Annotated in this window: 48 protein-coding genes (2 of these 48 running past the window's edge); 20 read left to right on the plus strand and 28 right to left on the minus strand. The window is 44.1% G+C overall.

What is annotated here, in order from left to right; translation table 11 throughout:
• Window positions 1–2,433, plus strand: the 3' portion of a protein-coding gene (locus CKV74_RS04100) for a M16 family metallopeptidase (RefSeq protein WP_095176772.1). The gene continues 318 nt to the left of window position 1, outside the view; 2,433 of the gene's 2,751 nt are visible here — the last part of the coding sequence; the start codon falls outside the window, past its left edge; its stop codon occupies window positions 2,431–2,433.
• A 68-nt stretch (window positions 2,434–2,501) separates the two neighbouring features.
• Window positions 2,502–3,311 carry a 5'-nucleotidase, lipoprotein e(P4) family gene (locus CKV74_RS04105; protein ID WP_095176773.1) on the plus strand — a complete coding sequence of 270 codons (810 nt, stop codon included), beginning with the start codon at window positions 2,502–2,504 and terminating at the stop codon, window positions 3,309–3,311.
• A gap of 208 nt (window positions 3,312–3,519) precedes the next feature.
• Here CKV74_RS04105 and pyrH read toward each other — a convergent pair whose 3' ends face one another.
• On the minus strand, window positions 3,520–4,233 hold the full coding sequence (gene pyrH, locus CKV74_RS04110) for a UMP kinase (RefSeq protein WP_007242188.1): 714 nt from the start codon (window positions 4,231–4,233) through the stop codon (window positions 3,520–3,522).
• A gap of 122 nt (window positions 4,234–4,355) precedes the next feature.
• Here pyrH and CKV74_RS04115 point away from each other — a divergent pair, with 122 nt between their 5' ends.
• Window positions 4,356–5,912 (plus strand): phosphoethanolamine transferase, encoded by a 1,557-nt coding sequence (locus CKV74_RS04115; RefSeq protein ID WP_007242157.1) that lies wholly within the window; start codon window positions 4,356–4,358, stop codon window positions 5,910–5,912.
• A 61-nt stretch (window positions 5,913–5,973) separates the two neighbouring features.
• On the opposite strand, the gene tsf is transcribed toward CKV74_RS04115, so the two are convergent.
• The 4 genes from tsf to mtr all read right to left on the minus strand — a co-directional run bounded on the left by tsf (window position 5,974) and on the right by mtr (window position 9,953).
• Window positions 5,974–6,825 carry a translation elongation factor Ts gene (tsf, locus tag CKV74_RS04120; protein ID WP_007242231.1) on the minus strand — a complete coding sequence of 284 codons (852 nt, stop codon included), beginning with the start codon at window positions 6,823–6,825 and terminating at the stop codon, window positions 5,974–5,976.
• A 129-nt stretch (window positions 6,826–6,954) separates the two neighbouring features.
• Entirely contained in the window at window positions 6,955–7,683 is a 729-nt protein-coding gene (gene rpsB / locus CKV74_RS04125; protein ID WP_095176774.1) for a 30S ribosomal protein S2, read from the minus strand.
• Between the two features lie 179 nt (window positions 7,684–7,862).
• The gene (locus CKV74_RS04130; protein WP_007242198.1) at window positions 7,863–8,639 is read right to left on the minus strand and encodes a class I SAM-dependent methyltransferase; all 777 of its coding nucleotides are present in this window, start codon (window positions 8,637–8,639) and stop codon (window positions 7,863–7,865) included.
• Window positions 8,640–8,699: 60 nt separating this feature from the next.
• Window positions 8,700–9,953, minus strand: coding sequence for a tryptophan permease (gene mtr, locus CKV74_RS04135; RefSeq protein WP_007242240.1), 1,254 nt, complete (start codon window positions 9,951–9,953; stop codon window positions 8,700–8,702).
• 248 nt (window positions 9,954–10,201) lie between these two features.
• Here mtr and CKV74_RS04140 point away from each other — a divergent pair, with 248 nt between their 5' ends.
• The 3 genes from CKV74_RS04140 to rlmB all read left to right on the plus strand — a co-directional run bounded on the left by CKV74_RS04140 (window position 10,202) and on the right by rlmB (window position 14,386).
• On the plus strand, window positions 10,202–10,981 hold the full coding sequence (locus CKV74_RS04140) for a M48 family metallopeptidase (RefSeq protein ID WP_039847792.1): 780 nt from the start codon (window positions 10,202–10,204) through the stop codon (window positions 10,979–10,981).
• A 158-nt stretch (window positions 10,982–11,139) separates the two neighbouring features.
• Window positions 11,140–13,572, plus strand: coding sequence for a ribonuclease R (gene rnr / locus CKV74_RS04145; RefSeq protein ID WP_095176775.1), 2,433 nt, complete (start codon window positions 11,140–11,142; stop codon window positions 13,570–13,572).
• Window positions 13,573–13,645: 73 nt separating this feature from the next.
• Window positions 13,646–14,386, plus strand: coding sequence for a 23S rRNA (guanosine(2251)-2'-O)-methyltransferase RlmB (rlmB, locus tag CKV74_RS04150; protein WP_007242194.1), 741 nt, complete (start codon window positions 13,646–13,648; stop codon window positions 14,384–14,386).
• A gap of 318 nt (window positions 14,387–14,704) precedes the next feature.
• Here the strand turns inward: rlmB and brnQ are convergent, their stop codons facing one another.
• Window positions 14,705–16,009: a branched-chain amino acid transport system II carrier protein gene (gene brnQ, locus CKV74_RS04155; protein WP_007242160.1), complete on the minus strand. Its 1,305-nt coding sequence runs from the start codon at window positions 16,007–16,009 to the stop codon at window positions 14,705–14,707.
• A 194-nt stretch (window positions 16,010–16,203) separates the two neighbouring features.
• Between brnQ and nhaA the strand changes: the two genes are divergently transcribed.
• From nhaA to CKV74_RS04175, 4 genes are all read left to right on the plus strand, one after another.
• Window positions 16,204–17,373, plus strand: a complete 1,170-nt coding sequence (gene nhaA, locus CKV74_RS04160; RefSeq protein ID WP_007242259.1) for a Na+/H+ antiporter NhaA — start codon at window positions 16,204–16,206, stop codon at window positions 17,371–17,373.
• Window positions 17,374–17,507: 134 nt separating this feature from the next.
• Window positions 17,508–18,677 (plus strand): EmrA/EmrK family multidrug efflux transporter periplasmic adaptor subunit, encoded by a 1,170-nt coding sequence (locus CKV74_RS04165; protein WP_095176776.1) that lies wholly within the window; start codon window positions 17,508–17,510, stop codon window positions 18,675–18,677.
• A 2-nt stretch (window positions 18,678–18,679) separates the two neighbouring features.
• Window positions 18,680–20,206: a DHA2 family efflux MFS transporter permease subunit gene (locus CKV74_RS04170; protein ID WP_007242219.1), complete on the plus strand. Its 1,527-nt coding sequence runs from the start codon at window positions 18,680–18,682 to the stop codon at window positions 20,204–20,206.
• A 147-nt stretch (window positions 20,207–20,353) separates the two neighbouring features.
• The gene (locus CKV74_RS04175) at window positions 20,354–21,589 is read left to right on the plus strand and encodes a hypothetical protein (protein ID WP_007242207.1); all 1,236 of its coding nucleotides are present in this window, start codon (window positions 20,354–20,356) and stop codon (window positions 21,587–21,589) included.
• Between the two features lie 47 nt (window positions 21,590–21,636).
• Here CKV74_RS04175 and CKV74_RS04180 read toward each other — a convergent pair whose 3' ends face one another.
• The 8 genes from CKV74_RS04180 to yceD all read right to left on the minus strand — a co-directional run bounded on the left by CKV74_RS04180 (window position 21,637) and on the right by yceD (window position 28,622).
• Window positions 21,637–23,307: an anaerobic C4-dicarboxylate transporter gene (locus tag CKV74_RS04180; protein ID WP_095176777.1), complete on the minus strand. Its 1,671-nt coding sequence runs from the start codon at window positions 23,305–23,307 to the stop codon at window positions 21,637–21,639.
• Window positions 23,308–23,646: 339 nt separating this feature from the next.
• Entirely contained in the window at window positions 23,647–23,877 is a 231-nt protein-coding gene (acpP, locus tag CKV74_RS04185; protein WP_005544465.1) for an acyl carrier protein, read from the minus strand.
• A 235-nt stretch (window positions 23,878–24,112) separates the two neighbouring features.
• Window positions 24,113–24,841, minus strand: coding sequence for a 3-oxoacyl-ACP reductase FabG (fabG, locus tag CKV74_RS04190; protein ID WP_007242175.1), 729 nt, complete (start codon window positions 24,839–24,841; stop codon window positions 24,113–24,115).
• A 14-nt stretch (window positions 24,842–24,855) separates the two neighbouring features.
• Window positions 24,856–25,794, minus strand: a complete 939-nt coding sequence (gene fabD, locus CKV74_RS04195) for an ACP S-malonyltransferase (RefSeq protein ID WP_007242163.1) — start codon at window positions 25,792–25,794, stop codon at window positions 24,856–24,858.
• Window positions 25,795–25,897: 103 nt separating this feature from the next.
• On the minus strand, window positions 25,898–26,848 hold the full coding sequence (locus CKV74_RS04200; protein ID WP_007242238.1) for a beta-ketoacyl-ACP synthase III: 951 nt from the start codon (window positions 26,846–26,848) through the stop codon (window positions 25,898–25,900).
• Window positions 26,849–26,862: 14 nt separating this feature from the next.
• On the minus strand, window positions 26,863–27,885 hold the full coding sequence (gene plsX / locus CKV74_RS04205; RefSeq protein ID WP_007242239.1) for a phosphate acyltransferase PlsX: 1,023 nt from the start codon (window positions 27,883–27,885) through the stop codon (window positions 26,863–26,865).
• 19 nt (window positions 27,886–27,904) lie between these two features.
• Window positions 27,905–28,075 (minus strand): 50S ribosomal protein L32, encoded by a 171-nt coding sequence (rpmF, locus tag CKV74_RS04210; protein ID WP_005544470.1) that lies wholly within the window; start codon window positions 28,073–28,075, stop codon window positions 27,905–27,907.
• 22 nt (window positions 28,076–28,097) lie between these two features.
• Window positions 28,098–28,622, minus strand: coding sequence for a 23S rRNA accumulation protein YceD (gene yceD, locus CKV74_RS04215; protein ID WP_007242166.1), 525 nt, complete (start codon window positions 28,620–28,622; stop codon window positions 28,098–28,100).
• 206 nt (window positions 28,623–28,828) lie between these two features.
• On the opposite strand from yceD, the gene asd reads away from it, so the two are divergent.
• Both asd and CKV74_RS04225 read left to right on the plus strand, forming a co-directional pair.
• Complete coding sequence (gene asd / locus CKV74_RS04220; RefSeq protein WP_007242204.1) at window positions 28,829–29,698, plus strand: archaetidylserine decarboxylase; 870 nt, start codon at window positions 28,829–28,831, stop codon at window positions 29,696–29,698.
• A gap of 25 nt (window positions 29,699–29,723) precedes the next feature.
• The gene (locus CKV74_RS04225) at window positions 29,724–30,356 is read left to right on the plus strand and encodes a BamJ family beta-barrel-assembly machinery protein (protein ID WP_007242189.1); all 633 of its coding nucleotides are present in this window, start codon (window positions 29,724–29,726) and stop codon (window positions 30,354–30,356) included.
• Between the two features lie 231 nt (window positions 30,357–30,587).
• Here the strand turns inward: CKV74_RS04225 and CKV74_RS04230 are convergent, their stop codons facing one another.
• The 6 genes from CKV74_RS04230 to CKV74_RS04255 all read right to left on the minus strand — a co-directional run bounded on the left by CKV74_RS04230 (window position 30,588) and on the right by CKV74_RS04255 (window position 40,431).
• Window positions 30,588–31,130: a carboxymuconolactone decarboxylase family protein gene (locus CKV74_RS04230; protein WP_007242170.1), complete on the minus strand. Its 543-nt coding sequence runs from the start codon at window positions 31,128–31,130 to the stop codon at window positions 30,588–30,590.
• A 254-nt stretch (window positions 31,131–31,384) separates the two neighbouring features.
• A complete protein-coding gene (gene torA / locus CKV74_RS04235; RefSeq protein WP_007242165.1) occupies window positions 31,385–33,862 on the minus strand; it encodes a trimethylamine-N-oxide reductase TorA in 2,478 nt (825 codons plus the stop codon).
• 30 nt (window positions 33,863–33,892) lie between these two features.
• Window positions 33,893–34,993 (minus strand): NapC/NirT family cytochrome c, encoded by a 1,101-nt coding sequence (locus CKV74_RS04240; protein ID WP_095176778.1) that lies wholly within the window; start codon window positions 34,991–34,993, stop codon window positions 33,893–33,895.
• A gap of 279 nt (window positions 34,994–35,272) precedes the next feature.
• The gene (locus tag CKV74_RS04245) at window positions 35,273–36,727 is read right to left on the minus strand and encodes a DASS family sodium-coupled anion symporter (RefSeq protein ID WP_095176779.1); all 1,455 of its coding nucleotides are present in this window, start codon (window positions 36,725–36,727) and stop codon (window positions 35,273–35,275) included.
• Window positions 36,728–36,985: 258 nt separating this feature from the next.
• A complete protein-coding gene (gene htpX / locus CKV74_RS04250) occupies window positions 36,986–37,837 on the minus strand; it encodes a protease HtpX (RefSeq protein WP_095176780.1) in 852 nt (283 codons plus the stop codon).
• A 98-nt stretch (window positions 37,838–37,935) separates the two neighbouring features.
• Window positions 37,936–40,431, minus strand: coding sequence for a class I adenylate cyclase (locus CKV74_RS04255; protein ID WP_007242187.1), 2,496 nt, complete (start codon window positions 40,429–40,431; stop codon window positions 37,936–37,938).
• A gap of 281 nt (window positions 40,432–40,712) precedes the next feature.
• Between CKV74_RS04255 and CKV74_RS04260 the strand changes: the two genes are divergently transcribed.
• Window positions 40,713–41,855 carry an NADH-dependent flavin oxidoreductase gene (locus CKV74_RS04260; protein ID WP_095176781.1) on the plus strand — a complete coding sequence of 381 codons (1,143 nt, stop codon included), beginning with the start codon at window positions 40,713–40,715 and terminating at the stop codon, window positions 41,853–41,855.
• 63 nt (window positions 41,856–41,918) lie between these two features.
• Here CKV74_RS04260 and CKV74_RS04265 read toward each other — a convergent pair whose 3' ends face one another.
• Both CKV74_RS04265 and CKV74_RS04270 read right to left on the minus strand, forming a co-directional pair.
• Window positions 41,919–43,271, minus strand: coding sequence for an MFS transporter (locus CKV74_RS04265; protein WP_007242158.1), 1,353 nt, complete (start codon window positions 43,269–43,271; stop codon window positions 41,919–41,921).
• Window positions 43,272–43,607: 336 nt separating this feature from the next.
• Window positions 43,608–44,900 (minus strand): NAD(P)/FAD-dependent oxidoreductase, encoded by a 1,293-nt coding sequence (locus CKV74_RS04270; protein WP_007242181.1) that lies wholly within the window; start codon window positions 44,898–44,900, stop codon window positions 43,608–43,610.
• 130 nt (window positions 44,901–45,030) lie between these two features.
• On the opposite strand from CKV74_RS04270, the gene CKV74_RS04275 reads away from it, so the two are divergent.
• Window positions 45,031–46,083 carry an extracellular solute-binding protein gene (locus tag CKV74_RS04275; RefSeq protein ID WP_007242176.1) on the plus strand — a complete coding sequence of 351 codons (1,053 nt, stop codon included), beginning with the start codon at window positions 45,031–45,033 and terminating at the stop codon, window positions 46,081–46,083.
• A gap of 192 nt (window positions 46,084–46,275) precedes the next feature.
• Complete coding sequence (proS, locus tag CKV74_RS04280) at window positions 46,276–47,991, plus strand: proline--tRNA ligase (protein ID WP_007242243.1); 1,716 nt, start codon at window positions 46,276–46,278, stop codon at window positions 47,989–47,991.
• 176 nt (window positions 47,992–48,167) lie between these two features.
• Here proS and CKV74_RS04285 read toward each other — a convergent pair whose 3' ends face one another.
• Entirely contained in the window at window positions 48,168–49,709 is a 1,542-nt protein-coding gene (locus tag CKV74_RS04285; RefSeq protein WP_007242244.1) for a YjjI family glycine radical enzyme, read from the minus strand.
• Window positions 49,710–49,915: 206 nt separating this feature from the next.
• Between CKV74_RS04285 and yczE the strand changes: the two genes are divergently transcribed.
• Complete coding sequence (gene yczE, locus CKV74_RS04290; RefSeq protein ID WP_039847794.1) at window positions 49,916–50,584, plus strand: membrane protein YczE; 669 nt, start codon at window positions 49,916–49,918, stop codon at window positions 50,582–50,584.
• On the opposite strand, the gene CKV74_RS04295 is transcribed toward yczE, so the two are convergent.
• From CKV74_RS04295 to CKV74_RS04315, 5 genes are all read right to left on the minus strand, one after another.
• Window positions 50,534–51,568 (minus strand): glycosyltransferase family 9 protein, encoded by a 1,035-nt coding sequence (locus CKV74_RS04295; protein WP_095176783.1) that lies wholly within the window; start codon window positions 51,566–51,568, stop codon window positions 50,534–50,536. The genes yczE and CKV74_RS04295 overlap by 51 nt on opposite strands.
• Window positions 51,546–52,811 (minus strand): O-antigen ligase family protein, encoded by a 1,266-nt coding sequence (locus CKV74_RS04300; protein WP_095176784.1) that lies wholly within the window; start codon window positions 52,809–52,811, stop codon window positions 51,546–51,548. The genes CKV74_RS04295 and CKV74_RS04300 overlap by 23 nt, the downstream gene beginning before the upstream one ends.
• A 74-nt stretch (window positions 52,812–52,885) precedes the next feature.
• Complete coding sequence (gene fbaA / locus CKV74_RS04305) at window positions 52,886–53,965, minus strand: class II fructose-bisphosphate aldolase (RefSeq protein ID WP_095176785.1); 1,080 nt, start codon at window positions 53,963–53,965, stop codon at window positions 52,886–52,888.
• Window positions 53,966–54,056: 91 nt separating this feature from the next.
• Entirely contained in the window at window positions 54,057–55,220 is a 1,164-nt protein-coding gene (pgk, locus tag CKV74_RS04310; RefSeq protein ID WP_007242178.1) for a phosphoglycerate kinase, read from the minus strand.
• Between the two features lie 98 nt (window positions 55,221–55,318).
• On the minus strand, window positions 55,319–56,005 hold the full coding sequence (locus CKV74_RS04315) for a ribonuclease T2 family protein (protein WP_007242247.1): 687 nt from the start codon (window positions 56,003–56,005) through the stop codon (window positions 55,319–55,321).
• Window positions 56,006–56,078: 73 nt separating this feature from the next.
• Between CKV74_RS04315 and CKV74_RS04320 the strand changes: the two genes are divergently transcribed.
• The 4 genes from CKV74_RS04320 to CKV74_RS04335 form a co-directional block, all read left to right on the plus strand.
• Window positions 56,079–56,339 (plus strand): YfhL family 4Fe-4S dicluster ferredoxin, encoded by a 261-nt coding sequence (locus tag CKV74_RS04320; RefSeq protein ID WP_007242225.1) that lies wholly within the window; start codon window positions 56,079–56,081, stop codon window positions 56,337–56,339.
• A 36-nt stretch (window positions 56,340–56,375) separates the two neighbouring features.
• Complete coding sequence (locus CKV74_RS04325; protein WP_007242208.1) at window positions 56,376–56,546, plus strand: DUF1232 domain-containing protein; 171 nt, start codon at window positions 56,376–56,378, stop codon at window positions 56,544–56,546.
• Between the two features lie 81 nt (window positions 56,547–56,627).
• Window positions 56,628–57,062, plus strand: coding sequence for a hypothetical protein (locus CKV74_RS04330; RefSeq protein WP_007242159.1), 435 nt, complete (start codon window positions 56,628–56,630; stop codon window positions 57,060–57,062).
• Between the two features lie 153 nt (window positions 57,063–57,215).
• Window positions 57,216–57,671: the start of an MFS transporter gene (locus CKV74_RS04335; protein ID WP_007242190.1), read on the plus strand. It continues 756 nt past the right edge of the window; 456 of the gene's 1,212 nt are visible here — the first part of the coding sequence; its start codon is at window positions 57,216–57,218; the stop codon falls past the right edge of the window.

Consider the following 57,671-nt stretch of genomic DNA (forward strand, 5'->3'; position numbering starts at 1 on the left):
ACTAACGCTGATACTACTACCTATATGTTTAGCCCGCCACAGGGCGCTAAGGATTTGTCGTTTAGTTTGAAAGTGCTGGATCAAATGCTGTTTCATGCCAATATCTCCCAACAGGATTTGGATGATGAACGAAAAATTATTTTGGAAGAATGGCGCTCCGGACAAGGTGTTGCCTCTCGTATGAACGTGCAACGTACCGCCAGTATTCGTGCGGATTCCCGTTATGCACGTTGGCCGGTGATAGGAACGCCGCAGAGTATCGAAGCCATGCCGGCAACGGAATTACAGGCCTTTTATCAAACTTGGTATAAGCCAAATAACATGCATTTGATGATTATCGGTGATGTGCAACCACAACAGGTCGAGGCAGAGATCCAACAAACCTTTGGTAAGGAACAGGCACAAAGTTTGCCATTGCGTAATTATCGTAATCCTAATTTGGCCGAACGTTTGCAATTTAATCAATTGGGCGATGAAAAAAGTGCGGTGAGTCAGATTGCCTATATTTTCCGTTTAGACGATAGCGCAGCTAATGCACAGACCGAAGAAGGACGAAAATTGCGTTTAACCGAACGATTGGCGCTTTCGTTGCTATCCCATCGTCTACAAAATCAAAAAGAAGCATTTCCCCAAGGTGTGAGCGCGTTGGCAGTGCGCAAATCCGATATCGGTGAAACAACTACCGCAGTGGGGTTGTTTGCTACCGTTGACGGCAATGCCCATCAGCTTGGATTACAACAGATTGTTACGGAATTAGCCCGTTTGCAACGCTATCCGGTGAGCCAAAAAGAATTGGATGAAGAGAAAAAACCGCTTTATCAGCAATTGGACTTTGCGGCCAAAGGCGGTAAAGAGCGACAATTCGAAGATTGGGTAAATGTGATGAATAGTACGTTGTTTATGGATAAACCCTATTTCTCCCAACCGGAATTGGCGAAGTTAAGCCGCCCACTCTTGGATGCGATTACCCCAGAGGATGTACAACGTCTATTACAACATTGGTTTACTGCCAAGGATCGCATTGTGCAATATCAATCGCCACGTCAGGCGCAGATAGAACCAATTGATCGAGTTGTGTTTGAGCGTATACAAAAACAAGTACAGGCAGAGAAGCTTACCGCACCAATTGAAAAAGCCGTCTTACCGACTATGGAATTGTTACCGCTTGGTGACCAAACTGCCGGAAAAATTATTCATACCCAGTATTTTGAAAGCGAAAATGTCACGGCATGGACTCTCGAAAACGGTGATAAAGTCATGTGGTTGAAAACCCCTTTGGCCAAGGGGCGTAGTTATTTTAAAGCGATGAATTCCGGTGGCTTTATGGCTCAAGGACTATCACCTTGGCAAAGCCAAATGGCAGTACAAATGATTGGACAGTCGGCACCGGAAAATTGGCAGATTGAGCAATTAACACAGTGGAAAAAAGATCACAAAGTGAATATCAGCCTATCGCAGGATGCGACCAATGTTACTTTTAGCGGTGAAAGTGATGATACCGATTTGGCAGATCTGCTACGTTTATATTATGCACTTGCCCAGCAGATTAATATTTCCGAGGGCGTGGATGAAGTTGTGGAAACGATGCAAAAAGACCTCGCCAAGCGCGCTGAAACACCGCAGGATCGTGAAATTAGCGATGCTTTACAACAACTGCGTTTCGGAAAATTATTAACTGCGACTGAACCAACCATAGAGGAATTGAGTAAAGTTACCGCACAAAGTCTCAATGCTGAATGGGGGAAAATCCGTCGTTTACCAACCACCTACTATGTTATCAATGATTTATCACTAGAGGCGATGCAAGGCCTGGTGCAACGCTATTTAGCTAAATTCCCGCGCGATAAAGCATTGCCACAGATTGAAGAAAAACCGCTTACCGGCGTGCATCAAGCGACCATTAAAGCGAATGTAGAACCGCGTACCGATCTGTATCTTGATTTTTATCGTGATCATCCTTGGAAAGGGGAGGATGCGATGTTAGTCGCCTTAATTCGCCCAATTATGGCCAATAAGCTTAAGGCCGGCTTGCGCGATGAATCCTTGGGGATTTATCGATTACGTTTGGATAGCACATTAAATCCGCAGACCAATCGTATTGAAAGCCGTCTGTTCTTTGGCGCTAAACCGGAAAATATGCCACGTTTATTGGCTCAGACGAAACAAATTCTGGCTGCTTTGCCTCATCAAATTAGCCAAGAAGAGGTTGACCAGGCCAAGGCTGATTTGGCTAAACAGGAACAGGTGCGCCAAGAGGATGTACGAACGCTAATGAATCGTTTGGTGTTGAGTGAAACCCATTATCACAATCCGAGTTATTTAACAGCCAGTAAAAAATTATTGGATGGTATTAATCTAGAAAGTGTGAAAAAAATGGCTGAAAACGTGAGCTCGCTCACAAATTCATCGGAATTGCTAGTGGAGCCCAAATAAAACTGTCACAAGAGGGAATGGGCTTGCTATACTTTCGCCCGTTGTTTTTTAGTTAAAAGGAAACCATCATGAAAAAATACTTAAAATTATCCGCAATTGCTGCTCTTTCTGCTTTTGTATTAGCCGGTTGCGCCCAAAAACCGAATGCCGATGCTCAATTGGAACAGCAAGCGGTATTGGGATTAAACTGGATCCAACAATCCGGTGAATATCAAGCCTTGGCCTACCAAGCGTTTAATTCGGCGAAAACCGCATTTGATCACGCGAAAGTGAGTAAAGGTAAGAAAAAAGCTGTGGTGGTGGATTTAGACGAAACCATGTTGGATAACAGCGCTTACGCCGGTTGGCAGGTGAAAAACAATAAACCGTTTGATGGTGCTGATTGGACCCGCTGGGTTGATGCCCGTCAATCTGCTGCAATTCCGGGTGCAGTGGAATTTAACAACTACGTGAATAGCCATGGCGGTAAAATGTTCTATGTCACTAACCGTAAGGACAGCAATGAAAAAGCCGGTACTATCGATGATATGAAACGCTTAGGCTTCAATGGTGTGGAAGAGAGTGCTCTTTATCTGAAAAAAGACAAATCTGCGAAAGCCGCACGTTTTGCTGAAATTGAAAAACAAGGCTATGAAATCGTGCTTTATGTGGGCGATAACCTAGATGACTTCGGTGATAGCGTATATGGCAAACTTAATGCGGAACGTCGCAATTTCGTTGCGCAAAACCAAGGAAAATTCGGTAAAACCTATATCGTGTTACCAAACCCGAATTATGGTGGCTTTGAAGGCGGTTTAGCCAAGGATTACTTTAAAGGCGACTCTGCAGCGAAAGTACAAAATCGTTTAGAAAACGTACGTGCTTGGGATGGCAAATAAGCCTTTCTGCTTGTTATTACCATGACAATAAAAAATCCGCTTCGGTTTACCGAATGCGGATTTTTTTATTCGCCAAGAAATTAGAAACGCGGGGGCGATTTTCCAAGTTTTCCTAAAAATCGAATGTAACCCATTGATTTTATTAGCATTGGTTTAAAAAAGAAAAACGGCGGGAAGACCGCCGTTTATCGTTATCAGGATTGTGCGATTAGCTGATGGTGGTTCCTTCTTCGGTTCCAAGAACCACTTGGCGAAGAGCACCCGGTTTGCACATATTGAATACGCGAATTGGCATGCTATGGTCGCGGGCCAAAGTAAATGCGGCCAAGTCCATTACTTTCAATTCTTTATCGATGACTTCTTCATAGGAGAGTGTTTGGTAGAGTTTGGCATCCGGATTGTGGGCCGGATCGCAATCGTACACGCCATCCACTTTGGTGGCTTTTAAAACCACATCTGCTTCGATTTCAATACCACGTAAACAGGCTGCTGAATCAGTGGTAAAGAATGGGCTACCAGTGCCGGCAGAGAAAATCACGACGCGTTTTTCACGTAACATTTTAATTGCTTCCGACCAGTTGTAAGTGTCGCAAATACCATTTAATTGGAAAGCAGACATTAATTTAGCGTTTACATCAGCGCGGTGTAATGCATCGCGCATTGCCAAGCCGTTCATCACTGTGGCCAACATGCCCATGTGGTCACCGACAACGCGGTTCATGCCCGCTTTGGCCAATTTAGCACCGCGGAATAAATTGCCGCCGCCTAAAACCACGCCAACTTCTACGCCCATGGCGATCAATTCTTTAATTTCTAAGGCCATGCGATCCAGGATGGACGGATCGATACCGAACCCTTCATCGCCTTGCAAGGCTTCACCGCTTAATTTCAGTAAAATTCGCTTATAAATTGGTTGGCTCATCGTATTTTCCTTATTGGGGACTTAAAAAATCGGCTCATTTTATAGGATTAGTGCGCCCGTAACAATGGAAATCGGTAAACAAGTTGCGCTAGAATAGCCGACCTCAAAATGAGGAGAATGTTATGCAAAACGCAAAACGTCCGGTTCTAAGCCTGATGTTGATCTTAATCTGTGCACTCGCCGCAGCCTATTTGATGTTGCGTGGTTCGGGAATGTTTGCCGAGCCGACAGCGGGATTAGTAGTGGTGACGGCTCTGGTGATTATTTTATTGTCATCGGCGAAAAAAGCCTTCTATTTTCTCTTGCTGCCCTTAGGCTGCATTTATGCTTTTTATACTCCGACCGGGCTGAATTTTGGTGCGCCAAGCTATCAATATATCGCCTCGGTATTTTCCACCGATATGTTGGAGACTAAAGAATTTTTATTGCAGATTCCTATTTCCAGCTATTTAGCCGCGATTGCAATTCCGTTGCTGTTGTGGATGCAATACCGGTTGGCGCGTCGGGCTAATCTGGCATTTTATCGTAATAAAACCTTCTTAGCCCTGAGTGGGCTTTGTGTAGCCTTTTATTTGCCGGTGGCGGAGCCTTTGAAAGAGGCAGTTTCTTCCACTGTAAAAATTATTGATGAAGTGCAGAAGTTGAAAGCGATGGCGAAAAGTAGCCAATGGGGTACCTCCACTTTGGAAGATTCCCGTTATCAGGATTATGTGATTATTTTAGGTGAAAGTGCCCGTAAGGATTATTTACATGCGTACGGCTATCCGGTGGGGGATACACCTTTTATGTCTTCGGCTAAGGGAACATTGATTGATGGAATGACATCGGCCGGCTCCAACACGGTCGCTTCGCTACGTTTGATGCTCACTTTACCCGATAAGCAAAACTGGGAACCTAACTATGATTTGAGTTTGGTTGATTTAGTGAAATCGGCAGGCATTAAAACCTATTGGTTATCCAATCAAGGCTTTTTAGGTGAATTTGATACACCGGTGGCGGCGTTAGCGGCTAAATCCGATGAGACGATTTTCTTAAAAAAAGGCGGGAGCTTTAATTCCACTAACTACAGTGATTTTGATTTATTACCCAAATTTACCCAGGTATTAGAAGATCCTGTACAGGGTAAACGTTTTATCGTATTACATATTTATGGCTCGCATCCATTGGCCTGTGACCGTTTGGATGACTATCCGAAAATCTTTAATGAGCAGGCTATTGAGCAAAAATACGATTATTTGAATTGTTATGTTTCATCCATCAAGAAAACCGATGATTTTATTAAAAGGGTATATGATACGTTGAAACAAAATGAACAAAGAACCCATCGTAGTTTCTCACTGATTTATTTTTCCGATCATGGCTTATGCCATCAGGAAGATGATAAACATGGTGTGATATTGTTTAATCAAAACTGCCATAGTCGTTTGCATCACAATATCCCACTATTTAAGATTTCCTCCGATGATCAGGAACGTAAGGAATATAAAACCTTTAAATCAGGTTTGAATTTCTTGGAGGGAATTGCTCATTGGATTGGTATAAAGAATCCGAAACTTACTTTAGATGAAGATTTATTCTCGGGACAGGCGGATAAAGAAGATTACGGTTTGCAGAAATTGATCGAGGAAAAATATCGCAAGGATGTGGATCCGGCAATTGATATTCGTCCTAAAAAATAAAGATAACAAAAAAGCCGATAATCAAAATTATCGGCTTTTTGATATCTCAAATCAGAGAAAATTAAGCGTTACCGCCAGTGATTTTTGCTACTTCAGCAGCAAAGTCTTCTTCTTTTTTCTCGATACCTTCACCCACTTCTAAACGGATGAAGTTAGACACTGAAGTGTTTACTGATTTTAAGAAGTCGCCAACAGATACAGAAGGATCCATTACGAATGGTTGACCTGTTAATGAAACTTCACCGGTGAATTTCTTCATACGGCCTTCAACCATTTTCTCTGCGATTTCTTTTGGTTTACCAGAGTTAACCGCGATATCAATTTGGATTTGACGTTCGTGTTCAACTACTTCTGCAGGTACATCTTCTGGGTTCACGAATTCTGGTTTAGATGCAGCTACGTGCATTGCCACTTTTTTAAGTTCGTCTGCAGAACCTTCACCGGCAACCAATACACCGATTTTCGCACCGTGTAAGTATTGAGCGATTACTTTACCATCTAAGTAAGCAACACGACGGATATTCATGTTCTCACCAATTTTAGCAACTAATGCAGCACGTTTTTCTTCGAATTGTGCTTGTAATGCTTCGATAGTAGTGCCTTTGTGAGCTGCTGCGAAATCGGCAACTTCGTTAGCTAAGCCTAAGAAGCCTGCATCTTTTGCTACGAAGTCGGTTTCACAGTTCATTTCAACTAATACGCCGAAACCGTCTTCAATACGGGCAAGGATAACACCTTCAGCGGCAACACGGCCTGCTTTTTTAGCGGCTTTAGCTTGACCGGATTTACGCATGTTGTCGATAGCTAATTCGATATCGCCGTTTGCTTCAACTAATGCTTTTTTACATTCCATCATACCGGCACCGGTACGTTCACGAAGTTCTTTTACTAATGATGCTGTGATTTCAGCCATTTTGAAAATCCTCTATTAAAGTGCGGACAAACCGGACTTTGATATAAAAATACAGGGGCTAAAGATTAGCCCCTGTGCCAATTAATCGTTTGATTAATAAGGGCTTAAAGCCTTATTGCAAAACTTAAATTATTCAGCTTCTACAACAACTTCTTCTTCGATAACGACTTCAACGTTGTTACCGCGACCTTCTTTCACTGCAGCTGCAGCAGAAGTAAGGTAAAGTTGGATAGCGCGGGTTGCGTCATCGTTACCTGGGATAACGAAATCAACACCAGCCGGAGTAGAGTTGGTATCTACAATAGCAAATACTGGAATGCCGAGGTTGTTGGCTTCTTTAACTGCGATATGTTCGTGGTCTGCGCCGATAACAAATAATGCATCTGGTAAACCGCCCATATCTTTGATACCGCCAAGGCTTAATTCAAGTTTTTCCATCTCACGGGTACGCATTAACGCTTCTTTTTTGGTTAATTTGTCAAAAGTACCGTCTTGAGCTTGGGTTTCTAAATCTTTTAAACGTTTAATTGATTGACGAACTGTTTTCCAGTTAGTCAACATACCACCTAACCAACGGTGGTTTACGTAATATTGTTGACAGTCTAATGCTGCAGCTTGTACTGCTTCTTGAGCCGCGCGTTTAGTACCAACGAATAATACTTTACCGTTGTTGCTAGCAATACGGGTTAATTCCGCTAAAGCTTCGTTGAATAAAGGTAAAGTTTTTTCTAAGTTGATGATATGAACACCGTTACGAGCACCAAAAATGAAAGGTTTCATTTGTGGGTTCCAGTAACGAGTTTGGTGTCCGAAGTGTACGCCCGCGTTGATCATGTCGCGCATTGAAACTTGTGCCATAATATTTTCCTTTTGTTGGGGTTGAGCCTCCACATATCAGCCAATCGACCGTTTGGCACCCCGATTGAGCCTTGTTGATATGTGTGTGTTGTTAATAAAAAATAAAAATGCCTTTTAGTACTTTTTCAAGGCCCAAAAGGCGGTGCGTTTTATATCATAAAGTATCGTGAAAAACCAGCTTATTTTGTCACTATCTCGGCTTTTCTTGCTTTTATAAATAACAAGGGCGGTCGATGTCGTAAATCTTTAAATTCTTCATGCCATTGTGGTTGTTCCGCCAGCATGGGTTCGGCCATTTGAAGAATTTGAAAACCGGCGGCAATTAAATTATTGATAATGGTTGCGGTGGTACGATGGTAGGTTTTAAAGGGTTGTTTAAACCAATTGCGCTCGCGTTCTCCCTCATCTCGATAGTGATTTAAGCGATAGGCTAACTGTTGTTTATGTTGATCCTTTTGCCAGCGCTCGCCCTCTTTATGGCAAGTGGTAATTGGATGCTCCTGGGAAAATACCAAGATGCCGTTAGGTGCGAGTTTATCGGAAATCATCGTTAATAGAGCGGGAAAATTCTCAATGTAATGCACAGCAAAGGAGCTGGTAATGACATCAAAGTTTCCCTCCGGTAATTCGGCTAAAGATTCCATCGGAAGTTGATATAACGAAAAACGCCCTGCAAATTCAGCGCGTTTCTGTAGCTCTTGTGTCGCTTGTTGGAGCATTTTTGCCGAAAGATCCGTTCCCACTACTTTTTTTGTCGCCCCCCGTTCTAGATACAGTTGTAAATGCCCGCCGGTCCCACAACCTAAATCCAGTAATGTTTTGCCGAGTAAATCTGGTAACAATGAAAGCATCGTGGGTTTTTCCACAATTTCATTGAGGCTGATGGGATTGGCACGGAGTTTTTGGTACAGTTCGAAAAAGTTTGAGGTGTCGTAAACGCTGGTTTTGTTATGCATTGCAGTTCCTTGGGTAGATTCCCCCTCTAATTGTTAAGAGGGGGAACATGAGAGCTTGAGTTATCCGGCAAAACTTGCAAACCATCCTAAGTTTGCACCTACTTGTGCCACAATATTTAATACGCCGAATAAGATTACAAAACCAATCATAAAATTACCACCATACACTTTATAAGTCGCATTTGGGAATTTTTGGCGACTTGCTTTAGCAAGCAGTGCCGGCACGATTGCTGCCCAAATGGCTGCAGCTAATCCCGCATAACCAATGGCAATCACGAAGCCATAAGGGAATTGTAAACTTAACAATAGTGGAGGTAAGAACGTCACCAATGTGGTTTTTGTTCTGCCTAATAAGCTGTCATCAAATTTAAATAAATCAGCAATATAATCAAATAAACCTAACGTTACCCCTAAGAATGAAGTTGCAATAGCCATATAAGCAAAGAAATTCAATACAACCGCAATGTATTCCACTTCAATATATTTGTGTAATGCTTCTAATAATGCCGATACATCACCGCCTTTTTCAATTACGGGTACAAATTCTGTACGTGGTAAATTACCTTGCACCGCAAGCTGCCATAAGATGTAAATCACTAATGCTAAGCTCGTACCGATAAAGATCGATTTCATTACACGACTACCATCGCGATCGTAATATTTGACGAGACTCGGTACATTTCCATGGAAACCAAAAGACACTAAGCAAACAGGAAGTGCGGTCAATAAATAAGGTAAATAAGTTTGATCACCTTCTGCAATAGTATTGAATAACACTTCTGTTTTTACAGAGCTCAATAAACCTGCGGTAGAAAGGAAGAAAGCAACTACCATCCCAACAATCAATACCGTCGTGAAACGGTCCACAGCTTTAGTGGAAAGCCACACGAAAGCCGCAAGAATAAAACAGAAAATTAAGGAGCCAGAAGTACGTCCAATATCGACCGCACTTTCAGCAGAACCAAAAGCCTGGTTGAGCAAGTTTTGTGTAATACCGCCACCAGAAGTGATATAAGCATAAGTTAAAATATACAAGACGAAAGCAACAGAAAGACCATTGATAATATTCCAACCTTTACCTAACAAATCTTTTACGATGGTGTCAAAGCTTGAACCGGTAGGATAATGTAAGTTGGCCTCTAAGATCATCAAACCTGATGTGGTCATACAAAACCAAGTGTAAACAAAGACCAGAATAGAGCCGATAAACCATACACCAGCCGTTGAGGTCGGGTTGGCGAGCATGCCGGCACCGATTTCGGTACCGGCAATAATCATGGCACCGCCGAGTAATGAAGGGGAAGTTCGTTGCATTGGGGATCCTTAGATATAAAAAGTTGCACTACTATAATAGTACAGGGTGGAAAAGGCAATCTTTTTGTCATTTGCCATCGCTAGACAATCGAAAAGTGATAAAACTATAATGCGGCGGCGTGACAGACGCCCCTATGAAAAATAAAGTTTTTCCAAAAATAACATCTAAGTTATTGATTTTATTATGGTTGATTTTAAAAGCCATTTTTATTCATGTATTTTTTGTAACGAATAGACAAGGGATTTTTATGAAAAAACGTATTTTAACCGGTTGGTTGGCGCTGGGATTGGCTTCCGGCGTGTTGGTGGCCTGTGCCGATTCCGCCAGTATCAACCAGCAGGCAGCCAGCAGTTACCGTCAGGAAATGGGGCGTATTCAATCGCAGGGCGGGGTTGATACCTCATCACCAACAGCGATTCGCATAAATAAGGTATTTAAGCGCATGGTGCCCTATGCCAACAAAATGAACCACACGGGACAGGCATTTAGCTGGCAAATGACCGTTATTAAATCAAAGGAATTGAATGCTTGGGCAATGCCGGGCGGTAAAATGGCGTTTTATACCGGCTTGGTTGAGCGCTTGAATTTAAATGATGATGAAATCGCCACCGTTATGGGGCACGAAATGGCCCATGCATTAAAGGAACATGGTAAGGCTAAAGCCAACTTTAGTACCTTTAGCAGCATTGCTTCAGGATTGGGCGGCGCTGCCTTGTCTGTGGTTGTGGGCGCGGATGTCACCAGTTTGGTAAACCTCACCGCGGATTTTGCGTTGGATAAACCCTATTCCCGCAGTGCCGAAACCGAAGCCGACGAAGAGGGTTTAATGTTAATGGCGGCAGCCGGTTACAACCCACAAGCCGCACCGGGTTTATGGGATAAAATGCAACAAGCCGGTGGCGGGCAGGGGGCATTAAGTGCCTTATTGTCCACACATCCAAGTGATGCGGCGCGGCGTGAAAACCTACAGCGACTATTGCCGCAAGCTATGAATATTTATCAGTCAGCGCCCAAGGCGGACTTGTAGTATTATGTAGCTAACTCATTGATTTTATTCATTTCAACATCATGCGACTAAGTTCTTTGGACGGTCGCATGATTTATTTCCTGCAATTCCCGCCCTTTGCTTGCATTCCCTTGGTCAGCCTGTAAACTAGCGCGAATCTGAACAAAATACGTAATTTTATGAGCAAGAAAAAAGCATTTCAAAGCGCCGATCCACATTATCAGCAGGAATTGGCTAAATACGGCAATCCTATTCCCAGTCGAGAATTTATTCTTTCCACGATTGATCAAAACAATGCCCCGATGAGCCGAGAAGAATTGGCCGAAGCCTTGGGGTTGGCGGATGAGGAGCGTTTAGAAGGGCTACGTCGCCGTTTGCGTGCCATGGAAAATGATGGCCAGTTAGTATTTACCAAACGTAAGCGTTATGCCTTGCCGGCCAAATTAGATTTGCTGAAGGGAATGGTGCTCGGCCATCGTGATGGTTTTGGCTTTTTGCAAGTGGAAGGACAAAAAGATGATTTGTTTATTCCCCATCATCAAATGCAACGCGTGATGCATGGCGATTATGTGTTGGCGCAAACCGCCGGATTGGATCGCCGTGGTCGTCGCGAGGTTCGGATTGTACGGGTATTGGAAAACCGTAAAAAGCAAATTGTTGGCCGGTTCTTTTTGGAAAACGGCTTCGGTTATGTAGTGCCTGATGATAGCCGTATCGGTCGAGATATTTTAATTCCCGACGATGCCCGTTGTGGTGCTCGTATGGGGCAGGTTGTGGTAGTAGAGTTGCAGGAACGTTCAGCTTCCTTTAACCAACCGGTCGGTCGAATTATCGAAATTCTCGGTGATAATATGGCCAAGGGAATGGAAGTGGAGATTGCCCTACGCAATCATGATATTCCTCATCAATTCCCAGCCGCAGTAGAAAAATATGTTAAGCGTTTCGCCGACGAAGAAGTGCCGGCGGAAGCCAAACAAGGTCGTGTTGATTTGCGTGCATTGCCGTTAGTAACCATTGATGGAGAGGATGCTCGCGACTTTGATGATGCGGTATATTGTGAAAAACAGGGCAAAGGTTGGAAACTGTGGGTTGCAATTGCCGATGTGAGTTATTACGTACGATTGCACACTGCCTTGGATAAGGAAGCCTATAATCGCGGTAATTCCGTGTATTTCCCGAATCGGGTGGTACCAATGTTACCGGAGGTGCTTTCCAATGGCCTTTGCTCGCTTAATCCACAGGTAGACCGGCTATGCATGGTATGTGAAATGCAGATTTCCGCTAAAGGAAAGCTTACCGACTATCGTTTTTACGAGGGGGTGATGAATTCCCATGCTCGTTTGACCTATAACAAAGTCGCAGCGATTTTGGCCGATGATCAGGAATTAATTCAACGTTATCAACCCTTAGTTGGGCACTTGCGCGAGTTGCATCGTTTATATCTGGCGTTAGCCAATGCCCGTAAACAACGTGGTGCAATTGATTTTGAAACCATTGAAAGCAAATTTATTTTCAATGCCTTGGGGCGCATTGAACGGATTGAGCCGGTAGTACGCAATTATGCCCACAAGATGATTGAAGAATGTATGATCGCGGCAAATATTGCGGCAGCCAATTTTATGCAAAAACATAAAGAGCCGGCGCTTTATCGTATCCATACGCCACCGGGTGAGGAAAAACTCAGTTCTTTCCGTGCATTTTTGGCCGAATGTGGCTTAACCTTAGGAGGCGGGTTGAAACCGACCACCAAGGATTATGCCGAATTGCTGGAGCAGGTTAAAGAACGTCCTGATCACGGATTAATTCAAACGATGTTGCTACGTTCGCTCAGTCAAGCGGTATATCATGCGGATAATTTCGGACATTTCGGCTTAGCCTTGGAGGAATATGCTCATTTCACTTCACCAATTCGCCGTTACCCCGACTTAACCCTACATCGTGGTATTAAATATTTACTTGCCAAGGCCCAAGGCGCGAAACGCAAAACCACCGATGGTGGCGGCTATCATTATTCCTTTGAGGAAATTGATGTGCTCGGGGATCATTGCTCTATGACTGAACGACGCGCCGATGATGCCACTCGTGAAGTTGCCGATTGGTTAAAATGTGAATATATGCAAGATCATGTGGGCGAAAGCTTTAGCGGGGTGATCTCTTCGGTTACCGGTTTCGGACTATTTGTCCGTTTGGATGATTTGTTTATTGATGGCTTAGTGCATATTTCTACCTTGGATAACGATTATTATCGCTTTGATATGGAAAAACAGCGTTTGATTGGCGAAAACAGCGGAATGATTTACCGCTTGGGGGACAAGGTAAGAATTAAAGTGGAAGCCGTTCATTTACAACAAAAAATGGTAGATTTTTCACTGTTGGAAAGCGAACGTAAGCCACGTCGAGCCGGTAAAACCGCTAAGCAAAAGGCTAAACGCAGTTTTCAGGAATTGCCACAGCGTACTCAATCGAAAGGTAAAACAACGGCAAGCGCAGCGAGAACTAAGAAAGCCCCGAAAAAAGTGGCTACGCGCTCAAGCACTGGCAAAAAAACTGCCGATAAAAGAAAGTCAGGCTCTCCTAAAAGATCCTCCAAACGGAGTAATCGCAAAGCATAATTAAGGTCGGCGGGAGTATAGCCCGCCATTGATTCATCTCGGCCGCAAGGCCCCTATAAATGAAATAATCACTATGTCAGATAATATTTACGGTATTCATGCCGTACAAAGCATTCTAGCCAACAGTCCGGAACGTTTAATTGAAGTTTTTGTGTTAAAAGGACGTGAGGACAAGCGCCTACAACCTTTATTAAACGAGCTTTATGCATTAGGCCTGTCGGTGCAATTTGTCAACCGCCAAACCCTGGATAAAAAAGCCAATGGTGAGGTGCATCAAGGTATTATTGCCCGAGTACAACCGGCCCGTGAACTAAATGAAGTTGATTTAGATAGTATTTTACAAACCCATTCAGCACCTTTATTACTGGTGTTGGATGGGGTAACCGATCCGCATAATTTGGGCGCTTGTTTGCGTACAGCCGATGCTGCGGGGGTTGTCGCGGTGATCGTACCGAAGGATAAATCAGCGCAGCTGACCTCGATTGCACGTAAGGTAGCTTGTGGTGCGGCGGAAACCGTTCCCTTGATTCGCGTGACTAATTTGGCGCGCACGCTACGCGATTTGCAGCAACAACATAATATTTGGGTGGTTGGTACCGCCGGTGAAGCTACAGAAACCCTTTATCAGAGCCGTCTAACGGGGCCTTTGGCGTTAGTGATGGGGGCGGAAGGAGAAGGTATGCGCCGATTGACTCGTGAGCATTGCGATCAATTGATTAGCATTCCTATGGCCGGTTCGGTGTCTTCCTTAAATGTTTCGGTCGCGACCGGCGTTTGTTTGTTTGAAATTGTCCGTCAACGCTTGGCCGTGTAATCGCCAGCGAGTGAGCTGAACAACGCCCCTTGGGTTTTACGAATTTTGCTAAAAACAATATGTAACCCATTGATTTTATTAGGGTTGGTTTAAAAGTCAAAATGTAGGCTTGAGTGGTTCCTTGCGTAAGGGGAATGGCCGTAAGTTGAGATGATAATTGTTATCAAAAATTGATTTGGATCATGAAAGTGAATGAAATTAATTGTATTGGTTCGACCAGTTCTATAGAATCCGCGCATCCGAATGATTTTGGATATCTTGTTCCTAAAATTAAAATAGGCCGTCTGCGAGAGGACGGCCTATTTTTTTGTCTGTTGGTTACTGTTGTTTGGCTAAACGACCAATCAGCATGCTTAGTAACATCACGGTTAATGCCGGTAATAACCAAGGTAAACCAAGATCGTACAGCGGTAGCGCTGATAGCGTTTGATTGATGCTTTCCGGCAACCAACCTAGATTGCGCAAGCTGTCACAAAGGCTGAAACACAGTGTGGTCAACAAGGTGGCATAGTAGCTCAGCTTGATTGATGGTAACTGACGACGAATTAATTGTAGCGCTACCAGCATAATGGCTAACGGATAAATCAATAATAAAGCCGGAATAGTCACCCGTAATAAGGTAGTGAGGCCATATTGAGAAATTGCGGTTGTCATTAAGGTAAAGATGATGACCCAAAACGGATAGCCCAAACGAGGGTGGAATTTAGCAAAATAATCGGCAGCTGCGCTGGTTACACCAACCAGGGTTGTGAGATTTGCCAAGATAATAATGCCGGCCATCATCCAAGTACCACGCTGACCGAATAATTCTGCCACATAACGGGAGAAAATTTGTCCGCCATTTTTTGCAGTTTGTGCCACATCAGCCGCGGTTGCCCCGAGATAAAAGAGTGAAAAATACAACGCTGCCAACATTACCACGGATACTGCACCGGCCGATAATGTGTATTTCATGACCACGTTACCTTGGCTAATACCTTTAACCGCTAATGCCCGCGAGACAATACCGCCGAAGGCAATTGCCGCCAATACATCCATGGTTTGATAACCGCCTAATAGCCCTACGGTGAGAGCTGGTTGTTCGGCATAGGCTTGCGTTGGCATTTGAATCGGAGAGAGCGGTGAATTAATCACAGAAATACTAACGACCACTAAAAGAGCCAACAATGCCGGCGTCATGAATTTCCCAACACTCGAAATAATAGTATTCGGGCGTAACATAAACAGCATGGCGATTAAATTGAAAATCAGGGAAAAGGTAAAACGACCAGTTTCATCATCGGTAGTTACGTTTAGTGGTAACCAAGCCATTTCGTAGGCAACATTGGTCACCCGTGGCATGGCAAAAGTGGATCCAATAACTAAATAGAGAATACCCAAGAAAGCAATTTCTGCCCAACGTGGGAGATCGCGGGTCAGTATTTCCCCTCGCCCGAGAGTCGCCACGCACACTAAGGTAATAAACGGCATTAATACGCCGGTTAGGATAAACCCGGTTGCTGCAACAGGCCAATGTTGACCTGCCTGAAAACCTTCCATTGGCGGAAAAATAATATTCCCCGCGCCCAAGAAAAGGGCAAAAATCATCATGCCCAACACCAAAATATCTTTACGTCTTAACATCTTTTAGTTTTATTACAAATTGAAAACAGCCTGCATTCTATTATAAAAATGCATAAAACCCCAGTTTATTGTGGGGAAAAAACTGGAAATGAGCCCGAATAAAGCATAAAACACTTTTATTCCATAATGAAATAAAAATGTGATAGTATCTTTCCCTATTTTCTTTTTTATCTGTTTTTTAGGGAGTGGTTAGCGTGTTAAATTTAGTTAAACGCTTTTTCCAACGGGAATCTTCTGGTGGAATTTTATTATTACTTTCTGCTATTACGGCAATAATTTTTGCGAACTCTGTTTTTGTTTCGCTTTATCATGATTTCTTAAATTTACCGGTTGCGATTCGTATCGGCGATTTTTCTATCGATAAAACCCTGATTCATTGGATTAATGATGGGTTTATGGCGGTATTTTTCGTATTGGTCGGAATGGAGGTAAAGCGCGAGTTGCTGGAAGGCTCCTTGGCCAGTTATCAACAAGCGGTCTTTCCGGCTATTGCAGCCTTGGGTGGAATGATTATGCCGGCGGCGGTGTATTGGGTGTTAATAGGTGGACATAGTGAATTTGCCAATGGTTGGGCAATTCCAATGGCAACCGATATTGCCTTTGCGCTAGGGATCGTAGCATTGTTGAGCAAGCGGGTACCTTTACCGTTAAAAGTCTTCTTATTGGCTTTGGCGATTATTGATGACCTAGGGGCTATTGTCGTGATTGCCTTGTTTTTCTCGCAGGATCTAAGTTTGACGGCGTTGGTGTGTGCGGCATTGGCGATTATCGCGTTGATTTTACTCAATCGTTTTCGGGTGAGTGCGCTTTGTGCTTATCTTTTAGTGGGCGGTTTTTTATGGGCGTCAGTATTGAAATCGGGAGTACATGCGACTTTAGCCGGCGTAATTATCGGCTTTTCTATTCCATTACGCGGACAACATGGCGAAACTCCGTTACATGATTTTGAGCATGCTTTAGCGCCTTGGGCCGGTTTCTTTATCCTGCCACTATTTGCCTTTGCGAATGCCGGGGTAAGTTTTGAGGGGCTAAATTGGGAGATGTTAGCTTCACCGCTATTAATGGCGATAACCCTAGGGCTGCTGGTGGGTAAACCATTAGGTGTTTTTGTGTTTAGTTATATCTCGGTGAAATGTGGTTTAGCCAAGTTACCGCAAGGCGTTAACTTTAAGCAAATTTTTGCGATTGCTGTGTTATGTGGTATTGGTTTTACTATGTCGATGTTTTTAGCCAGCTTGGCCTTTGAGACCGCCGCCGGGGATAGTATTAATGCTCTCTCGCGGCTTGGTATTTTGCTCGGTTCCTCACTTTCAGCCATATTCGGTTATGGCTTATTAAAAGCGGTGACGGCAAAGAGTGCATAAGTCATAAAAACGGGTGGAGGAGACTTCGCCCGTTTTTAATTGCACTAAGCAACTTCATTACCTTGAGTTCAACGGGGTAAAACCGCATAATAAGCAACTTTATTGCTATTTTAATAATTACAACGAGGCTCCCTATGTCCGATGCTCCGCAAGATTTGGCTGAAAACTCCGCTGACAAACGTCAAAAACGTAAAAAAAACCTCGCCATTTTTTTCTTTCTTCTTATTCTTTCAGCTGTTGCGGCAACGGTATATTGGGCGTTATTTGTGCGGGGCTATGCTGAGACTGAAGATGCTTATGTAAGCGGTAATCAGGTACAGGTTTCGTCCCAAGTCGCGGGGAATATAGCCCGAATTAACGTGGATAATATGGATAAAGTGCGTGCCGGAGATATTTTGATTGAGTTGGACGATACCAATGCCAAATTGAATTTTGAAACGGCGCAAAGTACCTTAGCCAATGCGGTGCGGCAGGTTCAACAATTGGAATTTACCGTCAAACAGTTGCAGTCGCAGGTGCAAGCAAATCAAATTAGCTTGCAACAAGCACAAGGTAATTTAGCCCGTCGCGTACAATTAGCTAAAAATGATGCGATTGATAAAGAATCCTTCCAACATGCCAAAGAGGCAGTGGCATTAGCCGAAGCCAATTTACAAATCTCCAAAAATCAACTGGCGGCCAATCAGGCGCTATTATTATCCCGTCCTTTACGTGAACAACCACAGGTACAAAACGCCATCAGTAATCTTAAAAGTAGTTGGTTGGCTTTACAGCGAACTAAAATCTTAAGCCCGTTGGATGGTTATGTGGCACGTCGTAATACACAAGTGGGACAGGCCGTTTCGGTAGGTAGCCCGTTATTGGCCGTAGTGTCAACCGAGCAAATGTGGTTGGATGCTAACTTTAAAGAAACCCAATTAACCGATATGCGCATTGGCCAACCGGCAACCATTCATTTTGATTTGTACGGCAAAAACAAAGTTTTCCATGGTACCGTTGTCGGTATTGAAATGGGCACCGGTAGTGCGTTTTCCTTGCTGCCGGCACAAAATGCTACTGGTAACTGGATTAAAGTAGTACAACGAGTACCGGTACGTATCAGTTTAGATCCTCAAGAAATGGCTGATTATCCGTTGCGCATCGGACTTTCCGCAACCGTGGAAGTGAAAGTAGAGAATCCGCAAGGTGAAACGCTGCGAACCGGGAAGCCGGAAAGTACACTCTATAGCACCGATGTATTGCGCTATGACGAAACGCCGATTAATCAATTAATCGAGCAAATCATTAACGATAACAGCCGCTAACCATGTCCGCACAAAAATTCCCACCAGTAGAGGGGATGTTGTTGGTTTTGCTGACTTTTTCCCTATCCTTGGCTACATTTATGCAGGTGTTGGATTCTACCATTGCAAATGTGGCGATTCCGACCATCGCCGGTGATTTGGGAGCATCTTCTAGTCAAGGCACCTGGGTCATTACCTCCTTTGGTGTGGCTAATGCAATTTCTATTCCCATTACCGGTTGGTTAGCTAAGCGTTTTGGTGAAGTCCGGCTATTCTTAGTTGCGACCTTTTTATTTGTGGTGACCTCTTGGTTGTGCGGTATTTCCCATAGTTTGGAAATGTTGATTCTATGCCGGGTCGCGCAAGGTGCGGTGGCCGGGCCGATTATTCCACTCTCGCAAAGTTTGCTATTAAACAATTATCCACCGGAAAAACGCCCAATGGCGCTGGCTTTCTGGGCGATGACTGTTGTGGTAGCACCGATCTTCGGGCCAATTTTAGGCGGTTGGATCAGCGATAATATGCATTGGGGATGGATTTTCTTTATTAACGTCCCTATTGGTTTAGCGGTCATTGCGATTAGCTGGTGGATTTTATCTCGTCGGGAAAGTGCTGTGCAGCATCAACCGATTGATACAGTGGGCCTAATTTTATTGGTTGTGGGTGTGGGCTCACTACAATTGTTATTGGATAAGGGCCGCGAACTGGATTGGTTCAATTCTAATGAAATTATTATTCTCAGTATTTTGGCGGCAGTTTGTTTGATTGCGTTGGTGATTTGGGAATTGACCGATGATAATCCGGTGGTGGATATCTCATTATTTAGGTCGCGTAATTTTAGTGTGGGTTGTTTGGCCTCCAGTTTGGCTTTCTTGGTCTATTTGGGCTCAGTCGTATTGATTCCACTATTGTTACAACAGGTGTACGGTTATACCGCGACATGGTCGGGGCTAGCTTCTGCACCGGTGGGATTATTCCCGATTTTATTATCCCCGCTGATTGGCCGTTTCGGCGCTAAAATCGATATGCGTTGGTTGGTGACCATCAGTTTCGTGGTGTATGCCATTACCTTTTATTGGCGCGCGGTGACCTTTGAGCCGGGAATGGCTTTTGTGGATGTGGTGTTGCCGCAATTGGTTCAAGGGATTGCGGTAGCCTGTTTCTTTATGCCATTGACAGCTATTACCTTATCGGAAATTCCTCCGCAAAAAATGGCTTCGGCCTCTAGTCTATTTAACTTTTTACGAACATTGGCCGGCTCTATCGGAACATCCTTGACGACCATGCTTTGGTACAACCGTGAAGCCGTTCATCACACACAATTGGCCGAAAGCATCAATCCGTTTAATCCGCTATCGGTACAATATTTTGACAGCATGGCAAGATTTGGCTTAAGCGAGCAACAGGCCGCTTCGAATATGGCACGGCAAATTACCGCACAGGGGTTTATTATTGGGGCGAATGAAATATTTTATCTTTCAGCGGCAATTTTTTTGATGCTATTTGTGGTGGTATGGTTTGCCAAACCGCCTTTTGGCGCGCGGCATTAATTAAAGACTTCGGCAAACGCCCCCTTGAAAAACAAAGTTTTCTCTAAAAATACATGTAACTCATTGATTTTATTAGAAATGAGTTAAAAATGTACTAAATATGATATTACGTCGATATATGTATCGGCTGATTTGGAGCAATTGTAAATGCAAAAACTAATCCTCACCGCTCTCGATGATAATGATCCGCTGTGGTATGACAATCTGATCCCTTTTCTGTTGAGTTTGCGCCAAACCGATTATGATGGTGAAGTTGGCGTGCTTGATTATGGTTTGAGCGCGGCCAAACGCGAGGTGCTGGAACGCCATCAGGTTCAGCTTTTCACACCTTCTCATCGTTGCTCCGAATTATTGTTGGATCGCCATTTATCCGCAGCAGACATTGCTGAAGCCCATGATGTGGCACAATTGGCGGTGATTGACTGTGATATTTGGTTTCCACAGCCGCATTTGGATTTATTCGCCCAAATACAATCGATGGATAAATTGTATTGTGCTTTCGATCCTTGGCGCTGTAGTTTCCTTATTAGAGGTGTAGTACCAGAAGCCATTGCCGAAGTGGATGCGCAGTTGGATACCCTGCAGAAACAACAAGGTCATATGTGGCAGGTTGGACTCATTTTAGGTGGTCAACAAGCTTGGGCTAATTACCGTGATTATGTATTGGAATGTTTAACTGATAGTCGTTTTAAACTAGTTTATGGCATTGATAGTACGTTGTTTAATTTATATGCGCTACAGCATGATGGCGTGGCTTGGTTGCATTCAAAATATAATTGTCCGCCGGTATGGGGAATTGAGCACAAACAAACAGACAGTGGCATTGAATTTTATGTGAAAGGCGAACCGGTACAGGGATTGCATGTTACCCGTCGCCATCGGCAGGAAGAGATTGCCTATCATCGCGTGCATGAGGCACATTACTATGCCGCCGGACGGGATTATCAGCCGGCAGGCCAACCAATGTTTAACATTGTGCGTGATAGCTTGCTCGTCTATCCGCCGGAAAATAATGAGCTAACCTTAGAGTTGATAAGTGCAGAAGCAAATGGCGGACATTTTGCGGTGCATGTTGAACATTCCGGCGAAGTGTATAAAGCGGGTTCTTTGTGGTTGGAGGTGGCAGGAGAGAGCCATATTCGGTTACGTAATCCACATAGTGAAACTGTGCGGGTACAATATTTTTACCAAGGGATGTTACGTTATCGTCGTTGTGGTGTTGTGGACATTGTTTGGGAAAATGGTGGAACCTTTGTACCGCAGGAAAATGCCCTGTATTACATAGATTTGAGACCGAATGAAAGCTTTGAACTACGCACCCGTGAACTGGATGTGAAGAATTCGCGGATTCGCTGGGTATTGGATAATGTGCGATTGATTTAAAATATTTGGGTAAAGAAAAGGCTATCTTGCGATAGCCTTTTTTATTTTTAGAGATAACCGTACATACTTGTGAAGAGGTATCCGAAGATACAGGATGTGATTACCCCGATTAAGCCCGGTAGGATAAAGCTGTGGTTGATTACGAATTTACCGATATGGGTTGTACCGGAACGGTCGAATTGGATCGCTGCCAAGTCACTTGGGTAGGTCGGTAAAATGTAGTAACCGTAACAGGCTGAAGCAAAGGCTAGAATAACCGCAGGATCTACACCAATACTCAAGGCTAACGGTACAAAGGCAACCAAAGCTGCGGCTTGTGAGTTAACGAATTTGGAAATCAATAACAACATTACCGCATAGGTCCAAGGGTGAGATCTTACCACATCGCCCAAGGCCGCTTTCATCATTGGGGTATGCACGGTAAACATGGTTTCCGCCATCCAGGAAATCCCGAATACAGCCACTAATGCGATCATACCGGAACGGAAAATTTCATTTTTACTGATTTTGCCCGGATCGGTTTTAGTAAAGATAATGATAAGCGCACCGGCGATTAACATAAAGATTTGAATGACGTGCACCATACTTAAGTTGATTTTTTTCTTGATGCTATCTTTCAATACGATTTTCGCATTAGCGATAGATTCACTCGCACCGGCTGCGGTGATAGTAACATTACCGTCTTGGGCACTGAGGGTTTGCGTTAAAGTATTTTGATCATCGTAGATTTCCACATTGTTATAGGCAATTTGTGGTTTAGCTTTACTGTCTTTAACATTCACCGCTACTTTACCATCTACCGCTTGAGCAAGAATTTTACCATCCTTGATATTAAAGCTTTTTAGCGTTTTATTTTCAGCGGATACAACTTCAACAACCTGTGCCGGAGTCGATTTTTCAAAGGCTGGGCGTAAATCTTTGAAGTAGCCTAATAATGCCACTAAAATGATTGCACCAAAGAAAATCCACATAGCATTCCAACTGGATTGTGGTAGTTTTTTATCTAGTAAGGACGTGCTGTCGCCGTAAACATATTTTTTGAATTCAGGGTCAGCTAATTTTGCTTGGAATTCTTTATCATCCTCCAAATCTTTGCCACGGAACCAGCTGAAAATACCGATTGCTAATACACCACAAAGGGTTGCTGGAATGGTGATTTTCAATAAATCCAAATAGCCATCAAAGCCTGCTAAAGGATGTTTTGCATTTACCAAGTAAGTCGTTAAGGTGACTACGGCAACGGATACCGGAGAAGCGATAATCCCCATTTGGGAGGCGATGGAACTGGCTGCCATCGGACGTTCCGGACGAATATCATTTTTAATCGCGATATCGTAAATAATTGGCAACATGGTATAAACCACATGACCTGTACCGCATAAAATGGTTAAGAAACAGGTAACAAACGGGGCCAAAATACTGACATATTTCGGATTGCGGCGTAGCATTTTTTCTGCGATTTGTAGCATTACATCTAAACCGCCGCTGGCTTGTAAGGTCGCAGAAGTCACAACCACCGCAAGAATAGTCAACATTACATCGATAGCCGGTTTGCCCGGTTCAATGCCAAATCCGAAAACCAGTACTAAAAGACCGATCCCGCCGAGCATCCCCAACGAAATCCCGCCTTTACGGGCACCGTAAAATAAACAGATTAGAACGATAACAAGCTGGACGGCAAACTGTGTGCCCTCGCTAAGGTTCATTAAAAACTCCATAGGTATCTCCAATATTTAAAAAAGAGCGCAAATATTAGCACGCTACTAACTCAAATGAAGTATTAAACTGTGGCGTTTTTGTTCTAAATCAACTTTTTGATGGAATTCAAAGAAAGCAAATCAGGAAATTGCAAGGGAATAATTCTTGTTTGTTTTTAAAGGAGATTTACGTAGTCAAAAACCTTTCAACCAAGGAAACGCCCTATCAGTTTACCGAGTTCTTCTTAAAAGTTAGTCTAAGTTATTGATTTTATTATGGTTGTTATAAAAATAGAAGTTTGAGGGGAAGAGGGAGGAGATTATAAAAGAAAGGCGGTTTTAAAACCGCCTTGCCAGAAATTATTGATTGTTTTGAACGTAGTCAATCGCAGATTGAACAGTTGTGATTTTTTCAGCTTCTTCATCAGGAATTTCGATATCGAATTCTTCTTCTAAAGCCATTACCAATTCAACTGTATCTAAAGAGTCCGCACCTAAATCTTCAACGAAAGAAGCTTCAGGTTTTACGTCTTCTTCTTTAACACCTAATTGTTCAACGATGATTTTTTTCACGCGTTCTTCAATGCTCATTTGTTTTTCCTATGTTGTTTTAGCTCATTTAAGAGCGGTTAGTGTATGCATTTTCAGGTTTCTTGCAAGCCTTTGTAGGCTGGTCGCACCACAAAAATCCATACAGCGAAAATAGTTACGTTACTTTCTTGGCTGGCAAGAGCGTAACTGGGCGATATTGCGTGCGGGATTCTAACATTATCTAAAAGTCTTGGCTAGTGTAAAAATCACCCGCTTTTGGTACGGCATAAACCGTCTAGCTCATGTATAAGCCGCCGTTTACGTGTAAGGTTGTTCCTGTGATATAGGCCGCGTCTTCGGAAGCCAAGAAAGCTACCGCTTTTGCGATATCTTTTGGTTCGCCTAAACGACCGGCTGGAACATTACCAAGAATACCTGCTTTTTGTTCTTCTGTGAGCACTTCTGTCATATCGGTGGCGATAAACCCTGGAGCAACGACATTGACAGTGATACCACGGGAAGCAACTTCTTTCGCTAAACCTTTAGAGAAACCAATCAAACCGGCTTTAGCGGCACAGTAGTTAGATTGACCTGGGTTACCCATTGAGCCGACGACGGAACCAATGGTGATGATACGGCCAAAACGTTTTTTCATCATGGAACGTAACATTGCTTTAGAAAGATGGAACACAGAGGTTAAGTTGGTTTGCATAATATCGAACCATTCGTCATCTTTCATGCGCATTAATAAATTATCGCGTGTGATACCTGCGTTATTCACAAGAATATCAATATCACCGAATTGCTCTTTGATTTGTTCTAATACGGCATCAATGCTTTCTTTGTCAGCCACATTTAATACTAAACCTTTACCTTTATCGCCAAGGTAAGCTGAAATTGTCTCTGCACCTTTTTCAGAGGTTGCGGTACCAATTACAAATGCACCTTTTGATGCTAATTCTTCTGCAATTGAGCGGCCAATACCACGTGTTGCACCTGTTACTAATGCGATTTTATTTTGCATTTTTTCTCCCCTTTTTATGCTAATAATGCTTCAACAGCATCTAATGACGCTACATCGTTCACCGATGTTGCTTGTAATTCCGCTACGATACGTTTTGTTAAACCGTTTAATACTTTACCAGGACCGATTTCAACTAAAACCTCTACGCCATCTTGTGCCATTTTCTCAACGGTTTCAGTCCAACGCACTGGGCTATATAACTGACGAATAAGAGCAGTACGAATTTCAGCACTTTCTGTTTCCGCTTTCACATCCACGTTATTTAATACGGCAGTTGCTGGCGTATTAAGCGTAATACCTTCAAGGGTGACAGCTAATTGATCAGCAGCTGGTTTCATTAATGCACAATGTGAAGGAACACTTACCGCTAATGGTAAAGCACGTTTTGCGCCAGCCTCTTTACATAATGCAGCTGCACGTTCTACAGCGGCTTTCGCTCCTGCAATCACCACTTGACCCGGTGAGTTAAAGTTTACGGCTGAAACTACTTCACCTTGCTCGGCTTGTTTACATGCATTGATAATCGCTTCATTATCTAAACCAATAATCGCATACATCGCACCAGTACCTTCTGGTACCGCTTGTTGCATTAATTTACCGCGTAACTCCACCAATTTGATCGCGTCTTTAAAATCAATTACACCCGCACAGACTAATGCTGAATATTCACCTAGACTGTGGCCTGCCATAACGCTCGGTTGGAATTGTGGATATTTTTCCTGCCATACGCGGAAAATTGCAACGGAGGCTGCAAGTAATGCCGGTTGGGTTTGCCAGGTTTTGTTTAGCTCTTCCGCTGGGCCTTGCTGAACCAGGCTCCATAAGTCATAGCCTAAAGCTTCGGATGCTTGTTTAAAGGTTTCGGTAACGATTGGATATTGCTCAGCGAGTTCCGCCAACATACCAACAGATTGTGAACCTTGTCCCGGGAAAACCATTGCGAATTTTTTCATTTTTTGCACCTGTTTATTTTAGATGAATGTAATTGAATTGCTTAAATAATGAAAGTGCGGTCAATAAACCGCACTTTGTTTGATATGAATTATAGCGGATTATTTAAAATCTCACTAAAGCCGAACCCCAAGTCCAACCACCGCCAAATGCTTCTAGCAGTAATAGTTGACCACGTTGGATACGGCCATCACGTACCGCTTCGTCTAAGGCTGTAGGTACAGTTGCCGCGCTCGTGTTAGCTGTGCGATCAAGGGTAACAACTACTTGTGACATGTCCATATCCAGTTTTTTGGCAGTCGCGCTAATAATCCGTAGATTAGCTTGATGAGGTACTAGCCAATCAATGTCAGTTTTTTGTAGGTTATTGGCAGAAAGCGTTTCTTCTACAACATTGGAAAGCTCACGCACGGCGAGCTTGAAGGTTTCATTACCCTGCATTTCGATATAGCCGGATTTTTCTACACCGCGTTCGACTTGTGGAAGTACTAAGGCCGCATTTTTATCTGGAGAGGCGTGTAAATGGGTGGAAATCACACCTTCTTGTTCGGAGGCTTCTAAGATGACTGCACCAGCTCCATCACCGAATAATACGACGGTACTGCGATCGGTTTCATCCAATTTACGGGAATTGAGATCGGAACCAACAACCAAGGCTTTTTTCACGCTTCCGCTACGGATAAATTTATCGGCAACACCTAATGCGTACACAAAACCGGTACAGGCAGCAGATAAATCAAAGGAAATAGCATCCTCGATGCCTAACATACCTTGTATTTGACAGGCTGAGCTTGGATAGGCATGGGAGCTGCTAGTGGTCGCGACAATAATTAATTCAATTTCTTGTGGCGAAATATTTGCCATTTCAAGTGCAGCTTTAGCCGCCTCAAATCCCATGGTTGCCACGGTCTCATCAGCGTTGGCAATACGGCGTTCGCGGATACCTGAACGGGTAACAATCCATTCATCGGAGGTGTCCACCATTTTTTCTAAATCCGCATTAGTCCGAATGTGACTCGGCAAATAACTGCCTGTAGAGAGAATTCTGCTATACATATAATTGAGTTGCTTTAAGTAATACGTTGTAAACCCGCTAAGATTTGTTGAGGTATTTGTTGGCGGGCTTGTGTTGCGGCATCGGCAATAGCATTAGCAAATGCTTCGGTATTGGCGCCGCCGTGGCTTTTCACCACAACTGCCGTTAGCCCAAGTAAAGAGGCTCCGTTGTAAGCATCGGGATTAATGCGCTTGAGTCGTTGATAACGATCGTTTAATAAAAGGCGCATTAGCCCCTTAAAAAGCGGCTTCAAAATACTATTTTTTGTCTTGCCTTTCAAGAGAGAAATCAGGTTATTTGCTGCACCTTCAAGGGTTTTTAGCGCGATGTTGCCACTAAATCCGTCACTAATAATGACATCCGCAACGCCATTTAATAATTGGTTGCCCTCAATGAAGCCACAATAATTTAATTCGGTATTTTGTGCGAGCAAAGTAGCGGCTTCGCGAATTGCTTGGCGCCCTTTGATGGCTTCAACGCCAATATTCAATAGGGCTATGCGCGGAAAAACTAAATCCAACTGATTCTGCGCAAAGATATTACCCATTAAGGCAAATTGATAGAGGTTTTGCGCATCGCATTCCAAGTTCGCACCTAAATCCAACATGATGGTTTTACCACCATCCATTGTGGGCAAGCTGGCCACTAATGCCGGGCGGGCAATGCCTTGTAGTGGTTGCAACAATACTTTGGCTAATCCCATTAAGGCACCGGTATTTCCACCGCTGACAGCACCATGCGCATTTCCTTGTTGTACCGCTTCAATTGCTAGACGCATCGACGAGCCCTTGCTGTGGCGCAATGCGGAGGTGATGTCTTGATCATTAGCAATGTAACGGGAACAGTGATTGAGCTGTAAACGTTGTTGAATATCCGAAGGTAAATCGGAGAGATAAGGAGAGATTTGTGCACTATCGCCGAACAGAATCAGCGAAAGCTGCGGATCACGTTGGAGTGCGAGAATAGACGCAGGAATAGTCACGCGGGGACCGAAGTCCCCGCCCATCACATCTAACGCAAGGGTTAGACGGCTCAAGTGAATACCTATAAGTAAATTACTTATTGATCACTTTACGACCACGGTAGTAACCGTCAGCGGTTACATGGTGACGTAAGTGGGTTTCACCGCTAGCTTTATCTACAGACACTGCAGCAGTGGTTAACGCATCGTGGGAACGACGCATATCACGACGAGAACGGGATTTTTTGTTTTGTTGAACAGCCATTGGCTATACTCCTAAATTTAATTTACTTTTGCTTTAAATTAGCTAATACAGCGAACGGGTTCGGTTTTTTTGCCAATTCTTCGGGCAATTCGCCAAAAACCTGTTCCTGCGCGGACACTTCACAGTGTTCAGATGAATGCATCGGTACTAACGGAAGTGCCAAAATTAATTCGTCTTCCACCGTACCAAGTAAATCTATTTCACCAAATTCATTAAACTCAATTGGTTCATAAATTTCCGGCAAGTCATCAGCTTGATCCCAATTAGCCACTGGTGAGTAGCAAAAACCACATTCCAATGTTTGGCGGAAAGTTTCGCCACAGCGTTGACATTCTAACTCAACCTCAACCTGTGCCTGACCTTTCATTACCACTAATTTTTGTGGATCAATATAAAACGATAATGTTACCTGTGCATCGCTGAGCACGTTTACCACCGACTCCGCTAAGCGCGCTAGTTGATTTGCCGTATAAATACCGCTGTAATCAAGCCGTCGTTGCGCATCTTTAACAGGAGCAACGGTGAGGGGTAGCTTTAGTTTTTGCATAGGGCGTGCATTTTACCTGCTGAAAAAAAATAGTCAAAAGAAAATTCACCGCATCATTCGGAAAAGCGGAGATTTTTTATTAACCAGCAGCTTCAGCAACCTTTGTTTGAATATTGTGCTAAATAAGAGGGCAAATGAGAGCAGATTGCGCAAGTCGGATAAGTTGCTATAATCCCCCCTCAATTTATCGCAAGATGAGAACAAAAATGCAACAAATGACCTATTTAGAGCGCTTAAAAGTCGCTTTTCAGTATGTAATGCCGCAACTTTATTTAACCCGAGCGGCCGGTTGGTTGGCTAAACAGCAATGGGGCGCAGTAACCCATTTAGTGATTAAAGCCTTTGCCAAAAAATACAAGATCGATATGAGCATCGCTGAAAAAGAAAATTTCAGCGCTTATGCTTCCTTTAATGAATTCTTTATCCGTCCGTTGAAAGCCAATGCTCGCCCGTTGAACCAAAATCCGGCAGCGCTTTGTTGTCCTGCGGATGGGCGAGTGAGTGAATGTGGTCCGATTGAAGACGATCGTCTTATCCAAGCAAAAGGCCATTTTTTCAGTCTTAAGGATCTATTGGCCGGCGATCAAGAATTAACTGATACCTTTAAAAACGGCAATTTTATCACCACTTATTTATCACCACGCGACTACCACCGAGTGCACATGCCTTGTAATGGTACCTTGCGTAAAATGATCTATGTACCGGGCGATTTATTTTCCGTTAATCCATTCTTAGCGCAGCACGTGCCAAATTTATTTGCCCGTAATGAACGCTTGATTTGCGTATTTGATACCGAATTCGGCAGTATGGTGCAAATTTTGGTGGGGGCGACTATTACAGCCAGCATCGGCACGGTTTGGGCGGGGGTTATTAATCCGCCACGCGCCAATGAAGTGAAAGTCTGGGACTATCCGGGCGAAGAGGGCGTACACTTAATGAAAGGACAAGAAATGGGCTGGTTCCAATTAGGTTCCACGGTGATTAACCTATTTCCGGCAGGTGCCGTACAATTAGCCGATTATTTATCGGTGAACGAACCGGTTCGTATGGGCGAAATTCTTGCCATGAAACAATAATTTTTATCTAAATAAAGGAAACAACATGACAGCACAATTTTTTGCACAAGTTGAATTAGCAACGGTTTCTGCTAAAGGCAGTTACGGCATTGGTTTGCAAATCGGTCAACAATTATCCGACAGCCAAATGGATATTGATGTGGCTGCGGTGGCTAAAGGGATTTTTGATGCCTTAAATCACAATCAACCGGCCTTGGATATCAATGATTTAATGAGTTCCGTGCAACAATTGCAACAACAGGCAGCGGAGGCTCAACAAGCTCAGTTCAAAGCGATTGATGAAGCTGGTAAAGCTTTCTTAGCGGAAAATGCGAAGAAAGACGGCGTGCAAATCACCGAGAGCGGTTTGCAATATGAAATCTTAACCGAAGGCCAAGGCAATAAACCAACTGCTAATGACAAAGTTCGCGTACATTACGTTGGCACATTACCGGATGGTACTGTATTCGATAGCTCCGTTGCGCGTGGTACACCAGCTGAATTTCCGGTAGGTGGCGTGATTCGTGGATGGGTTGAAGCCTTGCAAATGATGCCGGTAGGTTCCAAATGGAAACTTACTATCCCGCAAGAATTAGCTTACGGCGAACGTGGTGCCGGTGCGTCTATTCCACCATTCTCACCATTAGTGTTCGAAGTGGAATTATTGGATATTCTGTAATTCTCAGTTCTCAAAAGGGCGCATCTCAGGTGCGCCCTTTTTCTTTGCAGAGTCAAACGCCCTCAGGAAAAGCTGAGTTTTGCTTAAAATAGCATGTAACTCTTTGATTTCATTAGGGTTACTTTAAAATGCGGGCGTAAAGGGATTTAATCAGTCGATAAGTGACTATCAGCACAACGAAAAAGGGACGGTGAATCCCGTCCCTCAATATCGGCATAGTTGCTTGAATGTTTATGCAAAGGCCTGTAATTCAGGGTTGATAGGTGTTTTTGCAATATTGTTTACATAATTGCACAAGGTCGCCAAGCTCACACCAAGAATAACATCAATCGCATTTTGCTGATTGTAACCAGCAGCAAAAAAGGCTTGTAATTGGGCATCGGTCAATTTTGCTTTTTGAATGATTACGGCCAAGGTAAAGCGTGCCAAGGCATCTAATTTTTCATCATCAATACGCGTGGTTGCCCGAATTTGTTGTACCAATTGTTCCTCTAATTTCAATACTTTCAAGGCGATTTTGCTGTGGCCGGCAACGCAGAAATCACAACCATTGACTACGGCTGCGGTAATTTGTACCACTTCGCGCTCGGTTGCGGTTAGGCTATTGCGACCGTTAATTGCACCCACGGTACGATAGGTTTCCAATGCAGTCGGTGCATTTGCCAATACGCCGATGAGATTCGGAATGAAACCATTGGCCAGTTGTACGGCTTTTAATGCTTCCTGAGAGGCTTCCGGGGCGCTATCGATGCTGTGAATTTGAAACTGTGACATAAAGACTCCTAAAATAAATAAAGAAAAATTCGCCCGCATACTACGGATTTCTCGCTAAATGGAAAAGAATCAAAAGTTATTTGATATAGAAAAAAGTTATGAATACTGAAGCCTTTTTTCAGGAATTGCGGCAGGGGGATTGATGCGATATCGGGTTTTAAAATCAATATTAATAAAATCAATGGGTTACGTTTTGTTTTGGCAAAAAAGCTAAAAAATAAGACCGCGTTGCTACGCGGTCTTGGAATGAGCACTTAGGCTGCATGTTTAGGTTGTTTAAAGACCGTCACTTCCGGTGCTTTACCTACAAATTTTTCGACTTGCACGATGCAGGTGTTTGGTGAGTTGCCCTGTGCCAGTTTAGAAGTGCCTTCATCGCGGGTCAGTACGTTCGGGCAGCCGTTTTTACAGAGCGGTTTGGCACTCTTGCCTAAATCCAACGGATCGTACCAGGCGCCTTCATGTAGGGCGACGGTACCTTGGATTACGTTCTCGGTGACCACTGCACCGGCCAACACTTGACCTCGCGGACTTTCGATACGCACGATATCACCATCTTGAATACCGCGCACTTTGGCATCTGCCGGATGGATCATCACCGGCTCGCGATCCTGTACTGCGTATTTTTGACGCAATGAGGTGTGTGCTAATTGGCTGTGCAAGCGGTAATACGGGTGCGGGGTCACCAAGGCTAATGGATATTCCGGAGTGACATTACCAGCATATTCCTCCGGCTCCATCCAGCTTGGATGGCCTTTGCAGTCGTCGTAGTGCATTTTGGCGATAACATCAGAGAAAATCTCGATTTTGCCCGATGGCGTACCTAATGGATTGAGCAATGGATCTTCGCGGAATTCGCCATAACGAATCCATTTACGTGCAGCCTCACCGGTTTCAAAGGTAAGCGGTTGGTTGGCTGCCCAGAATTTCTCAAAGCGCGGCATCGCCACCCGATTGTTACGGGCGGTGGTGAAGGCGGTTTGATAAAACTCTTCCAACCATTCCATTTCGGTTTTGCCTTCAGTAAATTGTTCTTCAACCCCCGCACGTTTTGCCAACTCGGCAAAAATATCGTAGTCATTTTTTGCTTCGAATTGTGGCGGTACTACCTGTTTCATCGGGAAAATATTCAGGTTGGAATAATCGCCCGACATGGTTAGGTCATTACGTTCATAGCTAGTAGTCGCCGGTAATACGATATCCGCCATACGCGCTGTTGGGGTCCAGTTCACTTCATTGACGATAACCACATCCGGACGTTGGAAGGCTTTTACCAAGGTATTAGTATCTTGGTGATGCACAAATGGATTACCGCCCGCCCAGTACACGGCCTTGATATCCGGATAGGTAATTTGTGAACCGTTATAATCAATGGTTTTGCCCGGATGTAACAATACATCGGCAATGCGCGCCAATGGGAAGGCTACTTTTGAGGTATCATCCAACCAGGTTTTCGCGCCTGCCGCAACTCCCGGATTGGCGGTGATAGAACCCAAGGTACCACCGGTTGCCGTCGGTACGCCACCGTTAGAATAATGGTAACTTAAGCCGAAACCTCCGCCCGGTAGGCCGATTTGGCCGAGCATTGCCGCTAAGGTGACCAACATCCAATGGCTTTGTTCGCCGTGGCGTTGACGTTGCATCCCCCAGCCGCCCATCAGCATGGTACGATTTTTGGAAAAATCAGCCGCTAATTGTTTAATGGTGGCTGCCGGTATGCCGCAAATATCCGCCGCCCATTGTGCGGTTTTCGGTTGACCATCACTTTTGCCTAGCAAATATTCCTCAAAGATTTCATAACCTTTGGTGTATTTTTTGAGGAACTCTTTATCGTGTTTTCCTTCACTCACCAAGGTGTGGGCAATTCCCAACATTAACGGCACATCGGTTGCAGTGTTGATCGGGAGCCATTCGGCATTCAACATTTGCGCACTTTCGCTACGTTGTGGGTCAATACAAATAATGCGTTTACCGGTAGCTTGGAATTTTTTGAAATATTCGATGCCTTTTTGGTCGGTCGAAGTCCAAGCGATACGCATGGTGGTGAGCGGATTAGCGCCCCATAATACGATAATATCGCTATTAGCTATCACATCATCCCAGCTGGTTTGTTGTTCGTACACCTCAATGGTGCCGAGGACGTGTGGCATAATGACCTGTGCCGCGCCGGTGGAATAGTCGCCCTTGTGGCCAACAAAGCCACCGGTAGCGTTCATATAGCGTTGTAGTAGGGTGCGGGAAGCATGCAATACACCGCAACTAAACCAACCATAAGAACCGGCGAAAATGCCGCTTGAGCCGTGTTTATCACGTACCCGTTGCAATTGATTATGCACCAGATCTAAGGCTTCATCCCAAGAGACTCGAACCCATTCATCATGCCCCCGCATGCTGGTATCGCTGTTGCCAGGATTCGCTAAGAAGCCTTTGCGCACCATCGGATATTTCACACGGGTTTCACTATACAATTGATCCGGTACGACGCTTTGTAATTCGTTGACGATAGCCGGTTGCATGGCCGGCCCGGATTTCACTGCTTTACCATCTTGCACAACCACACCAATTGGCCCCCAGTGGGCAGCGGTAACAACGGTTGTTAAATTCGCTTCGACAGCCATTGCCGGTTGGGTCAGCATGCCCGTCATGCCACCGGTTAAGGAAGCACCGGCCACGCCAAGGGATGTTTTTTTCAGAAAATCACGGCGTTGTTTATTCACTTTATTGTTTTTCATTTCAGCCTCGTTTTAGATAGTCAGTCATTATTATTGTTTTGCCATATCTTTGGCATTGCGTTGCAAATAAATGGTTAAGGCACGCACTTCATCTTTGCTCATGGAGGTACGATCTTTCATGGAGTTCACCACGCCGAGCCATTGGTTGGCGGTATAGTGGTCAGCGCTAATCGCCGCATGGCAACCGCTACAATTGTTTTGATTTAATTGGCTGCCGTAGTGATTTAATGTAGTGAGATCGTTGGTTACCTTGACGGCCGGTAAGCTGACGTCAAAACGCACTTCGCGCCAGTCGGCATCGGTCACATCATCGTGTTTGGTTTGTACCACTTGAGCGTGGCGGAATGCTTCATCATCAACGAGCGCCACGGTAATCCGTTTACCAAGCTCCGCATATACCACCGAGTCGGCACCGGCTTGCTGCCAGCCTTGTAAGACACCCTGTACCATGTCGCCATTGATTTTCACTTCATTAAGCTCAGCAAATGGCATTAAACGGACTTCGGCGCCCTGTTTGTCATGGCCTTTTTGCATTTCTACGGCGAAGGCTTGAGCAGTTGCGGTCGCGAGGCCATTCCCTTGCGGTGCGCTGGATTGGTTAGAACCTTGATGTTGTTGCTCAGGCAAGAAATGTACGATGCCCTTGTGGCAATCGATACAGGTTTGACCGTTGGCTTTGGCGTCGGTATGGGTTTGTTTGGCTAATTTGCTTTGTTGGGAAAGCTCCATCGCATCAAAACTATGGCAGCTACGGCAGGTTTCCGAATCATTGGCTTGCATATCATCCCATACCCGTTGTGCCATTTCCGCACGATGGGATTCATATTTGGCTTTATCATCGATTTTACCGACCGCTTCGAAATACAGATCTTTTAGTGCGGTGACTTTAGCTTTCACATAATGCCAACCTTCGTTTGGAATATGGCAATCGCTACATTCGGCACGGATACCTTTGGCATTGGCGAAATGGCTAGATCCTTCCCATTCCTGTTGCGGATAACTCATAGAATGGCAGCTGGCACAGAATTCCGGCGAGCTGGTTTTATGCATTACGCCCTGTACGCCCCACAGAGCTAAGGTACCCACGCCCATAAGACAGAGCGCAGAGATTAGTTTGGCTTTTTTTGACATAAGCCGTCCCCCACAAAAAATTAAAATAATAGATAGAATATACCTTAAAAGGTGTAGGCTATTCTAAGGGGAGTAGGAAAGAGGTGCTATGATCTTGGTCAAAGCCGGCGGGAAGAAAAATAGGTGAGAAATGGTGCTACGCAGATAATTTTCCGGGTAATTGCCTACCGAGGATAAAACGAAAGGGGCCAGCCCATCGGTAAACGCCCCTTTGAAAAGTAAAGTTTTTGCTAAAATCAACTCTAAGTCATTGATTTTATTAGTGTTGGTTTGAAATGCTTACCACCAGCCTAACATCTTCATCCAAAGCCCACCTACACCGAACCAGATGATGAGAGAGACAATCGAGACCAAGAAGCTGACGCCCCACCATTGACCGGTGGAGTTATAACCGGAGCCGAATAATGCTGGCCCCGGGCCGCCCGCATACTGGGTTAAGCTCATAGAAAGGGTGGAAGTGTAGCCAAGACCGATTGCCGCAATCATTGGCGGTGTGCCGACCGCAATGGCTGCCGCTAAGAAGGCCAGATACATCGCGGAAATATGTGCCATTGCCGAGGCAAAGAAGTAACGGGTATAGAAATACACCAATACTAAAATTGAGAAGGCTACCGGCCAACTGAAGGCGCCAACGGAACTGGAAATATGTCCTGAGATCCAAGTGATCGCACCGTATTTATTCAATGCATTGGCCATCATTACCAATACCGCAAACCAGAACATGGTATCCCAAGCCGTAGTTTCGGAAACGATATTTTTCCAGCTCATAATGTTGGTCAATAATAAAATGACCAAACCGATAAAGGCAGAAACCGTTGCAGAGATGTGGAATACCAAATCACCCACCGTCCAGAGGAAGAGTAATAGCACGAAATCTAAAGCTAAAATCCATTCAGCGGTACTCATCGGGCCCATATTTTTTAATTCTTCACGGGCCATTTCAGCCATTTTCGGTGTGTCTTTTAATTCCGGTGGATAGATTAAATATACGAAATATGGCAACACGATTAAGCTCACGATACCCGGAATAATGGCACCTAAGAACCAAGTCATCCAAGTGATTTGCACACCTTGTTGATTGGCTAATTCGGCGACTAACGGGTTACCAGCCATCGCGGTGAGGAACATCGTACAAATGATGGTATCGATTTGTGATACGGCTATTGCCAAGAATGCACCGGCACGACGGGCAGTCGGACCCGGTTTAGATTCATAGGCATCGGCAATCGATTGCATGATCGGATACATAATGCCGCCGCCACGAGCAGAGGCAGATGGAATGCCCGGACCGATGACCACATCGGCCAATGCCATACCGTAGGCAACGCCCATCATTTTTTTCCCAAAGCGAGCCACGAAGTACAGCGCAATACGTTTGCCAAGACCGGTTTTAATTACCGCACGGGATAAGAACATAGCAATCGCGATTAGCCAAATGGTACTGTTGGCAAAGCCGGACAACATGCCCACTTCGCCCTGTTTTGGACTAATTGGGGTGAGGCCGGTGAGGCCACTAATTACTAGCGCCACTAACGTTGCTGCACCCATTGGCATGGCTTTGGCAATAATGGCAACAATGGTGGCAACGAATAACGCCAGCATCCCCCAAGCACGGGCAGATAAGCCTTCAGGGGTTGGAATGGCCCAAATCAGTAGGCCGATAGCAACGGCAATCAGCAAGCCTTGCCATTTAAAATTGAGTTTGACCTCAACGGCGGGTATTTTGCTTTCCATAGGAACTCCAAAATAAGTGAAAAAACGGGATATCCATAAGGGGGGGGTTAATCCATTAAACGCCGCAAAGAATATCACTATCAATGGCCTTTGAGTATGCTGTAGATCAAAAAATAATCAACAATCAATTTTTCAGCCACCTATAATAAAATCAATGACTTATACTTGATTTTGAGGAAAACTCCGATTTTTGGTGGGGCGTTTGTGGAAAGTCTTTTGGTAGGAATAAAAAACGACCGCCTAAGCGATCGTTTTTGATTAGAGGTTGCGTAATGCTTCAATGCGTTTTTCTAACGGAGGATGGCTCATAAAGAGTTCGCTACGCTTGCCGTTAATCATAAAGGCATTCAACGAGCCTTCCAGATTTTGAGGCTCATGTAATTGCTGTAAACGTTGTAAAGCTGCAATCATTTTGTGTTTGCCGACTAAGTTGGCAGAACCGGCATCGGCACGGTATTCACGATAGCGCGAGAACCACATGGCGATAATGCTGGCAAGAATACCGAAAATGACTTCCAACACCATGGATACCAAGAAATAAATGCCGGAGCTTTGACTTTCTTCACCGTTGCTATTGCGTGAGCTGGCGGCCACGGAGGCAATCACCCGCGAGAGGAAAATCACGAAGGTATTAAGTACGCCCTGTAGCAGCGTCATAGTAACCATGTCGCCGTTAGCGATATGGGATACTTCATGAGCTAATACGGCTTCTGCTTCATCTTGATTCATCGCATTTAATAACCCGCTACTCACTGCTACCAAAGAGTTGCTTTTGGTGGCACCGGTCGCAAAGGCATTGGCATCGTCGGAATAATAAATTGCCACTTCCGGCATTGGAATGCCGGCTTGCGCAGCTTGACGCTGTACGGTCGCCACCAACCAACGTTCCGCCTCATTACTCGGTGTACTGATCACCTCAGCGCCAACCGAGCGTAACGCCATGGTTTTGGATAAAAATAATGAAATTAATGAGCCCGCAAAACCGAATAGCAACGCCATAATTAAAATGCCGCTAGTGCTGTTGCCGGCAATGCCGGTGATGTTCAAGATTAGCCCTAACACCAAGAGCACAGCAAAGTTGGTTGCTAAGAAAAGTACGATTCGCATCATAAAAAATGTTCCTTTAATTAGAGAGAGTCGGTAAACGAGACATAAATTGGGATGTTTGGGCAAAAATCAAGGTCTGCCCAAAACTATTTGAATTGCGGTTAATCCGGCATCACGCTATTAAAGCGTTGGTTTTGAAAGCGGAACGGGATGATTTGCACATTATCGCCCTGTTTGTGCAATTGATAGAATTGTGGATAGTTGAAATTCTTCTGCACGATATTATAAGGATTGTTGCTGCAGTTATGCTCGGCAGTTTGATATAAATGGTTGATTTCACGCACTTTATCATCTTCAGAACCCTCGCAGTTACGATAAATTTCTAAATGATTGGCTTCGTCTAGAATATATACGTTAAAACCACCTTCAACATTGTGTTCAAAGAAAAATTGTAGGAATCCTTCGCTGGCAAAGGCATCAATTTGCGACGGATATTGCTTATGTTCCTCGGGCAGATTGTCTTCAGCCACCGCGTTTTCCAGAATCTCGTCAAAATTGAGACCGCTTTCATTATCCGCTTCACGCAAGCTAATACCGCGTTCTTCAAAGAAAAATTGCCAGTTTTTCCCGGCTACGCGCAATTTGGGCATCGGCGCCGATTGGCGATCGCCCATCTGAATGCTGATACAACGCTCGATGAGGGCTTCCACCAATTTACGTAATGCCTTGGTATAGTGGCGGCTATAACAAAAAATCTGCACCTGAGGGGGCTGCGTGCCGCGATAAATTTTGTTAGAAAGCACCTTAAGTGCTAACAAAATCGCATTTTGCCCCTCAAAATGTAGGGTGCGTACTTCGTTCCACACGTTGCGATAGGTGAAATCAATGCTGCCCACCAAGCTTTGTTGGCTCGTACCGAAACTAAATAAATCGCTTGGTGAAAGCACGTTTTTCAATTCTTCAATTCGTGCCGTAGGATCTCGGGTGAGATTGATGGCCACAAATAGATGACGAATTTCGCATTGCGAGAGCAAATTTACCGCCTGCTGATTACTTTGCTCGTTATTGCAGGTTTGTGGCAGAGACAACCGTAAATCACGGGCAAAGCTTCGTAGTGTCGCTAAATCTAAGGTTTTACTATAAAGATGCAGTTGCGTATCGGCATCCAATAAGTGATTAAAATAGGCCCAAGTCACCAACTTATTGAGCGTCTCGCCATATTCGATCACGCGATCGCGGGAAAACATAATGTGATGAGGGGGGTGATTGATCATATACCAGCCATCTTTGAAGGATTTATTGCCACGTACCTCGATAAAGGTTAAATCCTCTTCTGCTAAATTATGCGAGATTTGGGTGTTTAATAATGTCACCTTACCCGGTAATTCTTCAAAGGCGGTGTAAAGTTTGCGCGACAGTACATTCATGTCCTGCGGAATAACTCGTGAATGTAGCTTTTGCTTGCGGGCAAATTTCACCAATTGGCGATAGCTCATTAATAAAAACTTAATGATGTTTTCGTGGCTTTCCTTGACCCGTTTCAGTTTCCAACAAGGCCGTGAATTGAGTTCATCGATGGTTTCATCCGACCATCCCCAATCGTGGGCAAGCACTTTCATGTAATCAATACGCCAATTGTCAGCTTGATAAAGGGTGAGATCTTCCATAGTTTTAGCGTAGAAACAGCGACGAATAAAATCTAAGCGCTTAAACTGTCCAAGTGCGCTTAAATAATTGGAGACCTTCGCCATAATCGCCACATAGGGATCAAAGTGATGGGAAGCCGATAAATGGCCGGCGGCTAAGTCCGCTTTAAATTGAGCCGCAATTAATTGGGTATGTGGATATTCACCGGCATACACTTCCAATAACAAAATTTTGAGTACAGATTTGTAGGGCGAGTCGATTCCTTTATACAGTTGCCATAAGCCGGCACCGAAATATTCGTCGGCGGAAAAGCGTCCGAGACCACCAAAATCCACCCAATCGGCGGGATCGATTTCACCATTTTGAATTAGTCGCGTGACTTCCAAATCGTATTGACTTTCGTCCACCCAAAGATGTAGCCACAATAATGGTTTGCCTGCCAGTCGCACAGCAGAACGGTAAAATTCATCGAGCAACAGCATATATTGTGCTGAACCGCTGTTATCGATAGTCAGGGGTTCGCTATAACGTTCATTACGGAAACGTTGTTGCTCCATTAAATAGAAATGTATGTCCACTCCGAAGGTTTGCGCCCATGCACTGACCGCATCGGCTTTTTGCTGCAATAAGGCCAATTGAGCAATATTAAGAGCGCTATCATGGCACAGCCAAATGTCCAAATCCGATGCGCGGCTTTGGCTCACCGAACCAAAACTGCCCATCACATAAATACCGAGTAAGGCGGGGGCTTTATGGTCATTACTGCAGAAAAGCGGGATCGCCTGTTCCTTGAGATAATTCTTTTGATAATCAGATAGCGAGAAATCAGCCACGCCACAAGGCGCCCCAGCCACAAAACCGGTGAGGTTCGGCTGATTGAAATGAAAAATTAAGGGGAGCAAGGAAAGCACATGACGCCAGGCATCATCCGCACCTAATAAGGCTCGATCCAGCCGTCGCCGATCTAATGTGGCAACACGTTGTTTGGCGAGAGCGAGATCATTGAGCACGGTATCCTACCTATACGACATAAAACAGGCCGCTATGCTACCACTTGGGCCATGATAAAGCAAAGCGCAAACGCCCCTGTGAAAATCAACTTTTTACTGAAAATGCATGCTAAGTCATTGATTTTATTAGAGCTGGCTTAAAAGCGTAAAAAAATTATGGTTATGTGCTGAAAATAGCAGCGATTTTTAGCGCTTTTGCCTTGTGGATTTTTTTTGCTACCATGCTTTTTAATTTAGTGAACGCCCCATATTAAGGGGCATTTTTTAGTGAGGAAAGTACGATGGATGCAAAATTTGCCCCTTTATTTCAGGAATATCAATTAAATAACGGCGTGACCTTGAAAAATCGTTTGGTGGTGGCGCCGATGACTCATTTTGGCTCCAATGCAGATGGTACCTTAGGTGCGCAGGAACGTATTTTTATTGGCAATCGTGCGGGTGATATGGGCATGTTTATTTTGGCAGCGACCTTAGTGCAAGATGGAGGTAAGGCTTTCCATGGTCAGCCTGAAGCTATTCATGAAAGCCAATTGGCCTCATTGACAGAAACTGCCGCGCTGATTAAAGCGCAAGGAGCGAAGGCTATTTTGCAAATTCATCATGGCGGTAAGCAGGCAATTACCGAGTTATTAAATGGCCGGGATAAAATCTCAGCCAGTGCCGATGAAGCCAGTGGCACTCGTGCGGCTACCGCAGATGAAGTGCAATCCTTAATTGCAGCCTTTGGTCATGCGACGGATTTAGCGATTCGTGCCGGCTTTGACGGTGTGGAAATTCACGGTGCGAATAATTATTTAATTCAACAATTTTATTCCGGCCATTCTAATCGCCGTACCGATGAATGGGGCGGTTCACGTGAAAAACGCCTGCGCTTTCCATTGGCCGTGGTGGATGCGGTGTTAGCGGTTAAGGCGCAACATCAGGCCGAACAATTTATTGTCGGCTATCGTTTCTCACCGGAGGAACCGGAAGAAGCCGGGCTGACCATGCAGGATACTTTTGTATTGTTGGATGCATTAACGGCTAAACCGTTGCAGTATCTGCATGTTTCTCTATGGGATTTCTATAAAAAAGCCCGCCGCGGAGCCGATACTCAGGCTTACCGCATGCAACTGATTCATCAACGCATTGGGGGCAAACTGCCATTGATTGGTGTGGGGAATCTGTATTTACCGGATGAAATCTTAGCGGCTTTTAATACCGGTTGGGCGGAATTTATTGCGTTGGGGAAAACGGTGATGATAAATCCGAATATTGCCGGCCAGATTCTTCGAGGTGAGTGTGCTGATATTGCTCGCGAGATTGATCCGCAACGGGCAGATCATTATGGGTTGCCGGATTTGTTATGGCATTTTACCATCAGCGGTACGCAAGCCTGGTTGCCGCCACTCTTGGGACAAGAGCCCCAAATTTTGGATCGCTAAAATAAAAAACGCCTGCAATTGCAGGCGTTTTTAGTTTTTATGTTTCAATTATTTAGCACGCGATTATTGTTCTGCGGCCAGTTGTTTTTTGCGCTCTAAACGCAATACGCCCAAGTGGGTCATGTAACAACAGAAGATACAGCCAGCTACCGCAAATAATAAGAGGTAGAAACCGGCATCCCAACCAAATTTTTCGGCCAAAATACCAAATAATGCGGTACCGGAGAAACTCCCTAACAAGTAGCTAAGTAAACCGCGTAGACCGGTTGCCGAACCCGCTGCAAAGGAAGGTACAAGCTCAATGGTTTGTAGCGAAGAAAGGAACATCGGTACATAGATTAAGCAGCCGATAATTCCTGCACCGATGGTCACGGTTAATAAATCTGTACCATTCCAGTATACGAACATCGCTGCGCCAACGCCGAATAGGGTGATGATGGCAAGTGGCATACGACGTCCTTTGAAATAGGTATCGGTTAACCAACCGGCTAATAGAGTCGAAGGAATTGCGGCCCATTCGAAGATGGCAAATGCAGTACCCATTTGGGCTTTGGTGAAGCCTTTGGTTTCTAATAGGTATAGTGGTAACCAGGTTAATACACCGAAGCGGATCATATAGGTAAATACATCGATGAAAGATACGAACCAGACGTTGATATCTTTCAGAATGTAATCACGGAAGATTTCCCAAGAGCTTAAATTGATATTTTCGTCTTTAGTAACAACCAATTCATCCTGTTCATTTTCCAAGATTTTGGACATCGGTGGTAAACCTTCATTGTAGGTACGGCCAACTCCGATGATATAGAAAATCAACGCAACAATTGCTGCAATTGCGGTTGGTATGATGAAGTGTGCTGCTTGCCAATGTTCTTGACCAAGCCAAGCGATACTCGCACCGGCAATTGGTGCAACTAAGCCACCGCCCACGTTATGTGAAATATTAAAGAATGCGGTAGTCACGCCGCGGGATTTACGCGGGAACCAGTTTGCCAATACGATATAGGCGGGACCAACGCCCATGCCTTGGAAAATCCCGTTGAGTAGGCAAAGGAATAAGAACGCCCAGAAGGAGGCGCTAAAGCCCATCATCAAGTTCACGATAGCGGACATGAGTAAACCGAAAATCATAAAGTGTTTCGGGTTAGATTTATCTGCCATTGCAGACATAAAACCTTTACTTAAACCGTAAACGATTAACATCGCACCGGAAATAAAGCCGATGTCTTTTTTACTAAAACCGTATTCGCTGATCAGTTCAGGAGAAGAAAGAAGGAAGTTGTTGCGCAGAATATAGAATGCCGCGTAACCAATAAAAATACCGAATAAAGCATGCCATCTTAAACGATTATAACGTGCTCTGACTTCCGCATCCGGCACCGGTGTGCCAGGATTGGATTTAAGAAATGAAATCATGTGCTGATCCTTTAGATTAATAATAACAATACTTTTTTAAGTGAAAAAAGCCGCCACACTATAAAGAAAAAATGAAATGAGTCAACGATTTACAGGTATTACCATACAAAAATAAAATTTTTTTCGAGGCGCAATCGGGGAAAAATAGTGATAAAACTGTCGGTTTTAGCAAGGGGAAAAAGGCGGGTTGGTTGTGGGATAAACGCCCAATGGATTTAATGCGTTTTTCCTAAAACAATACCTAAGTTATTGATTTTATTATGGTTGACTTAAAAATTGGTGTTGCGGATAAAAAACAGGTGCACTGGTTTTAGGGGGCGCGCCTGTTTATGTGGATTAACGGTACTTATCGAGGAATTTGTAGTATTGCACGCCGATTTTAGTTGCAAATTTTTTCATCAGACGGCCACCGTAGAATGTTGGAACCTTGAGCTGTTCAAAAATAGCTAAACGATGGTCGTCACCTAAAATGGCCTCGGCGACAATTCGTCCGGCCAGGCCGGTAAGCGCCACACCGTGACCGGAATAGCCATGGGCAAAATAGATATGCGGAGAAATACGCCCAAAATGTGGGGCAGAATTGAGTGTCATATCAATTGGACCGGCCCAGCCGTAGTCGATTTTTACTGCTTCCAATTGTGGGAACACATGTAGCATATTCGCACGCATGATATTCACCATATTTTTATCGGAGCTGGAATCGCTACCAAACAGCAGGCGATTGTCTGCGCTGAGACGATAGTAATCGAGCAGAATATTGTTATCACACACCGACATACCGTTATTAATGACGGAATCGGCAAGCGCTTGCGGAAGAGGCTCGGTGGCAATGATAAAGCTCTCTACCGGCAGAATTTTGCGGTTGATACCGTGGTGAATAGATTTTGGCAATACATCAATATAGGCGTTGGTGGCAAGAATCACATCCTTTGCACGGACTTTCGCCTGATCGGTTTGTAGCTCAACGATACCATCGGTTTCACGCATATCAATGACCGGTGATTGCTCATAAATTTGCACGCCGAGATCCAAACAGGCTTTCGCTAAACCTAAGCAATAATTGAGTGGATGTAGATGGCCGGAATTGCTGTCATATAGCCCACCCACATAGATTTCACTGCCCAAATGGCGCTGTAATTGGGCTTTATCCCATAATTGCATATGTTGATAACCTAATCGCAGACTGGCTTGTTCGATAGCAACTAGATCTTCCATGCGGCGCTCATTGAGTGCTAAGGTCGCATAGCCTTTTTTCCAGTCACATTGAATAGCGTATTTAGCGATCCGCTCGTCAATAATATCAATGGCTTCCAACGACATTTCCCATAACTTACGGGCATTTTCTTCGCCGAGTAGCTCAATATATTCATCGATGCCGTCTTCAAAACCGTTGATCGCCTGGCCACCACTACGTCCTGAGGCACCAAAGCCGATACGTGCGCCTTCCAACACAATAACCCGTTTGCCTTTTTCCGCTAATTCTAAGGCGGCAGATAGTCCGAAAAAACCGGCACCGACAATGCAAACATCGGTTTCTTCGGATTGGCTTAGGGCTGGTTGTTGTAGGTTTTGATTGCGGGAATCAAAGTAATAGGATTTGACGTGTTCTTGATGGGAAAATTCTAACATTATGGTTTAACAGCTGTGAAAATTGTCGAAATCTTACCCCCTGGATAAAATATGTCAAATCCTTTGCAAATACCCCCCCGATTGCTATACTGCCGATGATTGTTAACCATCGACTCTGGAGGTCAATAAATTGAAAAAATTCCTTACCCGCACAATCAAATCCTTATTCCTTTCCGCCACCGCATTCTTTGCAGGTACGGCAGCCGCCGAAAAAATCTATGTTTACAACTGGACCGACTATGTTCCTTCCGATTTGGTAGCCCAATTTACCAAGGAGACCGGCATCGAAGTGATCTATTCCACTTTTGAAAGCAACGAAGAGATGTTTGCTAAATTAAAACTGACGCTGAATAACGGCGAAGGTTATGATTTGGTATTTCCGTCCAGCTACTATGTGAACAAAATGATCAAGGAAGATATGTTGCAGGGCATTGATCACAGTAAATTGACCAATTTTAAACAGATTCCGGCCAATTTATTGAATAAGGAGTTTGATCCCAACAATCAATATTCATTACCTTATATTTATGGCTTAACCGGTATTGGCGTGAATGCCGATGAAGTGGATCCGGCAAAAGTGACCAGCTGGGGCGATTTGTGGAATCCGGAATATAAGGGTAAAGTATTGCTCACCAGCGATTCCCGAGAAGTGTTCCATATTGCGTTGTTACTCGATGGTAAGTCGCCAAATAGTACCGAGGAAGCCGATATCAAAGCCGCCTATGAGCGTTTGTTAAAGCTACTGCCAAATGTCGCGACCTTCAACTCAGATTCTCCGGAACTGCCTTTTGTACAGGGGGAAGTGGCGTTAGGTATGTTGTGGAACGGTTCTGCCTACATGGGGCATAAAGAAAATCCAAATCTACAATTTGTTTACCCGAAAGAAGGGGCGATTTTCTGGATGGATAACTATGCAATTCCGAAAAATGCTCGTAACCCGCAAGCAGCATTGAAGTTTATCGATTTCCTATTGCGTCCGGAAAACGCCAAAGTCGTTATTGAAAAAATGGGCTTCTCCATGGCTAATGAGGGCGTAAAAGCCTTGCTTGCACCGGAAATTGCTGAAAACACCACGCTTTTCCCTCCGGCCGAGCAGGTCGCTAAAGGTATTATGCAGGGAGATGTAGGTTCTGCGGTGGATATCTATGAAAAATATTGGAATTTGTTGAAAACCAATAATTAATTAGATTTGTTGATGAATCAAAGTGCGGCGATAGGCCGCACTTTTTGTTTTCAAGAAAGGGTATTTTTAAAATTTTGTTCTGCTATCCAGAATGTCGCAGGGCAACGTCCTTTAATTAATTCAAAAAACGGTACCTTTCTGCTATACTCGCCGCCAATTTTTTTGGTCAATTTATTACAAAAGGCAAAAGCAATGCGTACAAGCAAATATCTTTTTTCTACCCTGAAGGAAACGCCGGCAGAAGCGGCTATTGTTAGTCACCAATTAATGTTACGGGCGGGGATGATTCGTCCGTTAGCTTCTGGGCTTTATAACTGGATGCCGACCGGCTGGCGCGTGTTGCAAAAGGTAGAAAAAATTATCCGCGAAGAAATGAATAAAAGCGGTGCGATTGAAATTAAGATGCCGGTGGTGCAACCGGCGGAATTATGGCAGGAATCCGGCCGTTGGGAGCAATATGGCCCGGAATTATTACGTATTGTGGATCGTGGCAATCGCGATTTTGTATTGGGGCCAACCCACGAAGAAGTCATCACCGATTTGGTGCGTCGCGAAGTATCTTCTTATCGCCAATTACCTTTAAATCTTTATCAAATCCAAACCAAATTCCGTGATGAAGTGCGTCCACGCTTTGGTGTGATGCGTAGCCGTGAATTTGTGATGAAAGATGCTTATTCGTTCCATACTGACAAAGCCAGTCTGCAAGAAACCTACGATGTGATGTATCAAACCTACAGTAATATTTTTACTCGTTTAGGTTTGGATTTCCGTGCTGTTCAAGCGGATACCGGCTCAATCGGTGGTAGTGCATCCCATGAATTCCAAGTATTAGCGAATAGTGGTGAAGATGATGTTATTTTCTCCACTGAATCCGATTATGCAGCCAATATCGAATTGGCCGAAGCAGTTGCTGTCGGAGAGCGTGCCGCACCAAGCAAAGCCATGGAGTTGGTGGATACACCACATGCCAAAACCATTGCCGAATTAGTGGAACAGTTTGCACTACCGATTGAAAAAACCGTGAAAACTCTGATTGTAAAAGGGGCAACGGAAGAGCAACCATTAGTGGCGTTAGTTGTGCGCGGAGATCATGAACTCAACGAAGTGAAAGCAGAAAAATTAGCGGAAGTCGCTTCGCCATTTGAATTTGCCGATGAAGCGCAAATTAAAGCTAAAATCGGTGCCGGTGTAGGTTCCCTCGGGCCGGTGAAGTTAGATATTCCGGTGATCGTAGATCGTAGTGTGGCGTTAATGTCCGATTTCGCTGCAGGTGCTAATATTGATGGTAAACATTACTTCAATATCAACTGGGAACGTGATGTAGCATTGCCGAAAGTCGCGGATATTCGTAATGTAGTGGAAGGTGATCCAAGTCCGGATGGTAAAGGTACCCTATTAATCAAACGCGGTATTGAAGTAGGACATATTTTCCAATTAGGAGATAAATATTCTGCAGCGATGAATGCCACCGTACAAGGGGAAGACGGCCGTCCGATGGTAATGACCATGGGATGCTACGGTATTGGGGTGACCCGTGTTGTGGCCGCAGCGATTGAACAGCATCATGATGAGCGCGGTATTGTATGGCCTTGTGATGAAATGGCTCCGTTTACCGTGGCTATCGTACCGATGAATATGCATAAATCAGAAAGCGTGCAACAATTTGCGGAAGAGTTATATCAAACTCTATTGGCCGATGGCGTGGAAGTGATTTTTGATGATCGTAAAGAACGTCCGGGTGTGATGTTTGCTGATATGGAATTGATTGGCGTGCCACATATGCTGGTAATTGGTGAGAAAAATTTGGCTAACGGCGAGATTGAATATAAGAATCGTCGCAATGGCGAAAAACAAATGATTGCCAAGGATGATTTACTGGCGTTTTTAAAAGCGCAAGTAAAAGCCTAATTGACCAATATGGAAAGCAAGCGCGTGACTGTGAAGTCACGCGCTTTTTTGTTTTCCCCAGAATGAAAGAACCGCTTTTGAACAATGCTATAATTTTTTGATTTTAAAGTTAACATCAATAAAATCAATGGGTTATATGTTGTTTTTACGAAAACTCATGAAAGTGATAGGGCGTTTTAAGCATCATTCAAATCGGTCTTATCCCGTAATTTGCGATCAAATACATCGGCGCATTCATCGGTGCCTGAGCCGTACCAAGTGGTATCGCGTAATACTGCTTCTCCTTGGCGGTATTTGGCTACTTCACTTTTTTTCACTAAATAACCGGTAACCCGAATTAAATCGGTGTTCTTCAAATAAGTGGTGATATAGCGATAACCACAGGCAAAGGCTCCATCAATGATATCGACGATTGCATCTGGATGCTCAAGATAGGTTTGGTCGAAGGCAAATAAATCGCCGGTACCCGCCGGAAAATAACGATGGAATGGAGCCGATTGTTTCAAATGGGCAAGTAGGCTTGGTTCTTCGCCGACCCGAATGCGGTGCGCTGGAGCGTTGGCCTTATCTTCCGGATGATTATTGGCACCCACTTGTGCATGTAATAAATAGCGATTGTGGGTACGTTCCACATAAATCCCCGGATGGGCATCGGTAATTTGTTGCAGTTTGTCCATAATAAGAGTAGCGATTTCATCTCCGCGTACACTTTTGCCAAAGGTTTCTGTCAGTCCTTCCTGTTTAAGCAAATGGTTGACCGCATCGGCCAATCCGACGATAGCGATCATAGAGGTGAAATTTTGCCGTTGGATAAAGCCTTCTTTGACTAAAAAAGAAGTCTCGAAGAAATGGCTTTGTTCTACTAAAAAACGATGGCGCTTGTCCATGGTGGAAAGGGCACAGCGAGCGACTCTTGGCAATAATTCCTCAACCATCTCGGCGGTTGTTTGACAGGCACGACCAATGGTGCCTAGTCGTAAACGGGTCAGCGTATAGGCTCCGCCGCATTCCGGCAATGCATTGTAGCAACTGGCAATGCCGTATTGTTCGCCAAGATCGCGAATGTAATAGGCATCGTTGGCAAAGGAAGGTTTGGATACCTGCAAACAGGCTTTAGCCGCCAATTCAGCAAAATCCCGAGGCGTTTTTTGTTTATCGTAACGAATCGTCATATTGGGGGTTGGTGAGGCCAACTCGACAATTGCCCGTAAAATCAGCCGACCGGCTCGCGTATCATAAGGCCCGATATCGGCATGGCAGAAAGAATCAGGAATGGTTTTATCCACATGATTTAAAAAGCGTTTAATTTTGATATAGGCGCTTTCTTCATCTTCGATGAAAGGTTCAAGAAGCTCATCCAGCCGGCCGATATAAACTGGGAATGTGGTGATGGAAGGCACATGGCTATACAAAATTAATAAACCATCCAAGACCTCATCTAAATCCTTCGGTACCGGTAAATCCAAAAATTGGCAACCTTTTTCTAGGTATACGCGATAATCCGGCAGAATATAACGTGGGCGATAAATTGCATAACCCTCATTGAGATCACAGATCATTTGATTTTCGATAAATTGCCATTCTTCATCGCTATAATCTAATAATTCACGGGGATCAAAAAGACGTTCGGCAATATTGCCCAGTAGCATAGATTTTTGTTGGTAGGTGAGTTTGTCGGATTTGACGGTATCGAGAATATCTTGTAGGGAGGCGAGCATAGATTGTTCCTTTGACATTTCTGTAACGAATAACGGGCGTAATTCTATGCAATCAACATCTCCAACTCAATTTGAAAAAGAGTGATGATGATCACAGTTTAAGGAAATAAAGACGGGCAAGAAAATTTGAATATATCTTATGGCATTTCGATTTTTTACTTTTATATTTTTTCCCGTATGATGCTCAGAGTAATAAAAAGAGGGCGATAATGAAAAAAACACGGGTAATCCCCCATACTGAATGGGCGGCTCCTTCCTTATGGTCGGCGAGACCTGCCACGATTGGGGTGTTGTTATTCGCATTGACAACCCTTGGCATTGGCGAGGGGTTATTGGTGTTGGCCGATCTTGGCTCGGCTCCCTGGACGGTGCTTTCCCAAGGTTTGGCGTTAAAAATGGACGTGGGGATCGGGTGGGCATCCTTAGTTATCAGTGTTTTGGTGATGCTGGCGTGGTTTCCCTTACAGTTAAAACCCGGTTTGGGCACCTTGCTTAATGTTATTGTGATTGCCTTCTTTCTGGGATTGACGACTAAATCCCTATCGCCGCCGACAACCTTATTTAGTCAAATGGTTTTCTGCTCCAGTGGCATTTTATTATATGGGTTAGGCACGGCATTATATTTGACCTGCCATTTGGGTTCAGGCCCAAGGGATGGTTTGATGGTGGGAATTTGTCAGCGCTTTCATTGGAAAGTCGGTGTGGTGCGCACCTCCATTGAAGTGACGGTTTGCTTGCTCGGTTTTTTATTAGGCGGCACAGTAGGTTTGGGAACCCTATTATTTGCCGCCTGCATTGGTTGGGTGGTGCAATTTTGTTTGACGCTAATCGGCCAGTTGCCACATTTTTCGCACGAAAGGGATAATTTGTCTTAGTGCTTGTGGAATGTCAATTAAGCCTAGATTCATCTGGGTTTCCTTACCTTTTGGCGGGCAAAATGCAATATGTTTTTCCGCATCATTAATCGGTCGCCAACGAATTGGCAACGCTGAACGGCGGCTAGGATAAAAACCAATCGTCGGAATATTTAAGGCTCCGCTTAAATGCAATGGACCGGTCGAACCGGCGATAAATAAATTGGCGCAAGCCAGTGAGTGGGCAAAATCGACCAATCCTTCATTTTTGTCATAAATTCGAACGTTTTCATGATTAATGAGCTCTGCCAATTGATGAGCTTGAGCACTTTCGTTTGGTCCTGCGGTCAGCACCACTTGACAGTTGAATTCGGTCAATAATCCCTGAATCAGAGCTGCATATTGATTGAGCGATAAATTCGTGGCAGAACCGCCAGAACCGCTGTGGACAAAGATCCATTTTTGTTGTTCATCAAGCTTTAATTGTTGTACCAATTTCTTTTTTTGCTCGACAAGTAAGGCATTATCAAAGGTAAGATAGGGCGCTTGAGGGTTGCTTTCGGGGATGATCTTGTGATCCTTAAGAAAGCGGCTGACCAGATCCTGATTGTATTCAAATTCGGCTTTTTCTGAACGTGAACGGCGTTGAGTTAGACGTTGATTGTAAACAAATTGAATTAATTTAGTCGCGGGTGCTAAACGATAAGGAATGCCTGCAAATAGTGCAATTTTGGCATTATGCACATCGGATACAAAACTTATCATTGCATCGAATTTTTGCTGTTTTATTTCCTTTAGCAGACGTTTAAAGTCATTTTTATCATCTTTTTTGCTATCGATAATAATGTCATCTAAAAAAGGGCAAATTTGTGCTAAGGGCGCGGTATAAGCGGGTACTAATGCCGTCAATTGAATTGCGGGGTTGGCAGCTTTTAGTTGGGCGAAGGCTGGAAATGCCTGCACAAAATCGCCCAGTTTATCGTTACGAATGACGAGAATTTTCATGACTAACCTGTAATTGATTTTTTAACGCTGCGTAGAAGACTACGGTTAAAAAGAAATAAAAAATATTGCCGGAATTATGGGCGAAAAAACCTTGGCTGAGGCAATAGCACATAGTCGAAATAACATGAACCACGCCTAAAGCGGCGCAAAGTTTCACTTCTTGATTTGGATTTTGGGTATGTTGCCAAAATGCCCGTAATGGGATGAAAAAGATAGCAAGTAAGGTGAATAAGCCTAGCACTCCACGTTTCGACAAATCATCTAAATATTGATTGTGAGCATGCCCAAATTGACCGGCATAGGTGCTAATAATACCTTGTTCCGCCATTTTTTTCCGTTCCTCTGCGGCACCTTGAATGCCCCAACCTAAAATTGGTTTTTGTTGTGCCATTAAGAGGGCACTTTTCCACATATCAAAGCGGGCTCCCACAGAAGTGGAGCCATCTTGATGTTGCCAATAACGTTCGATTTCTACTTGTGCGCTGGTAAAACGTTCACTAATACGGTTTTGCGGCATTTGACTTAAGGCGGCACCACCCAGTACGAAGATGCCAATGAGACCAATAAAGAAACCGCGGGAAAGGGATTGACGATAAATCCACAGCATAAGGCCTAAAATAATAGGTAAACCTATCCAACCGCCGCGAGCAGTTGATAGAAAACTACCTAACATCCCCATCAATGCCGATGCTAGACAAAATAACGTTGGAATTTTTAATTGCTTGCGCTGAGCATAGAGTGCCAATAGCAAACTGAACATACCTAAGGACATGGCAATATCGCCTGCCTGAATATGCATCATCCGTGGAGCATAGGCTTCCGGGCTATGTAATACTAATTTATCGAATACGGCGACCAAACCAGCCGTAATTGCACCACAAGGGATAGCCATCATGATTATTTTGAGGTTAAAGGGAATTCGCAGGAGTAATAATAAAACCGGAATCAATAGTAAAACGCGGCTTGGGTTATCCAATTCACGACCTTTACCACCATTAAATAATAAGGAAAGCACAAACAGTAAAAAGTACAGTAAATAGCTATAAATGAACAGTTTGTCTTGTGATGATAATGACCATTGCCATTTTTGTTTAAGTCCGTAAAGGAAATATCCGAGACCTAAAAAAATAAGAATAAAAGGAGAGATGTTATAGCCGCCTTTAATTGCAAGGATAGATATAAAGAAAAATCCTAAGGCAAAATTAATGCCAAGAGGAAGTAAATTTTGCTTGCTGATTTGCATAAGGCCACCACCAAAATTGGAGATAAAAAAACCGCACCAAAGAGTGCGGTTTATTCTAACTAATTTTATAGCGATTATAAAACATCTACGCAATTCAAGTCTTCGAAAGATTGTTCTAAGCGTTTAGACATAGACTCTTCCATTTTACGTAACCAAACACGTGGGTCGTAGTATTTTTTGTTTGGTGCATCAGGGCCTTCAGGGTTACCTAATTGACCTTGTAGGTATGCTTCGTTTGCTTTATAGAAACTTAAAATACCATTCCAAGCAGCCCATTGAGTATCAGTATCAATGTTCATTTTGATTGCACCATAGCTAATAGCTTCGCGGATTTCTTCGCGAGAAGAGCCGGAACCACCGTGGAATACGAAGTTGATCGGTTTTGCCGGAAGATTACGTTCTTTGGCAACGAACTCTTGGCTAGCACCTAAGATAGACGGTTTTAATTTTACATTGCCCGGTTTGTATACGCCATGTACGTTACCGAATGCAGCTGCAACAGTAAAGTTAGGGCTTACTGGGTTTAATTGATCGTAAACATAAAGCACATCAGATGGTTGGGTGTAAAGACGGGATTCATCGACATCGGAGTTATCCACACCGTCCTCTTCACCACCAGTGATACCAATTTCGATTTCAAGGGTCATACCTAGTTTGTCCATACGTGCAAGGTATTCACGGCAGATTGCCATGTTTTCTTCCATTGGCTCTTCAGATAAGTCAAGCATGTGAGAAGAGAATAATGGACGGCCAGTTTCTGCAAAGTGTTTTTCACCCGCTTCAAGTAAGCCATCGATCCAAGGAAGTAATTTTTTCGCTGCGTGGTCAGTATGAAGAATAACTGGTACACCGTATTCTTTAGCTAGTGTATGAACGTGTTTTGCACCTGCGATTGCACCAAGTACATCAGGACGTTGACCACTAGTTGGCTTGATACCTTTACCTGCGTAGAAAGAAGCACCACCGTTAGAGAATTGGATGATTACCGGTGCTTTAACACGAGCAGCAGTTTCCAATACTGCGTTGACTGAGTCGGAACCTACGCAGTTTACAGCCGGGATAGCAAAGCTATGTTCTTTTGCATAAGCAAAGATTTTTTGCACATCATCTCCGGTCACTACGCCCGGTTGTACGATATCTAAAAGTTTAGCCATAGTTGTGTTTCCTTTTATTTGGAGTGGATTAAATCCAGCGTTTTAAGAAATTTTAAGTATTTTCCCTTTCCTCTGAAAGGGGAAATTAGGATTAGCCGTTTGCACGTTTTTCAAGAATTTCTACAGCAGGTAATACTTTACCTTCAACGAATTCTAAGAATGCACCACCGCCGGTAGAGATATAGGAAATTTTATCTGCAATACCGAATAAATCGATGGCCGCTAAAGTGTCACCACCGCCCGCAATGGAGAAAGCATCGCTGTTCGCGATAGCATGAGAAATGATTTCAGTACCTTTACGGAAGTTAGGGAATTCAAATACGCCAACTGGGCCGTTCCATAAAACGGTTTTGGCACCTTTAATGATAGCTGCTAATTCTTCTGCAGTTTTATCGCCGATATCGAAGATTGATTCGTTATCTTGCACTTCAGTTACAGATTTTTCCACTGCAGGTGCAGTTTCGGAGAACTCTGTACCAACACGCACATCAACCGGTACCGGAATATTGGTGGTTGCTGCTAAGGATTTTGCAACAGGAATTAAATCTTCTTCATAGAGGGATTTACCTACATTGTGGCCTGCTGCTGCGATAAAGGTGTTAGCAATACCGCCACCCACGATAATTTGGTCGGCAATTTTAGAAAGGGAATTTAACACTTCCAATTTGGTAGATACTTTAGAACCACCAACGATAGCAACCATCGGACGGGCTGGCTCTTTAAGAGCTTTACCTAAAGCATCAAGTTCTGCAGCAAGTAATGGGCCTGCACAAGCAACCGGAGCAAATTCGGCTACGCCGTAAGTGGAGGCTTGAGCGCGGTGTGCAGTACCAAAGGCATCCATAACAAATACATCACAAAGCGCAGCATATTTCTTGCCTAGTTCAGGATCGTTTTTCTTCTCACCTTTGTTTACACGCACGTTTTCCAATACAACGATTTCACCTTCTTTGACATCAACGCCATCAAGATAATCGCGCACCAAACGTACAGGCACATCAAGATGAGCGTTCAGATAATCGACAACCGGTTGAAGGGAATCTTCTTGAGTGAACTCGCCTTCGGTTGGGCGGCCAAGGTGGGAGGTAACCATTACTTTAGCACCTTTTTGCAACGCTAATTTTAGGGTTGGGATGGTAGCGCGAATACGCGCATCGGAGGTTACTTTACCATCTTTTACCGGCACATTCAGATCAGCCCGGATAAACACGCGTTTGCCTGCTAAATCTAAGTCGGTCATTTTGATTACTGACATAATCTAATCCTCTATTGTTGGTTAATTTTAGAACGCGGGCATTATACCCATTTCAAGCTAGCTTGTAACGCTTTAGATCAAATTAATGAGAATTTATCTTATCGCGGACAATCCATTACTTGCCAATTTTTGTCGTAACAAATAAATAATTCATTACGGCTGGCTTTTAGATAGGCATTACTTAATTGTGGGTTATGGGTTTTCATCCAACGGAATAGTTCGTTACGTTTCATTTCTTGTGTTGGTAAGTTGAGCGCATTGAATAATGCCTGTTCTTGGCGGAAATAGCTTTGAGCATCAGCAAATGCACAGGCACCATGTTTTTCCCATTCACCCTGTAATAACTTGGCTCCTGGTGAGATATTCAAATAGGGGTGGATCTCACTGAGCGGTAATGGCGGTAAATCTCCCCGACAAAAACGCGGATGATCGGCAACGGAAAGCGCATTGGCATTTTGTGGCCAAAGCCCATGTACCACCCATCCAAAGGATTTTCCGGTACATTGATATTGTGCACTTTGCGGTAAATTTGTACCAAATTGTGTACGCATGTCTGCACAAAATGCAGGTGACCAAGAAAGTACCAACATATAGTAATCCGTCGGTGCATTTTTATTTTGGCCGATCTTGTCATCACGCAGGCTGGCATCGTAATCGCCGAAGTCACCATAGGATGGGGAATCTACCTGGGATGTTTTAACGCTTTGGGAAGAGGGTTGGAAAAATTGCCAAAGAATAAATCCGCTAGCAATTAGAATACCGGCAAGGGAGCTGCTTTTTTTCATACTGAGTCTGTTTATTTTTGTGAATTTATGTGTTGTCGGCTATAATCCGTCGCTTTCAATATAAAGGAACACGATGGCATTACTCATCACCCAGAAATGTACAAATTGCGATATGTGCCTACCTGAATGCCCGAATGAGGCGATTTCGGTGGGGGATGATATCTATGTGATAGATCCTGCGTTGTGTACCGAATGTGTTGGCCATTATGACACGCCAACCTGTCAAAAAGTTTGCCCAATCAACAATTGTATCAAGCCCGATCCAGAGCATCAGGAAAGTCAGGAAGAACTTTGGGAGCGTTTTGTGTTAATTCATCATGCCGACAAGCTGTGAATTTACTCTATCTTTTGATATTCGTCTAACTGAATTATGCCTTTTAAATTGCCTGCGAATAAAATGAAATGGCTAAAAGTAATTGTGATTTTAGTCTATTTACTCAGCCCGGTAGATATTTTGCCAGAGGCCGTATTAGGGCCGCTTGGTTTAATTGACGATGGAGCGGCGTTACTTTTGTTGATAAAAATTTTGTTAACGAAATAAATGGAACAATTTGGTTTTTGTGATGGTTCGGTGCTAACATTGCCGCACTTTTCATTATGCTAACGATAGGAACTGCTTATTATGAAGATGAAGAAATCATTAATTGCCGTATTACTAGGAAGTTTATGCTTGCTTTCTGCTTGTGATAAACCAACTCAATCAGCTCAATCTACCACAGCCCAAGCTGCACCGGCTGAACCGCAAGTAGATTACAAACAACTTGCTCTAAACAAAGCCGGAGAAGCCCGTGAACAAGCGAAAATCGCTCAACAACAGGCAGATGCAGCTAATGCGGCAGTAAGAGCAGCGGCACAATTGCGTGCAGAGGCTAAAGCCGCACAGGCTTCTAACGCCGCAGATGCACAAAATATTGTGGCGCAAAAAGAAGCTGCTGCTTTGGAACAGGATAAACAGGCTATGCAATTTGCCGAATTGTCCCAACAGGCTGCGCAACGGGCAGAAGCACTAGCAGCAGAAGCCAATCAAGCCTCCGCTAAAGCTAACGCTGGCAAGTAATCATAAAAAATCCCTTTAAGTTGTGCTTAAAGGGATTTTTTTCTCAAAATTTTGCAATTTGCCCGTAAAATCATTACACTACGCGCCGCGAAATTTTCTGCAAATCCCTTTCTTTTACTTTAAAAGCTACCCGTGAGTAGCAAAAGGACATCTATGACAACCCAAGTCAATCAATATGGCTGGAAAGCCCTTATTGGCTCTGCCGTCGGCTATGCAATGGACGGTTTCGATCTTCTTATTTTAGGCTTTATGCTCACGGCAATTTCTGCCGATTTGCATTTAACTTCGACTCAAGCCGGTTCTTTGGTCACTTGGACGCTTATCGGCGCCGTTGCCGGTGGGATTATATTTGGCGCATTGAGCGACCGTTATGGACGCGTGCGTGTACTCACTTGGACAATTGTATTATTCGCTGTCTTTACCGGTCTCTGTGCTTTAGCGCAAGGTTATTGGGATTTATTAATTTATCGTACTATTGCAGGTATCGGCTTGGGAGGCGAGTTCGGTATCGGTATGGCCTTGGCGATTGAAGCCTGGCCCGCACGTCACCGCGCCAAAGCTGCTTCTTATGTAGCCTTAGGTTGGCAGGTTGGGGTTTTAGGTGCCGCA

It is taken from the genome of Haemophilus pittmaniae, assembly GCF_900186995.1.
Classification (GTDB): Bacteria; Pseudomonadota; Gammaproteobacteria; order Enterobacterales; family Pasteurellaceae; genus Haemophilus_D; species Haemophilus_D pittmaniae.

Bases quoted from the DNA above. Each gene is read 5' to 3' on its own strand.
- pgk (WP_007242178.1), bottom strand. From the start codon at position 55,220: ATGTCAGTAATCAAAATGACCGACTTAGATTTAGCAGGCAAACGCGTG.
- brnQ (WP_007242160.1), bottom strand. From the start codon at position 16,009: ATGTTAAGACGTAAAGATATTTTGGTGTTGGGCATGATGATTTTTGCC.
- proS (WP_007242243.1), top strand. From the start codon at position 46,276: ATGCGTACAAGCAAATATCTTTTTTCTACCCTGAAGGAAACGCCGGCA.
- rpmF (WP_005544470.1), bottom strand. From the start codon at position 28,075: ATGGCTGTTCAACAAAACAAAAAATCCCGTTCTCGTCGTGATATGCGT.
- CKV74_RS04225 (WP_007242189.1), top strand. From the start codon at position 29,724: ATGACAGCACAATTTTTTGCACAAGTTGAATTAGCAACGGTTTCTGCT.
- CKV74_RS04330 (WP_007242159.1), top strand. From the start codon at position 56,628: ATGAAGATGAAGAAATCATTAATTGCCGTATTACTAGGAAGTTTATGC.
- CKV74_RS04200 (WP_007242238.1), bottom strand. From the start codon at position 26,848: ATGTATAGCAGAATTCTCTCTACAGGCAGTTATTTGCCGAGTCACATT.
- fabG (WP_007242175.1), bottom strand. From the start codon at position 24,841: ATGCAAAATAAAATCGCATTAGTAACAGGTGCAACACGTGGTATTGGC.
- CKV74_RS04140 (WP_039847792.1), top strand. From the start codon at position 10,202: ATGAAAAAACGTATTTTAACCGGTTGGTTGGCGCTGGGATTGGCTTCC.
- CKV74_RS04105 (WP_095176773.1), top strand. From the start codon at position 2,502: ATGAAAAAATACTTAAAATTATCCGCAATTGCTGCTCTTTCTGCTTTT.
- fabD (WP_007242163.1), bottom strand. From the start codon at position 25,794: ATGAAAAAATTCGCAATGGTTTTCCCGGGACAAGGTTCACAATCTGTT.
- yceD (WP_007242166.1), bottom strand. From the start codon at position 28,622: ATGCAAAAACTAAAGCTACCCCTCACCGTTGCTCCTGTTAAAGATGCG.
- CKV74_RS04240 (WP_095176778.1), bottom strand. From the start codon at position 34,993: ATGTCAAAAAAAGCCAAACTAATCTCTGCGCTCTGTCTTATGGGCGTG.
- fbaA (WP_095176785.1), bottom strand. From the start codon at position 53,965: ATGGCTAAACTTTTAGATATCGTACAACCGGGCGTAGTGACCGGAGAT.
- CKV74_RS04300 (WP_095176784.1), bottom strand. From the start codon at position 52,811: ATGCAAATCAGCAAGCAAAATTTACTTCCTCTTGGCATTAATTTTGCC.
- pyrH (WP_007242188.1), bottom strand. From the start codon at position 4,233: ATGAGCCAACCAATTTATAAGCGAATTTTACTGAAATTAAGCGGTGAA.
- CKV74_RS04130 (WP_007242198.1), bottom strand. From the start codon at position 8,639: ATGCATAACAAAACCAGCGTTTACGACACCTCAAACTTTTTCGAACTG.
- htpX (WP_095176780.1), bottom strand. From the start codon at position 37,837: ATGATGCGAATCGTACTTTTCTTAGCAACCAACTTTGCTGTGCTCTTG.
- CKV74_RS04230 (WP_007242170.1), bottom strand. From the start codon at position 31,130: ATGTCACAGTTTCAAATTCACAGCATCGATAGCGCCCCGGAAGCCTCT.
- CKV74_RS04165 (WP_095176776.1), top strand. From the start codon at position 17,508: ATGTCCGATGCTCCGCAAGATTTGGCTGAAAACTCCGCTGACAAACGT.
- acpP (WP_005544465.1), bottom strand. From the start codon at position 23,877: ATGAGCATTGAAGAACGCGTGAAAAAAATCATCGTTGAACAATTAGGT.
- mtr (WP_007242240.1), bottom strand. From the start codon at position 9,953: ATGCAACGAACTTCCCCTTCATTACTCGGCGGTGCCATGATTATTGCC.
- asd (WP_007242204.1), top strand. From the start codon at position 28,829: ATGCAACAAATGACCTATTTAGAGCGCTTAAAAGTCGCTTTTCAGTAT.
- rlmB (WP_007242194.1), top strand. From the start codon at position 13,646: ATGTCAGATAATATTTACGGTATTCATGCCGTACAAAGCATTCTAGCC.
- CKV74_RS04175 (WP_007242207.1), top strand. From the start codon at position 20,354: ATGCAAAAACTAATCCTCACCGCTCTCGATGATAATGATCCGCTGTGG.
- CKV74_RS04315 (WP_007242247.1), bottom strand. From the start codon at position 56,005: ATGAAAAAAAGCAGCTCCCTTGCCGGTATTCTAATTGCTAGCGGATTT.
- CKV74_RS04320 (WP_007242225.1), top strand. From the start codon at position 56,079: ATGGCATTACTCATCACCCAGAAATGTACAAATTGCGATATGTGCCTA.
- rnr (WP_095176775.1), top strand. From the start codon at position 11,140: ATGAGCAAGAAAAAAGCATTTCAAAGCGCCGATCCACATTATCAGCAG.
- CKV74_RS04180 (WP_095176777.1), bottom strand. From the start codon at position 23,307: ATGGAGTTTTTAATGAACCTTAGCGAGGGCACACAGTTTGCCGTCCAG.
- CKV74_RS04270 (WP_007242181.1), bottom strand. From the start codon at position 44,900: ATGTTAGAATTTTCCCATCAAGAACACGTCAAATCCTATTACTTTGAT.
- torA (WP_007242165.1), bottom strand. From the start codon at position 33,862: ATGAAAAACAATAAAGTGAATAAACAACGCCGTGATTTTCTGAAAAAA.
- tsf (WP_007242231.1), bottom strand. From the start codon at position 6,825: ATGGCTGAAATCACAGCATCATTAGTAAAAGAACTTCGTGAACGTACC.
- CKV74_RS04245 (WP_095176779.1), bottom strand. From the start codon at position 36,727: ATGGAAAGCAAAATACCCGCCGTTGAGGTCAAACTCAATTTTAAATGG.
- rpsB (WP_095176774.1), bottom strand. From the start codon at position 7,683: ATGGCACAAGTTTCAATGCGCGACATGATCAACGCGGGCGTACACTTC.
- CKV74_RS04115 (WP_007242157.1), top strand. From the start codon at position 4,356: ATGCAAAACGCAAAACGTCCGGTTCTAAGCCTGATGTTGATCTTAATC.
- CKV74_RS04325 (WP_007242208.1), top strand. From the start codon at position 56,376: ATGCCTTTTAAATTGCCTGCGAATAAAATGAAATGGCTAAAAGTAATT.
- CKV74_RS04285 (WP_007242244.1), bottom strand. From the start codon at position 49,709: ATGCTCGCCTCCCTACAAGATATTCTCGATACCGTCAAATCCGACAAA.
- CKV74_RS04295 (WP_095176783.1), bottom strand. From the start codon at position 51,568: ATGAAAATTCTCGTCATTCGTAACGATAAACTGGGCGATTTTGTGCAG.
- CKV74_RS04170 (WP_007242219.1), top strand. From the start codon at position 18,680: ATGTCCGCACAAAAATTCCCACCAGTAGAGGGGATGTTGTTGGTTTTG.
- CKV74_RS04265 (WP_007242158.1), bottom strand. From the start codon at position 43,271: ATGATTTCATTTCTTAAATCCAATCCTGGCACACCGGTGCCGGATGCG.
- CKV74_RS04260 (WP_095176781.1), top strand. From the start codon at position 40,713: ATGGATGCAAAATTTGCCCCTTTATTTCAGGAATATCAATTAAATAAC.